This is a genomic window from Rhodococcus sp. 105337, from assembly GCF_012844225.1.
Taxonomy (GTDB): domain Bacteria; phylum Actinomycetota; class Actinomycetes; order Mycobacteriales; family Mycobacteriaceae; genus Rhodococcus.
Window position 1 is genome coordinate 115,344 of the sequence record NZ_JABAGQ010000009.1, and the last position, 56,092, is coordinate 171,435.

Below are 56,092 nucleotides of genomic sequence, written 5' to 3' on the forward strand. Positions count from 1 at the left end.
GTCGTGTCTCGGCGGCGGCAGCCTGCGTATCGAGATCGGTGGCGTCGGCTTCTGCTGCTGCCAGTTCGCGCCGGGTGTCGGATACGCGGTCGGCCGCGGCGACCGCAGCGTCGGCGCTCGCGCGCAGCAGGTCGGCGGCGTAGCGCCGATACACCGCGTGGAACTGGCGCACGCGCGTCAGCGATGCCTCGAGCTGAGCCTGCGCTCGACGGCTCTCGCCGAGCAGATCGAGCTGACTTCCCGCTTCCACCAGCATGTTGTCGGCGAGCGGGGGAAGCGCATCGGAAAGGATCTGCGGCAGCCGGCCTTCGTCGATCCGGTTGCCCACATCGGGCGACCGCAATGTGTGGAGCAATTGCAGCAGCCCGGTGTACCGGTCGCGGCCACCCTCGCCTCGGAGCCCGAAGACCAGGTCACGGACCGTGTCACGATGCCGGTCGGGTTCGCGGGTGAGCTTGTCCGCGCCGATCCGGGCGGCGAGATCGTCACGCGAAAGCGGAGCACGGAACTCGTCGACGAGCACGAGGTCGTGCCCGATCCGCAGGTCGGTGGTGAAGAAGTGCACCTCGCTGCGGTGCGCCGTGGCGCTGTACCGGATGTGCGCACCGATGGTGAGGTGACCGTTGGGGCGTGCCAACTCGATCCACAGATAACCGATCCGGTTGGTCTGTCCGGCAGCGCCGGTGCGCATCAGTTCGTCGAGGTCGACCTTGGCGGCGCCGGTCGCATCCATGCGTTTGCGGTCGGCGTCGAGAAGAAACGGCAACAGCATCTCGAGGGCACGCGACTTGCCGGATCCGTTGGTGCCCCGCAGGATCATCCGGCCGCCGGGCAACGTGAACTCGGTGTCGAGGTAGTGCCACACGTTGACGATTCCTGCTCGCGACAGTCGCCAGCGATGGGGATGGCGTACCGGAACGCTGTCGTCGTGGAGCAGAGCGTCGGAGGAGTGGGTCATGTGGCAGATCTTTCGGCGGCGGTGGGGCGGTAACGGGCGGCGGGGGCGGCCAGCATCAGTCCGTCCTCCGAGGGTCGGGCGAGGCCCAGTCGCGTCAGCAGCGACGTCACGTCGCGTCGGAGCAGCGGAACATCACGGACGTAGTCACGGCGCCACGTTCGTGCATGCGCCGCCACGAACTCACCCAGCAGGGCATCGAGGGCAGCCGTGTCGACGTGCAGGTCCGCACCCGGTTCGGTGTCGTAGCGGTCGGTGAGTTCGGAGACGAGCAGCAGCGCCGCCTGCTCGACCGTTCCCGCTCCTGGAAAGGGCGCGTCGGTGAGTTCACCGTCGGGGTCGTAGGCCAGGGCGCCTTCGGTGCGCACCTCGAGCACCAGTCCGAAGTCCTCGTCGAGCCGCCGGGTGAGCTCGGCCCGGTCGCGGACGAGCACGTCGACCGCGTCTGCGTCCAGGTCACGGCGAGCGACGAACGGGTCTTCCACCAGGCGGCGGTACAACCGGCGCGCCGCCGGTTCCTGCGCGGGCGACGCGACGATCGCCGCCGGTCCGGTGGCCTTGTGCAGCGGACCGGACATCAGATGGGGGAGCAGCGCCCGGTCGACCGTGAGCGGAACGTCGCCGGGGAGATCGTCGACGGCAGTGCCCTCGCCGCCGGGTTCGGTGAGGACGCCCCACTCTTGGAGCGTCTGCAACGCCGACACCAGGTGCCGACGCTCCGACAGCGTGTCGCCGAGCGCGATTCCGTGTTCGTCCGCGTCGGCGCGGATCTGGTCGACGAGGTGCGAGACGAGCACGCGGTCGTCCGCGCCGGGCGCGAGCAGGGCAGCGCAGACCAGTGCGAGATACATGTAGGCGGTGGCCCCGAACTCGTCTCCGTTGCCGCGACGCACGGGCCGGCTCGGGGCCGAACCGTCGAGCGGTGCTTTCGTCAGCCGCGCGAACGAGGTGTCGACGACGAGTGTGTATCCCAGTTGCTCCGCGAACATCGACTTCAGAGCCGTGGCGTGTCGCCGTACCAGTTCGAAGGTGTCGGGGTCCTGCGCCGCGGTGAGGATCGGCTGCTGGAGCAGTACCCGGGCCGCATGCCGGCGGCCGGTGGTGTCCTGGGCCACCGTGCCCGTCGTTGTGGTCACTCCGTACCTGTTCTCTGCGAGTCGGTGTCGGTCTGTGCACGGGTGCCGGTCGGTGCACGGCTGGCGGGCACCGAGGCCCGCAACGAGAGCGCGTGCACGGTGAGGTCACCGTCGGGGCAGTGCACCACCGTGTCGGGCCCCGGTTCGGCGGTGAGGGAGAGACCGAGGTCGTGGTCGTCGACGCGTGCGGGGCTGTCGAGCGACCGCGAGCGGGCCAGCAGTTCCCCGAGCGCGTCGAGCAGCAGGGTGCGGGCGAGGTCGGAGACATGTGCGCCGTTCAGGTCTCCCGCATCGCACAGTTCCTCGACGGCCGCGGCCCGCTCCTGCGACTCCTGGGTCGCGAGCGCGTCGGCACGTGTGCGATCGGGCGTCGGATCGGGAATGCGCGCCGTGCGTCCGCGGGGGGAACGGTCGCCGCGTTCGCGGAGCGAGACCGGAACATGCACGGGATCGGCGTCCCACCACGACGTGCCCGGCCCGACCCGGGGGTCGGGTTCGTCGGGGCCGAGAAGAAGATGCCGGCTGGGGTAGGCGCCGAAGGTTGCCGCGAACAGGCGGTGCGCCTGCTCGTCGGAGGATTCGGCGAACCATCCGGCGAGCCGCAGCAGGTCGGCGCGGTGGGAGAAGCCCGGTGTGGCCGACGTGAGTCGCCGCGTGTGTACCAGCAGGCGGGTCAACGCGTGCGCTGCCGCGTCCCGCAACCGGCGCGGTCCCGAATCCTCGTCGTACCACCGGGCGAGTTCGTCCCAGTCGCTGCGGGTGCGCCCCGGCGACCGCACGACACCGGCCGGGTCGGGCAGGCCTGTGCCGGGCAACGCGGCGAGCAGCAGGTCCAGCCGGGGTGCCAGATCGCGCAGCCGGGTAGCGACGAGCGGAGCGTACTGCGCGACATCCGAGGTGACGACGTCGAGATACTCGAGCAAGACGAGCTTGAATTCGGTGTAGTCGTCGTCGGACAGGTCCAGCCGGGCGAGGACCCCGCCGAGGTAGGTATAGAAATCGGCGACGCTCTCGGTGAACATCCGGTGGTGTGCGAACACGCCGGTGACGTGGCCTGCGAGCGCGTCGGGATCGGCGACGGAACCCGAGTCTCCGACCAGGGCGTCGATCAGGACGAGCGCGTCGGCGATGCGCCCGAGCGACTCGCGTGCCACCTCGCGCGCGCCGTCACGCGACGACAGCACCGCGGCGGCCTCCCGGTGCACCCGGGCTCCGGGAACGGTGGTGCGATAGCGGGCGCGGGCACGGACGTAGTCGGTGACGGCGCTTCCGCCGGTGTCGCGTCCCGACGCCGCGAGATTCCCCCAGTGGACGAGCCGGCGGCAGCGCGCCTCGACCACGTCGGCGTGCAGCGGGGTGCCCGTGGCGGCGAGGGCCGACGCGATGTCCGCGGCGGACAACTCGGCGAGAAGGAGACCGGAGAAGCAGTCCATCACCGCGGTGTAGTCGTCGGCTTCGTCGGCGACCAGATATCGGAACAGGTCTCGGCCGCCCCCATCACCCATCCGAACCTCCCTGCACGTGCGCCGTCACGGTAGGGACAGGCTAGCGGTGCGGACCGTCCCGGTATCGGTCGCCCGGCGGCGCCTCGAGAAGCGTGACAACGGTCCAGGCCTGCTCGCGCGCCGGTCGTGGACGGATCACAGGGACGGGTCGTACCGATTAGTGTCGCAGCACACCCCGCGCCTATAGTTGCCCTGTGCAACACGAGTGGCAGGCCGGGACGCCGGCCGAGACCGAAGTGGCGCAGGTCTACGACGAGTTCGTGCACCTCGTCCGCTTCCTGACAGCCGGGGAGCGCGCACACGACAGCGCGCTCAGTCTGGCTCAGCACTCCCTGCTCGGATTCATAGCCCGCCATCCGGGCTGCCGTGCCACCGAGATCTCGGAGACCTTCGGCGTCAACCGGTCCACCGTGTCCCGCCAGGTGCGCAACGCGGTCGAGGCGGGGTGGGTCGAGGCCATGGCAGGCCCGGTCAGGACGGGTAACCCCCTGCGCTTGACCGACCGCGGCCGGGCGATCCTCGACGACACCGTGCTGCGCAGGCACGGCGAGATCCGGGCGGGTCTCGCCGGATGGGAAAAGGACGATCTCGACCGGTTCGTGCACCTTTTGCACCGCTTTCGAAGCGGCGTCGAGTGGGGCACCACCCGGACTCCCGACCAGAACGATGGAGATATCAGTGCGTGAGTACTCGACCCCTGCCCAGTACACCATCGGTGAGGACGAGTCCGTGGTCCACACGGTCTTCGAACATGCGGAGAAGACCCCGCACCGAGTGATGTATTCGCGCCCGGTGGGCGACGAATGGATCGGTGTGACCGCGGGTCAGTTCGGGGAACAGGTCAGCGGCGTCGCCAAGGGCCTGATCGCCGCCGGCGTCCGCCCGGGTGACCGTGTGGCGCTGCTGTCCGCGACCCGGTACGAGTGGTCGCTGTTCGACTACGCGATCTGGGCGGCCGGTGCGGTGTCGGTGCCGATCTACGATTCGTCGTCGACCGAGCAGATCCGCTGGATCCTCGAGGACTCCGAGGCGTGTCTGGCCATCGTCGAGACCCCGCGTCACGAGGCACTGTTCGTCGGCATGCCCGAGACGCTGCGGCGTGTCGTGCAGATCGAGGCGGACGCGGTCAACACGCTGCTTGCCGAAGGTGCCGACGTCGACGATGCGGAACTGAAGGCGCGTCTGGCGGGTATCCGCTCGGCCGACCTCGCCTCGCTCGTCTACACCTCCGGCACCACGGGTCGGCCCAAGGGCTGCATGCTCACGCACGCCAACTTCCTGTCCGAGGTCCGCGCGATCCTCACCTCGTCGGTAGGCGCGGTCGCCAAGCCCGGAAACCGCGGCCTGACCTTCCTGCCGCTCGCCCATGTGCTCGCTCGCGCGGTCTCGCTCGCGTTGTTCGAGGCGGGCGCGGCGCAGGCCCACTGGGCGGACTTCTCGACCGTCTCGGGACAGTTCACCCGGTACTCGCCGAACATCATCCTCGGCGTTCCGCGGGTCTTCGAAAAGGTGCGCGACGGTGCCGCGGCCAAGGCCGCCGCCGGCGGCAAACTCAAGGGTGCCATCTTCGCGTTCGCCGAGCAGACCGCAGTCGAATACAGCGAGTCGCTCGACCACGGCGGCCCGACGTTCACCCTCAAGGCGAAGCACGCGCTGGCCGACAAGCTGGTCTTCTCGAAGCTGCGCGAGGCGATGGGTAACCAGTGCTGGTACGCCATTTCGGGTGGAGGGGCACTGAGCCCCAAGCTCGGCCACTTCTTCCGTGGCGTCGGCGTTCCTATCTACGAGGGTTACGGACTGACCGAGACCACCGCCGCACACAGCGTCAACACCCCGGGCGCCCAGAAGATCGGCACCGTCGGTCAGCCGATGGGCGGCAACAGCGCGCGCATCGCCGCCGACGGGGAGATCGAACTCCGCGGCAACGTCGTGTTCAACGGGTACTGGCGTAACGATGAGGCCACCGCCGAGGTGTTCGACGACGGCTGGTTCCGTTCCGGAGACCTCGGATCGATCGACGACGAGGGATACGTGTCGATCACGGGCCGCAAGAAGGACCTCATCATCACCGCCGGAGGCAAGAACGTCTCGCCCGGGCCCCTCGAGGACCGCATGCGGTCGCACACCATCATTTCGCAGGCGGTCGTGATCGGAGACGGACGGTCGTTCATCACCGCGCTCCTCACCGTCGACCCCGACGTCTTCGAGAACTGGAAGACCGAGAACGGCAAGCCGTCCACCGCGACGATCGCCGATCTCCGCCACGATCCGGCTCTCCGCGACGCTCTGCAGACGATCATCGACGACGCGAACACGATGGTGTCGCATTCGGAGTCGATCAAGAAGTTCGTCGTGCTCGAGCGGGATCTGACCGAGGAATCCGGCGAGCTGACGCCGACGCTGAAGATCAAGCGCAATGTCGTCACCGAGCGGTTCGCCGCCGATATCGAGGCGATGTACCGCAAGTAGTCTCCTGCCGTGCAGCCACCCGGTCCGAGGATCGGGTGGCTGCACGGTCAGTCCCGAGCGGTAGCGGGCGGTGAGAGTGCCGCTGCGAGTGCGGCGAAGCGCTCGTTGCCCGCGAGATCCTCGAGCAACACCGCCTTGCCGTGCTCGTCGGCGAGCGGAATCCGCCAGTTCGGGTACTCGTCGACGGTGCCCGGCTGGTTCTGACTGCGTCGTTCGCCCACAGCGTCTGCAAGCGAAAGCCCCAGCAGCACAGAAGGACTGGTCGCGATCAGGCGATGCAGCGACTGCACAGTGACCGCGTCGTCGGAGTCGTCCTCCGACACCGGGAACCCGTGTTCCCTCGCGAGCCGCAGCACCGCATCCCGTGCGACCGCTTCGTCGGCCAGTTCCGTCTCGAGGTCGCGTTCGAGCAGTCCGAGCGCCGACCGCAACGTGATGTGCTCGGCAGCAAGGTAACCGGACGTGGGCGGCAGGTCATGGGTCGTCACGGAGGTCAGGCACAGCCTGCGGTAGGTCTCGGGGGAGCGAGGGGTGTCGCCGTCCTTCTCGAACCACAGGATCGACGTGCCCGCGATTCCGCGCCGGGCCAGATACTCCTGCACCCACTCCTCGAACACACCGAGATCCTCGCCGATCACCACGGCATCGGCACGCTGCGCCTCGAGCGCGAGAATGCCGATCAGGGCCTCGTGGTCGCTCCGTACATAGGCGCCGTCCGCGGGGGAGAAGCCTTCCGGGACCCACCACGTACGGAACAATCCGAGGATGTGATCGACCCGGACACCTCCCGCGTGACGCAGTGCCGAGCGCACCACATCGCGGTACGGAAGGTAGCCCACCTCCGCGAGTCGGTCCGGCCGCCACGGTGGCTGATTCCAGTTCTGCCCGTTGCGATTGAAGTCGTCCGCGGGAGCGCCGCCCGTGACGCCCGAGGCGAGCACATCACCCAGGGTCCACGCGTCGGCGCCGTCCCGGCGCACACCGACCGCCAGGTCGTGAACGATCCCGATGTCGAGCCCGGCGGCGCGAGCGCTGTCCTGTGCGTCGGTGAGCTGCTCGTCGCACACCCACTGCAACCACCGATAGAAATCGATTCGGCCGGCAAGTTTCTCCCGGAGTTCGCCGACGCCCGGGGCGTCGGGGGACGGCGCGCGGGTGAGCCATTGCGACTTCCGGGAGCCGAACTTCTCGGCCAGCGCACACCACAGTGCGAAGTCGTCGAGCGCCGCTCCGCCCTGGGCGCAGAACGCGTCGAACCGTGCCTGCCGCGCGGGGCCGCGAGGCACCCGGTACACATGCTCGAGCATGTCCAGCTTCGCCCGGTACGTGGTGTCGCGGTCCAGTTGCGCCGCCTTCTTGTTCACCTTCGTGAAGCGGGCTGCGCTCTCGTCCAGCTTGGCGCGGTGCTTGCGCGGCAGATACGCGGTTTCGGGGATGTTCTCGACCCGCACGTACAGCGGGTCGACGAACCGGCGGGACGACGGGAGATAGGGCGACGGCTCGTGTGGCGGGACCGGCTCGGCGGCGTGCACCGGATTGACCAGGACGAAATCTCCGCCGTGCCCGCCGGTGACGGCCGCGAGGTCGGCGAGATCGGCGAAATCCCCGATACCCCACGAACGGCGTGACCGTACCGAATGCAACTGCGCCGCAAGGCCCCAGCGTTGCTGTTGCAGGATTCGGTCGGCTGTCGCCAGTCGCACCGGCGTGACGACGAGTGTCGCCGTGCTCTCCACGTCGTTGCTGCGCGCGTGCAGCGTGTGCCAGCCGAGGGGCAGGCGGGGCACCGCGAAGGTGGCCCGGCCGACGAGCCGGTCGTCGACGAGACGCGGGTCGACCCAGATGTCGAGTTGCTCGACGGCGACCTCACGGCCGTCCTCGTCGACCACCCACACCGACACCGGGTCGCCGTGCGGGACGTGGACGGGAAAGGTCCGTTGTTCGTTCTCCGTGACCACCAGGGACGGCGGCAGCATCTGCCGCCACGGCCGGTCGGGTACATCGGCGAGCGAGGCCGAGATCTGCTCGGGAGTGGCGGCGGGAACGTCCAGCGCTGCCAGGATCCGTTGCAGCGTGCGGTCCGAAACATCGTGCTCGTCGCCGTCCCAGCCGACGTAGGTCGTGGAGATCCCGTGATGGCCGGCCAGTTCTCGTAGATTTTCCGTCGACGTCACGATGTCGAATCATGCCAGCAAGCCGGGCCGGTCGCAGACGCAGACCCGTTAGCTGCCGACGGTCAGTCGCCGAAGCCGTCGAACAGGGTGGGTTCGTCGGGGTTGTCGAACAGGGCGGGCTGGTCGGGCGGGAGCGGCTTCGAGCGGGGCGCGCGCTGCTTCGGCTCGTCGCCCTGTCGCTCGAGGAGTTCGAGTGCGGCGGTGAGCGAGCGGCCGGTCAGCTCCCACTGGTGTGCCTTGGCGTCCGCCTCGGCCACGCCGTCGTCGTTCCCGGAGGCAGCGCGCGCGAGTGCTTCACTCGCCCAGCCGACCTGCTGTTCGTTGCTCATGTCGAGGAACGCCTGCAGGTGCTCGGACTCCCAATCGCCGATCGCGGCGACCGTCCTCGTGGGGATTTCGACCTTGCCGTCGAGGTGGAAGTCGCGCAGTGCCAGCAGTGGCAGCGGAAGATCTTCTTCTCCCGCGGGTGTCCACGGCGGATCCTCGAACGATTCGGGGACACACTCGTGGTCGGGTTCCTGTTCGCGCAACGGCATGCCGCCGACGTGCGACGCGAACGCGTTGTCGACGGTTTCGAGGAACTGTGCGAGCCCGTCGAGTGCGGACACCAGGTGCGCGGGTACGAACGGTGACGCGGGCAGGTGGTTCACCACGGCGAGACGGTCGTCGACGAGGACGAATTTCTGGTGGGGCCAGCGCCGATTGAGATCGGACGCCACTTCCGCCGCCCGGGTGCGGCCGGTGATGGAATGGACGATCGGGGCGAACAGGTCGACCGACGCGCCACCCGGACCGACGCCGACGAACACCAGCACTCCGTCGATCTTGAGAATCAGATCGCCGTCCTCGTCCCAGGCGGGGCACTCGCCGATGCGGTCGTGCACGGTGGATTCGATCAGCTCGCGGATGTGGTCCTCGCTCACGGGTTCGACGGCCAGTTGGGAAAGCACCGCCGGGCGGCTCTCGGCCCGTGGCCCGGGCGGCTCGAACACCGGTGTGCGTCCCGCGCCGAACGTCTCGGACCGCAGGAACAACGGATGCGGCACGCCCCAGACCTCGCGCAGCGCACGGACGGACAGTTCGGCGAGCTGATCGGCCCACGCCAGCGGCCGGTCGATCCAGAACGCGGGGGATCCACCGTCTTCCGGGTCGTCGGCGCCACGCGACGGCGCGTGCAGCCCGAGTTCGAGCAGCAACGCCTCGTCCTCCGGGCGCAACCTGCGGTTGTCCGCGAGATGGGTGTTGGACGGCACCTCGCACCGCACCTGGTCTTCGTCCCATGCGTAGAACTGCACGCACGGCCCGGCGGGCCCGGCCGACTCCTCTGCGAGAGGCTCGAGTACCAGGCCGTCGCCGTCCTGCATGGCGGCGACGTGGTCGGCCAGTCGCGCGCGGAATTCCCGCCACGCCAGATCGACGTCGCGGTCGAAGCGGTTGTGCGCCTCGGACATGTTCGGCCCCCTTCCTTGCTTCGGTCCCTTCTCAGGGCTTCGACCCGTGCCAAAAAACACTAGTCGCCCCTACCGACACCGCGCTCGGCACACCGCACCGACCGCACCGCTCCTGGCCGGACCGGCGGGAATGGGAGACAGGCAACCCGACCGGTGCGCAACCGATGGTTGCACTGTAGTGAGGGAAGGGCTAGCGTGATGTGCAACCACCAGTTGCATATGGAGCATGTATGGACAGAAAACCGGTTGCCGTCGAACTCGCCCCGTTCGGGGCCGAGACAGGCTGGGGGACTGTCACTCCATGAGCGTGTCGGTCGACGACGATCTGTGGTCGGCGATAGGGGATCCGACCCGTCGGCGGTTGCTCGACCTGCTCCTGACGGAGGGCGAGGGCACCGCAACAGGTCTCAGCGAACATCTCCCCGTGACCCGGCAGGCCGTCGCAAAACATCTCGGTGTGCTGGACCGGGTCGGCTTGGTGCACGTCGCGCCTGCCGGGCGGGAACGCAAGTACCGGGTTGACGAGGTGCAACTCGCTCGCGCAGTCGCGCAGCTGTCCTCGGTGGGGTCGGGGTGGGATGCCAGGCTCCGGCGCATCAAGCGGGTCGCCGAGGCTCTCGAGCGTGAGACGGACCGGAACGGCACATCGCCGTGACGTGACGGAGACGCAACAACACCGGAAAGGAAGTACCCGAAATGGTAGACATCCTGCACAGGGTCGGGATCGAGGCGCCGGTGGCGCAGGTCTATGCCGCCCTGACCACCGCCGAGCGGCTTGCCGGCTGGTGGACGACCGACACCCGAGGTGACGGCGACGACGTCGGCGGCACGCTGCGATTCCGGTTCGGGGCCGGAGGATTCGACATGAAGGTCCTCGAACTCGATCCGGATACGCGGGTGCTCTGGGAGGTGATCGACGGACCCGAGGAATGGATCGGCACACACGTGTCCTGGGACCTCGAGCAGGTCGGCGACTACACCATCGTGCTGTTCGGCCATCGGGGCTGGAAGGAACCGGTGGAATTCATGCACCACTGCAGCACCAAGTGGGCACTGTTCTTGATGAGCCTGAAGTCGTTGATCGAAACCGGCACGGGCACTCCGGATCCCCACGACGTCAAGATCGACAACTGGAACTGACGTCTCTCTCGTCCCGTACGGCGCGGGTTCCTCGTCACCCCACCCTGATCCCCGTGGGAATCGTCAACCCAGGGCGCGGACGAACCGCCCGACCTCCGAGAGTGCGCGCGTCCCCTCGGGGACCACTCCGGCGGCAGCCTGGAACACGTGGATCTGCTTCTCCCAGACCTGCACTTCCGCCGGCACTCCGGCCGCTTCGAGGCGCTCGCCCATCAATCGGGCATCGGTGTAGACCATCTCTTCCGAGCCGGTCTGGATGAGCGCGGGCGGCATGCCTGTGAGGTCGAGGTCCACGGGCGACACCACGGGCGCGTAGCCCTCGCCCCCGCGGCTCTCGGCGCGCCGGACGAGGCCGAGAAGGACGGGGACGGCACGTCGCGGAAACAGGGCGCACCGGTACGAGTTCGGGTGATCGAGTTTGGGGAACGGGTCGAGGTCGGTGAGCGGCGACAACGCGACGGTGCCGGCCACCCGGCCGAGCCCGAGGCGCAGCGCCTCGTGTGCGACGGCGAATGTCAAGAAGCCGCCGGCAGAGTCGCCCGCGACGACGATCCGGTCGATGGGATATCCGCGGGAGAGCAACCACCGGAGGCCCGCGATCCCGTCCTCGACCGACCGGCGGATCGGATGACGTGGCAGCATCCGGTAGCCCACCGACAGCACAGGGGCCTGCGTTGCCGACGAGATCCGCGAGACGAGATTGCGGTGGGTCGCGAGCCCGCAGCACAGGAACGCTCCGCCGTGGAGGTAGAGAACGGCCTGCTGGTCGCCCACGTTGCCGGTGTACAGGAATTCCGCGCGGCAGTCGGGCAATCGCACCTCGTGTCGACGGGTGCCCTGGACCGGACGAACCGAGAACGCGGCCCGGTCGACCAGCGACGCGGGCCACGGAAGCGACGGCGTGAACGCCCATGCCTCGATGAACGGCCGGACAGTGCGCCGGACGGACATCGACAGTGCACGGGACTGCAGACTCACCCCGGCGAACTCTCTGACGAGCGGCGGCCGGTCGGGGGACGGGATCGCTGCCGTGTTCGGTACTGCTGCCTTCGTTACTGCACTGCGCATGGTCGCCGGCACCTCCTTGTACCGCTGCACCCGTGCGGCGGTACCCGTCGCTCGGCGCCCGGCGATGCGCGTCCGGTTCGGAAACGTGCGAACCCCGGATTTTCCAGAGTACCCCCGACGTACGATGCCGTGTGACGTGCGTTACATGAGGGACTGGCGAAGGGGGCAGAGCCCGTGGGGATCATGCCGGTGACCGATTCGATCTTCTTGCTCGCAGAATCGAGAGAGCATCCGATGCACGTGGGATCGCTCGAAGTGTTCACTCCACCGGAGGGTGCGGGTCCGGACTACGTGTCCGACCTGTACGCGCAGTTCCTCGCGACCGAGGTGGTGGACGAGGCGTTCCGCAAACGCCCCGGGCATCCCGTGTCCAGCCTCGGCTACCTGTGGTGGTCGGTCGACGAGGAGGTCGATCTCGAATACCACGTCCGGCACTCGGCGCTTCCCGCGTCGGGACGGTCCACGGACCTGTTCGCCCTCGTGTCCCGGCTTCACGGCACTCTGCTCGACCGGCATCGGCCACTGTGGGAGATGTACCTCGTCGAGGGGCTCGAAGGTGGGCGGTTCGCGGTGTACACGAAACTGCACCATTCGCTGATGGACGGTGTGACGGGCCTTCGTCTGCTGCACCGCACGCTCGATCCCGATCCGGATTCCTCCGAGACGAGGGTTCCGTGGAACCTGCCGCATCACGAGCGCCCCACCACCGCGGCGACCGGCGAACAGGGCAACGGGCTGCTGTCCACACCGACCGCACTTGTCGGGGCGGTGCGGGGACTGGCCGGTGACGCGGTCGAAGCCGCCGCGGGCGTCTGGCGGGTCGCAAGCACCCTCGTGGGGCAGCGCAGCGTCGCGTTACCGTTCGAAGCCCCCCGGTCGATCTTCAACGTGCCGATCGGAGGCGCGCGGCGGTTCGCGTCGCGCTCGTGGCCGCTCGACCGCATCGCACGGGTGCACGACGCGGCGGACGCGACCGTCAACGACGTCGTGCTGGCCGTGTGTTCGGGTGCCCTCCGCGCGTTCCTGCTCGAACTCGACGCACTGCCCGAGGATCCTCTCGTCGCGATGGTGCCGGTCTCGTTGCGCACAGCCGACAGGATCGATGCGGGCGGGAACTCGGTGGGGGTGACGCTGTGCAATCTCGGAACCGATTCCCCCGACCCGGCCGAACGGCTTCGGGTGATTCGTGCCTCGATGAGCGAGGGAAAGGCGCTGTTCCACGGGCTGACGCCGGTCGAGGCTCTGGTCTGGTCGGCGGCCAACATCGCTCCGCTCGGTCTGACACCCGTACCCGGCGTCGTACGCTTCACGCCCCCGCCGTTCAACCTCATCATCTCCAATGTCCCCGGTCCGCGAGAACCGCTGTACTGGAAGGGATCACGGCTGGACGGGGTGTACCCGACCTCCGTGGTGCTCGACGGGCAGGCCCTGAACATCACGGTCACCAACACCGACGGCTCGCTCGACGTGGGGATCGTCGGATGCCGCCGCACGCTTCCGAGTCTGCAACGGTTGCTCGGGCATATCGAGCAGTCGCTCACCGATCTCGAGGAAGCGTTCGGCGTGGTGTGAGACGCGTTCCGGCCGTGCGTCACCGGCCTTCGTGCAGCATCGACACCAGTTCGCGTTCGACGTCGACGAACGCAGGGTCGGTGAGGGTCCGTAGCGACCGAGGCCGCGGGAGCGGGACCCGGACCTGGTGACGGATGGTGGCCGGCCGGGCCGAGAGAACGAGGACGCGGTCGGAGAGCAGGATCGCCTCCCGGACGTCGTGGGTGATCATCAGCACCGTCCACCGGTCGCGGTCCCGGACGCCCTGTAGCCACAACTGCATGTCGGTGCGGGTGAGCGAGTCGAGGGCGCCGAACGGTTCGTCGAGCAGCAGTACATCGCGCCCCTGAAGGACGGTGCGGGCGAGTGCCGCTCGTTGCCGCATCCCGCCCGAGAGTTGACCCGGCCGCGCGTGTTCGAATCCGGAAAGTCCGAATGCGGGAAACAACGAGCGGGCCCGCTCCCGGGCCCGGCGTCGCGGGGTGCCCTGGACCTCGAGTCCGAGGGTGCAGTTGTCGAGGACGCTGCGCCAGGGAAACAGCAGATCCTTCTGTGGCATCAGCGCCACCCGGCCGGGTGCTGCGGGAGTTCCGCCGATGGAGACGGCGCCGGCGTCGGGCGTGTCGAGTCCGGCGATCACACCGAACAGCGTGGATTTGCCCGACCCGCTGGGTCCGATGACGGAGACGAACTCTCCGGCCGCCACGTCGAAGTCGATACCGTCGAGGACGGTGTTACCGCCGAACGACCGGCGTAGGCCGGTCACGGACACCGCGCTCACGGCCGGGTCTCCGGCGTCGATGCCCACGGCGCGACGAGTCGCTCCGCGGCGTAGGTGAGCAGATACAGGAGCAGAGAGACGGCCGCGGTGACGGCGACCGCCGCGAGCACCAGGTCGGTGCGGAAGGAGTTCTTCTGTGTCGCCATATAGATACCGAGTCCGGAAGTGGCACCGACATATTCGGCGAAGACTGCTCCGACCACCGCGTAGGTGATTCCGATACGCAACGACGTGAAGAAACGGGGCAGTGCCGAGGGGAGTCGCACGTACCTGAACTCCTGCCGGCGACTGGCGCCCATGCTTCGCATCAGCGCGCCGGCTTCCCGGTCGGCTGCCGCGAAACCCTCGATCAAACCGATCGTCATCGGGAAGAACGTGGCCAGGGCAATGACCAGGATCTTGGGCAGCAGACCGAATCCGAACCAGATGATCATCAACGGTGCGATCGCGATGATCGGGAGCGTCTGCGACACCACGAACAAGGGTACGAACGCGCGCCGCAGCCAGCCGGAGAAGTCCACCGCGACCGCGAGTATCCACGAGATCACCAACGACACGGCGAACCCGGCGAGGGTGACCTGCAAGGTCGCCGCGGCGTGGCCGGCGAGATCGGCGCGATGCGCCCATCCCTGCGTGAGAACCCGGCTGGGAGGGGGCAGGACCTGTGGCCGGATGCCGGTCGTCCGTACGTACCATTCCCACCCCGCGACCATCAGCACGGCCACGGTCGCGGCGGGCAGCAGGGCGTGCAGACGTCCGGCTGTGCCCCTCCGCCAAGTCTTTTCAGGGAGCAAGGTAGGCATCGGTGAAGTAGGCCGACCAGTCGGGCTCCTCGGTCAGTGTGGCGCCGTCCGCTCCGGCGAGCAGGCCCGCCTCGAACAGGAACCGGGAGTATCCCGACCAACGCTCGAGATCGAGTGTGCCGACCTGCCCGCTGTCGTCGCGCATGTAATCCGCCGACAACATCTGCTGACTCTCGAAAACGAGCGATTCGTCGGTGAACAAGCCGGGATCGGCGTCGATGAGGTGTTGCGCTCCGCGCTGCGGATCGTCCGCGGCTATCCGGTACCCCTGCTGCAGGGCCTGGATGAACGCCCGGGCGCTGTCGGGATGCTCCGACATCCAGGTCTCGTTGCCGTCGACCACGATCGAGTAGGCGTCGGGGAACCCGTAGTCGCTGTGCGCGAAGTACCGCATGGGCAGGCCGCGGTGTTGCGCCTCGAGGCCTTCCCAGGCGACATACGACACGGTGAAGTCGGCGGTACCGGAATACACCGCCTCGTACGCGGAGGTGCCCAGCACGACCGAGGTGAATTCCCCTGTGCCACCGTCGTTGCGGATCACCTGACTCAACGTTTCGTTGTCCCCGGGATCGCCGAACCCGGCATAGGTGAGACCGTCGAGGTCCCGGGGGGACTGCAGGTCGGCCCGGTCCGCCCGCACGCCGATCGCGGTCGCGCGGTGTTGTAGCGGGGCCAAGACGGTGACGGTGTCCGACCCCGCGGCGCGGGAGAACGTCGCCTGCGAGTGTGTCGAGATTCCGAACTCGGCGGCCCCGGCGTCGATCAGCAGATCCGGCGTGGTGTTGCTGTACGGCAGGATTTCGACGTCGAGTCCGGCCTGCTCGAACAGTCCTTCCCGAATGGCCACGTAGAGCCCGGTGTGGTTGGTGTTCGGAGTCCAGTCGAGGGCGAACCGGATGGTGCCGTCCGAGGCGGGATCGTTCGCGCACGCGGGCACGGTGGCCAGCGCGCCCAGAGCGACGAGCAAGACTCCGAGGCGGTGGCCGAGCCTCACGAACCGGGCCAGGGACGAGTGTCGAGGGCGTCGGCCCAGAACATGAGTTCGTACCGGGTGGCGATCGTGAACGCCTCGGCCATTGCCTCGCGGTCGCGGTCCGTGGCGGCTGCGCCCGCCGCGTCGACGAGTTCGCGGGCCGTCGTGGCCGATGCCCGGAACGCCTCGTCGTCGTATGCGGCCACCCACTGTGCGTACGGGTGTGCGGGATTCGCGGAGAGGACATCTGCCGCGTGAACTGCGAGGTCGCGGGCTACTTCGGCATAGATCCAGAAGCAGGGCAGCACGGCGGCGGCCCCCACCGGATACGGCGCGGTGGCGACAGTCGCCGTCAGATACGACACGTAGCCCAGGCACGCCGGGGAGTGTGTGATCGGCCCTGATGACGGGGGCAGCACGCCACCGGAGAGCAGGGTGTTGTGGAGAACGGATTCCTCGGTGGCCGCGGTGGCGGCACTCGTCGCCCAGAACGCCCCGGTGCCGGCGTCCGGCGACTTCGCGGAGAGCAGCGCGAGGGCCTTCGAGTAACCCGCGAGGTACAACGCGTCCTGCTCGATGTAGGTGCGGAACGCGTCGAGTGGCAGGGTTCCGTCACCCAGGCGACGCAGGAACTCCAGGTCGTCGATCGCGGCCCGGAGGGGACGCGTGTGGTCGTGGAGAAAGTCGGTGAAACGGCCCGGGGCCGGGGAACTGTGTGCAGGCACGGTCATGCCGAAACATCCCTTCGTCAGAATTACCTGATCAGGTTCGACGGGTGTGATCTCAGCCCCGCAAATGCGGAGCACCCCGTGTCGGTCTCCGCGACCATAGCACCAGTTGCCGGCGGCACGAAGCCCCCTGCCCCTGCAGTCCCATTCTGCTCGATTCGGACCAAACTCTCTGTATGTTAGTGGGACCGAGAACGACCGTTCGACGAAGGCGGGGATGTGCAGAAGTTCGAAACCAGTTGGCCCGCAATGTCGGAACTTCCCCGAATGCTCGCCGGCGCCGTCCGCTGCGAGCCGGAGGGGGTCGCGCTGACCCGGGGTTCGGTGGCAGTCACCTACCGCGAACTGCACCGTGAGGTCGAGGCACTGAATGCCGCGATGGGCGTTCTGCTCGGCCCGGCATCACTGGTCCCGATCGCGCTGGCCACCGTCCTACCCGAACTGTCCGAGACGCACACCGGAGAACTCCGTCGCGCTCTCGACGAACTCGTCTGCAGGCTCGTCGACCACGAGTCCTGCCCCCAGGCGTCCGCTTCCTGACCTCCCGTCCCACCCGGTCTCACCGGAGTCGGTCTGCCCGCGTAGCCGTGATTGGTACGTTGGCGAATGGTCGGGTCATCGGGAGGTCACGTGGACACTGCAACGCTCACCGTCGACTGCAAGTACGGGCAGGTACGCGGATACCGCGACGGCCCGGTGTTCTCGTGGAAGGGCATCCCGTACGCAGCGTCCACCGGGGGCGCCCGGCGTTTCCGCTCGTGCGAGCCACCCACACCGTGGGACGGCGTGCTCGACTGTGACAGATACGGGCCCATCGCTCCGCAGAGCCGCCAGAGCCCCATCCGCATCGAGCCGGGGATGACGATGGGGGAGGACTGCTTGTCCCTCAACATATGGGCGCCCGAACCCGACGGCCGAGCACGGCCCGTGATGGTGTGGATCCACGGCGGCGCGTACGTGCTGGGATATTCGGGGCAGAAGATCTACGACGGGCGCCTGCTGTGCGAGACCGGCGACGTGGTGGTGGTGACTCTCAACTACCGGCTCGGGCCTCTCGGGTTTCTCGACCTGTCGTCCTTTTCCACTGAGGAGACCACCTTCGAAAGCAACGTCGGACTGCGCGACCAGATCGCAGCGCTCGAATGGGTGCGAGACTGTATCGCAGGATTCGGCGGAGATCCGGACGACGTCACCTTGTTCGGGGAGTCCTCCGGAGGCGGTTCCGTCACCACCCTGATGACCGTCCCTCGAGCGGAAGGCCTCTTCCACAAGGCCATTGCGCAATCGCCTCCCGCTACCTCCGTCTACGGGCGCGAACGCGCCGCCATGGCTGCCGAGCGTTTCCTCGAGATTCTCGAACTACCGCGATCCCGCGTCGGGGAGTTGCTCACCATGCCCACCGATACGCTCGTCGAGGCATCGGAAATCCTCGTCGGCGAAGTGCCGACGAAGGTGCCCGGCACCCTGGCGATGACGCCCGTCGTAGACCGCGATCTGGTGCCGAAGTATCCGGTCGCCGCGTTCCAGAAGGGTCTGTCGCACCGCATTCCGCTCATCATCGGCTCCAACAAGGACGAACCGTCCATCTTCAGATTCATGAAGTCGCCTCTGATGCCGGTGAACGACACCGCGATCCAGGCAATGTTCAAGGCGCTCGCCGACGACCGGCCCGACCTCGAACCGGACCGCCTCGCCGATATCATCGCCGCATACCCGGACCTCACGAAAACCAGTGGCGCGCTCGCACTCTCGGGCGACGCGGGTTTCCGGATGCCGGTGGTCTGGGTTGCCGAGGCGCACAGCGTGCACTCTCCGACATGGGTGTATCGCTTCGATCACGCCACCCCGATCCTGCGCGCCGCGCGGATCGGCGCGGGCCATGCCACCGAATTGCCGTATGTGTTCGGTAATTTCGGAACGCTCGGGCGGGACCCCACGTTCTGGCTGGGCGGCAGGAAAGCGGCGTCGGAGGTGGCGGAACGTATCCGGCGGCGGTGGCTGGCGTTCGCACACCACGGTGTGCCGGCGGCGCTGGACGGATCCGCGCACTGGCCGCCCTACGAGCCGGAGCACAGGCTGACGCTGCTGCTCGACGCGCAGGACTCCGTCGTCGCCGACCCGGACGGTGCGTTGCGGCAGGCATGGGGCAGTCAGGTGATGGGCTTCAACTGACGCCGGGCCGTCCGGGTGCGGCGCCCGGCCGGTCAGTTGCGATATTCGGGGTGCTCCGCGACGAACTTCTCGACGTACGAGCACGACGTCCCGATCTTCAGACCTTCCTTGCGGGTCTCGTCGAGGGCGAACCGCACGATTTCTGCGGCGAGCCCCCGGCCCCGGAAGTTCGGGTCGGTGACGGTGTGGTCGAAGTCGCGCAGGTCGCCGCGCTGCGAGTAGTCGGCGTAGGCGGCGAGGGAGTCGCCCAGGTAGAGCGCGAAGCGGGACTGTTCGGGCAGATGCTCGACACGGGTGTCGGTGCTGCCGGACTCGGTGTGCTGTGTCATGTTCTCACCGTACCGCCGGAGTCACCGCGGGTCGGTCTCCACGACGAGCGCGTCGTCGTCCGTCAGTGCGACGAAGGGAATTGCGTTGTCGCGCATGTACCGCAGGCTTTTCTCGATGCCCTCGTCGCCCAGTGCGGACGCGCCGGCGTGCGGAACGACGGCATGATCGATCCATCCCAGACCATCCCAGACGACCTCCGTTCCGCACGCGGTGCGCACCTCCTCCGGATCGTCGGAGAACTCGATTCCCCGCAGCGACGGAGTCACCACGCAGGCACCGGCGCTGTACCCGGCGTACGCCAGTTCGTTGCTGCCGACGAGATCGGTGAGCACTGCGTCTGCGCCGCTACGCGCCAACTGCGCGCGCAGCACGAACGTGTTCCCACCGCGCACCCACACCGCTGCGAACCCGCGCAGCCGGGCACGCAGCGAGTCGGGGTCGCCGAGGTGGTCGCGCAGATCGATCTCCTCGGGGACGAATCCCCGCGAGCGAAGCGGTTCCCTCTCGCTCGTGACCGCGGAGCGGCGAGCGGCCGGCGGCCACGCGTCGGCCGCGTTGGCGATCACAGCGATGCGGCCCGGGGGACCGACCACGCGCAGGAACTTCGACGGGTCGGACCCGAGCCGGTACGACGAGAGGAACAGTCGCACGGGAATCAGATGGTGAAGGCGAGGTTCTCGACGAGGCGGCGCCCGACGGCGGTATCGCCACCGAGCGTGATCTCGTCGAGTCGGTCGACTGCGCGCACCCGTCCCCCCGCCAGTCGCACGAACAGACTCGAGTCCATCGCGATCGTCGTCGTCGGGGGGCCGGACAATTCGGGTACGGCCGTGGCGCGCCCGTCCACCTCCACGTGGATGGTGCGAGCGAGCGGTCCGCTCAGCTCGAGGGTGATGCGCGCGCCGTCGGGTGCCTTACCGAGTTTGCCGAACACGAACGGCACCGCACCGAAGATCTCGGCAGAACCCAGTTCGCCCCGCGGGCCGCCTTCGTCGCCGGGCGCACCGATCGCATCCCGGATGTCGAGTTCGTGGAGCCAGCAATCGAAGATGCGGATGCGCATGAAGCGCCCGTAGGTCGCCCGGCCCACCGGCGTGTCCGCGGGCGCCTCGAAATCCTCCTGCGTCATCGCCGACAGTTGCTCGGTGCGGTGCGCGACGATCTGCCGATACTGCGCGAGCACCTCCGAACCGGGCGTTCCACGCAGCGACTCGACCCAGTGTTCGTTGAAAGCACCGATCTCGTTGCGCACGTGGGCGAGCGCATGCACGTCGATGTTCACGTGCGGCGCCTTGATCCCGGCCAGCATCGACTCGGTGCCGATCAGGTGAGCGACGATGTCCTTGACCGTCCAGCCCGGAAGATTCGTCGGCGTGAACCACCCGTCGCTGTCCAGGGCGGCCAGCAGCGAGTCGATCACCGCGAATTCTTCGAGCAGGAGCGGCCGGATGGTGTCGACGGGAAAATCGACTGCGGTGCTGCCCGGTTGTGACGTCATGAGTTCTCCTCGGAGGCGAGACGGTCGAGTCCTGCGCGAATTGCCGCCGCGGTGGCGTCCGGATTCTGGGCTCGCCGGCGGACCAGGCCGACGCCGAGGCGAATACGGTCACCCTTCCTGCGGGGAATCACGTGCAGGTGCGTGTGGAAAACGGCCTGGAACGCGGCGCGGCCGTCGTTGAGTACCAGGTTGGTGCCGTCGGTGGTGAGATCCGAGCGGCTGAGTGCGCGCGAGAGACGATGTCCGGCGCGGAACATCGAGGCACCGAGTTCGGGTTCGAGGTTCTCGAGCCGGGAGACGTGCTCACGCGGCACGACGAGTACGTGTCCCCGCGCAACCGGGCGGGCGTCGAGGAAGGCGACCACATCGTCGTCCTCGTAGACCCGCGCGGCCCGTGCGGACCCTGCCACTATGTCGCAGAACACACAGGAACCCATCGCGTCACTCTAGCGTCCCCGCAGCAGCCACCAGACCGGGCAGCCCCACCGCTGCCGTGGTCCGCCAGACCGCCTCGACCCGGGACGACAACTCGGTGTCCTGGGGGTTGATCTCGACGACCGGAACGCCGTGGCGGTCGGCCAACTCGGGCAGCTCCGCCGCCGGGTACACGATCCCCGAGGTGCCGACGACGAGCAGCACATCCGCGACGCGCAGGGCGGCGACTGCCGCGTCCCAGGGTTGCCGGGGCAGCATCTCGCCGAACCAGACGACCCCCGGGCGGCCGGCTCCTCCGCACGTGTCACACGTGGGGGGCGCGATGCGCTCGAGGGGTTCGCCGGGCGGTGCGGGCAGGTCCATCGGGCGCTCGCACTCGCTGCACCGGGGTTCGAAGAGGCTGCCGTGGAGGTGCGCGAGAACGGTGCTGCCGGCGCGCTCGTGCAGGTCGTCGACGTTCTGGGTCACGATCGCGACCTTTGTGGTGCGTCCCCATTCGGCGAGCGCGTGATGACCGGCGTTGGGAGCGACGTTGCGTACGAGCGCGACCCGCCACTGGTACCACGCCCACACCGCGTCCGGATCGGCTTTCCAGGCCTCGGGGGTTGCGAGGGCAGCAGCGTCGAAGTTCTCCCACAACCCCGTCTGCGCGTCACGGAAGGTGGGCACGCCGCTCTCGGCGGACATTCCGGCGCCCGAGAGCACCGCTACGCGGCGCGCGCCGCGGGTGAGATCGAGGACCGCGGCAGGAACATGCATGGAGTCAGGGTAGAAGAGTGCCCGGGCCTCCGGACGGATTCCCGGCACTGCCTGGATCGGTGGGAGCGCGGACGCAGCGGGAACACGGCGACTCCGGGTCGTCGAGGACCAGGCCGCAGTCGGGGCAGACGAGGTGCAGCAGGCAGGCCGGCTCGCCCCCGTCGTCCTCCCTCGGTACACCGGTCATTGCAGGGCGTCTCTTTCCTGTCAGTGCTTCCTCTGATGCGTCAGTGTTCTCTCAGATAATCGGCGAGTACCCGCGCGCCGCTGTGCTCGACGTCGCGTGTGGCGGTGAGCAGCACGAGTGCCCGTCCGTCCGCCTGCTCGTCGAGACGGGCGATGGCGTCGCCGGCCGCAGGAGATGCCAACTCCGTGCGGTAGCGGTCGCGGAATTCCGTGAACAGAGAGGTGTCGTGGGAATACCACTTGCGAAGATCTGTCGAGGGAGCGAGGTTCTGGGCCCATTCGTCGTAGTGGAAGGCGTCCCGTCGGAGGCCCCGTGGCCAGAGACGGTCCACGAGAACCCGGAACGGCTCCTCGTCGGCGGGGTGGTCGTAGACCCGTTCGACGGTGACCGTGCGGTGTGGCATGGCGTTTCCTTTCCGCGTCGTGCGCTCACAGAATGTGCGGCAACCTTGTGAAGTGAGGTGTGTCACATTCTTGCATCATCTTGCTGTTCGGACTCGATTCAGACGATTCGTGCAAGTTGCAGGTCGCGTGCCGTCCCGGTAGGCCTGCATAGAGTCACCACGAGTGCAGGCCGTCACATGGCCCGATCGCACGCACATCTCGCCGCCGATCGCGGCGCCGCGCACTTCATCGACGCAGGAGTCAGAGAAATTGAGTACCGAAGGATCGAATACGGGGAGCGGAGCGCACCGCCGTCCGACCGTCGGCGTGGTTCGTGAAACCCACGGCGGTGAGCGGCGTGTCGCGCTTGTTCCGAAGATCGTGCCGTCGCTGATCGCCAAGGGCCTCGACGTGATCGTCGAAGCCGGTGCGGGTCTCGGCGCCCTCATACCCGACGCCGCTTACAAGGAAGCGGGCGCTCAGATCGGCGACGCCTGGTCGTCCGACGTGGTCGTCAAGGTCGCACCACCCACCGACGCGGAGATCGCCCGGCTCGGCTCGGGACGCCGGCTCATCGGTTTCCTCGCGCCGCGCAACGCCGACAACCAGATCGGTGCGCTCGCTGCTGCCGGTGTCGAGGCGTACGCCGTCGAGGCCATCCCGCGCATCTCCCGCGCCCAGGTCATGGACGCACTGTCGTCCCAGGCCAATGTGGCCGGCTACAAGGCTGTCCTGGTCGCCGCGAACGAATCCACGCGGTTCTTCCCGATGCTCACCACCGCGGCGGGCACCGTCAAGCCCGCCACGGTGCTGGTGCTCGGCGTGGGCGTCGCCGGCCTGCAGGCACTCGCGACCGCCAAACGGCTCGGCGGCCGGACCACCGGCTACGACGTCCGCCCCGAGGTCGCAGATCAGGTGCGCTCGGTCGGTTCCCAGTGGCTCGACCTCGGCATCGACGCCGCGGGCGAGGGCGGATACGCCCGTGAACTCAGCGACGACGAGCGTGCCCAGCAGCAGCAGGCGCTCGAGGATGCCATCAAGGGCTTCGATGTCGTCATCACCACCGCGCTGGTGCCCGGCCGTCCCGCTCCGCGCCTGGTGACCGCCGCGGCCGTGGAGGGAATGCGGCCGGGCTCGGTCATCGTCGACCTCGCCGGCGAAACCGGCGGCAACTGCGAGCTCACCGAACCGGGGCAGACCGTCGTCAAGCACGGAGTGACCATCTGCTCGCCGCTGAATCTTCCCGCGACGATGCCGGAGCACGCGTCAGAGCTGTACTCGAAGAACGTTGCGGCCTTGCTCGAGCTCATGCTCGACGAGAACGGCACGCCGGCCCCGGACTTCTCGGACGAGATTCTCGCCGAGGCGTGCGTGACCCGCTCGAAGGAGACCCCCTAGATGTACAACGAACTGTTGGCGAACATCGCGATCCTGGTTCTGTCCGGGTTCGTCGGTTTCGCAGTGATTTCCAAAGTCCCGAACACCCTGCACACCCCATTGATGTCCGGCACCAACGCCATTCACGGCATCGTCGTGCTCGGCGCCCTCGTGGTGCTCGGTCACCTCCCGGCCGACGCGCCGTGGAGCATCAAGGTCATCTTGTTCGTGGCGCTCGTGTTCGGCACGCTCAACGTGGTCGGCGGCTTCGTCGTGACCGACCGCATGCTCGCAATGTTCAAGCCCAAGAAGGACTCCGGCAAGGCTGCCGCGACCAAGGGAGCCGACGCCCGATGAGCTACCTCGTGTCAATCCTCTACATCATCGCCTTCGGCATGTTCATCTACGGTCTGATGGGCCTGACCGGCCCGAAGACCGCGGTGCGCGGCAACTACATCGCCGCAGTGGGCATGCTGCTCGCCATCGTCGCCACCCTCATCGACATTCGTGACACCGGCAACTGGATCATCATCGCCGCCGGCCTGATCGTCGGTGTCGTGCTGGGTGTCCCGCCGGCGTTGCGTACCAAGATGACTGCGATGCCGCAGTTGGTCGCCATGTTCAACGGCGTCGGCGGCGGCACCGTCGCGCTCATCGCCTGGGCGGAGTTCCTCGACACCGACGGCTTCACCCGGATCGACGGCTCGCCCACCGTTCACATCGTCATCGGTTCGCTCTTCGCCGCGATCGTGGGCTCGATCTCCTTCTGGGGGTCGATCGTCGCGTACGTCAAGCTTCAAGAACTCCTGAACAAGAGCGTCGAGAAGAAGCTCGTCGGAGGCGCGAAGCTGTTCCAGGTCGCCAACGTTCTTCTCGCCGTGGCGTCGCTGGCGATTGCCGTCTACATCGGAATCAACGCCGATCCCGCGAACGATCCCATCGCGGGCATCTGGATTCTCGGATTGCTGGTCGTCGCCGGCCTGATGGGTCTGTTCGTCGTGCTGCCGATCGGCGGCGCCGACATGCCGGTCGTCATCTCGCTGCTCAACGCCCTGACCGGTCTGTCCGCCGCGGCTGCGGGCCTCGCACTGAACAACACCGCGATGATCGTCGCGGGCATGATCGTCGGCGCCTCCGGCACGATCCTCACCAACCTCATGGCCAAGGCCATGAACCGCTCGATCCCCGCGATCGTGTTCGGGTCGTTCGGCGGTGACGGCGGAGCGGCGGGCGTCGCCGGTGCAACCGGCGGCACCGTCAAGGCGACCTCCTCGTCCGACGCGGCGATCCAGATGGCCTACGCCAACCAGGTCATCGTGGTGCCCGGCTACGGCCTCGCCGTGGCGCAGGCACAGCACGCGGTCAAGGAGATGGCATCGCTGCTCGAAGAACGCGGTGTCGAGGTCAAGTACGCGATCCATCCCGTCGCGGGACGGATGCCGGGTCACATGAACGTCCTGCTCGCCGAAGCCGAGGTGTCCTACGACGCGCTCAAGGAGATGGACGACATCAACGGTGAGTTCAACCGCACCGATGTCACCATCGTCATCGGCGCGAACGACGTCACCAACCCGGCCGCGCGGCACGACTCGTCCAGCCCGATCTACGGAATGCCGATCCTGAACGTGGATCAGTCGAAGTCCGTCATCGTGCTCAAGCGGTCGATGAGTTCCGGCTACGCGGGTATCGACAACCCGCTGTTCACGGCGGACAACACCTCGATGTTGTTCGGCGACGCGAAGAAGATGGTCGCCGAGGTCACCGAAGAGCTGAAGGCTCTCTGACCCCTCGCTTCCACCCGGCGCCCACGCGGATCACCGCGTGGGCGCCGGTGTCGTCGGGGCCGTGAGCACCGGGGCGAGCAGCGCCGCGACGAGTACGCAGACGAGCGGCACCGCCATCGCCGTGGTGAGAGACGTCGCCTCGGACACCCACCCGATACAGGCCGGTCCCGCCAGGAACCCGAGATAGCCCAGACCCACGACGCGGGACATGTCGGCACCGGGGGACCCGGAGTCGAGATTGCCTGCCGCGGTGAACAGCTGGGGTACGGCACCGGACAGTCCGAGACCGAAGAGCGCCCACCCGGCGAGCGTCAGGGGGAGAACCGGCGACGCCATCACCGTGCCCATGCCGACGGCCGCCATCAGCGTTCCGTACCGGATCACGCCGGCGCTGCCGATACGCGCGCTCACCCGGTCGGCGACGAACCTGCCGAGCGTCATCGTCGCGGAGAACGCCCCGAACGCGAGCGCGGCCACCGACGCCGGACTGTCGAGTCGCTCCTGGACCTGGAGGGCACTCCAGTCGTTGGCGACCCCTTCGCAGAGCATCAGCGCGAACGCGACACCACCGAGCAGCACCACCCGCCGGGAATAGCCGCCGCGTCGCCCGGACGGCGACCGGCGGGGAACGGGCGTGGTGCGCACGAGATGCCGCCCGGCCCATGCGACCAGGCATACCGCCACTCCTCCCGCCGCCGCAAGCGTGACGGGAGGACTCACCTCCATCGCGAGGGTGGCCGCACCCACCAGCGACCCGGCGATGCCCCCGGCGGAGAACACTCCGTGAAACGCCGACATGATCGGCCGTTCGTACCGTTGCTCGAGCACCACGGCCTGCGAGTTCATCGAGACGTCGAGTGCGCCGTTCGCCAGCCCGAAGATCGCGAGGGCCAGGCCGAGTTGCCACGGCGCGGTCGCGAGTCCCGGCCCGACGGCCACGACCGCCAGCGCGAGCGCCGACACGATCGTCGTGCGGTGGCTGCCGAATCGGTCGGCGAGCCGTCCCGTCACCTGCATTCCGCACAGCGCACCCGCCGCGAGCAGCAGCAACAGCGATCCGAGAGTCGCGTACCCCGTCCCGACCCGCTCCAGGATCACCGGGATGTGCACCACCCACATGGCGAGCAGGAACCCGTTCACGCCGAACACCGTGAACACCGCGACGCGCGCGCAGGCGAGCCGGGCGTTCTTCCGCACAGAATCGGTCACGCGGGCACGGTACCGATTTCGGCTCCCGAAGCCGGGCACCGGCTCGTTACGCGCCGCCGAGCAGCGCGGGCACCGGGTCTCCGAGGAAGCGGCCGATCGCGGCGAGCGCGCGGCCGCCCTGCTCACCGTCGACGAGGCGATGGTCGAACGAGAGCGACAGGCTCGCGACCTTGCGGACGGCGAGTGCACCGTCGATCACCCACGGACGATCCGCGATGGCGCCGACCGCGAGGATCGCCGCTTCGTCCGGGTTGAGGATCGGTGTGCCCGCCTCGATGCCGAAGACACCGATGTTGGTGACGGACACGGTGGAACCGGTCAGCTCGGTGGGCGTCGATCGGCCGGTCCGGGCGCGATCGGCGGCCTCGGCGATCGCACCCGCGAGGTCCGGGAGCGCTAGATGCCGGGCGTCGCGCACGACCGGGACCTTCAGCCCGTCCGGCGTGGCGGCGGCGATCCCGAGATGGACGTCGTGGTGGACGACGATCTCCTGGGCGTCGTCGTCCCACCGTGAGTTGAGCGACGGTTCCTCGGCGACCGCGCGCATCAATGCCCGGGCAACGACGGTCAGCGCGGTGAGGTGACGGCCGTCGAACGCAGGTTCGCGGCGCAATCGCGTCACGAGGTCGACTGTGGCCGTCACATCGCAGGTGAGGAACACCGTCGCGTGCGGTGCGGTGAACGCGCTGCGGGTCACAGCGTCGGCCGTGCGTTTGCGGACACCGCGGATCGGCACCCGGCTGGTGGCCGACGCGGGTCGCATTGTGCCCGTCTCGGTGTGCCCGGCATCGGGTCCTGCCGCGCGCCGGACATCGTCCCGGGTGATCGCCCCTCCCTGCCCGGAGCCCTCGACCTCCGCGAGATCCACCCCGAGCAGGGCCGCCTCCCGGCGCGCGCCCGGTTTCGCGTCCGGGCGGTGCGCGGGCGCGCCGGTGGTGCTCGACGAGGTCCCGGCAGAGTTGGTCCGTGTCGCGCGCCGGCTGACGGGTGCGGCGCCCGGGCCGTAGCCGACCAGCATCGCCGGACGCGCTTCGGCGGGCGCCTCGTCGGACGCCGGGGACGCCGCGGGTTGTGCGCCGTCCGACGGCTCCGCGCCGACCGCGATCCGCAACAGCGGGCTGCCCACGGGGATCGTCTGGCCCGGTGCGACGAGGAGTTCGGCGACCGTGCCGGCATGTGGCGACGGCAACTCGACGGTCGCCTTCGCCGTCTCCACCTCGCCGATGACCTGATTGAGCTCGAGGCGGTCGCCGATCTGCACCGACCACGACACCCACTCGGCCTCGGTGAGTCCCTCCCCGAGATCGGGCAGGCGGAACTCCTCGACGGACTGTGACATCGCCACTCCCTTCGTCATGCCGCGAGTGCGCGATCCACCGCATCGAGGATGCGGTCCGGGTCCGGCCGGTGGTGGGATTCGAGTTTTGCCGGCGGGTACGGAATGTCGAATCCGCCGACGCGGAGGACCGGCGCTTCGAGTTGGTAGAAGCAACGCTCGGCGGTCCGGGCGGCGATCTCGGCGCCGATCCCGCAGAACACCGGCGCCTCCTGCAGCACCACGAGGCGTCCGGTGCGGCGCACCGACGCTTCGACGGTGTCGAAATCGATGGGCGAGAGCGACCGCAGATCGATCACCTCGAGTGACCGGCCCTCAGCCGCAGCGATGTCCGCAGCCTGCAGGGCGGTGGGCACCATCGCGCCGAAAGTGACCACGGTGACGTCGCTTCCGGCTCGCAGGATGCGCGCACGGTCGAGGGGAAGATCGGGTCCGGTGTCCACATCGACCTCGCCGCGTTCCCAGTACCGGTGTTTCGGTTCGAGGAAGACCACGGGGTCGTCGAGCGCGACAGCCTGCTGAATCATCCAGTACGCGTCGGACGGGCTGCCCGGACTGACCACCCGGAGACCGGCGGTGTGGGCGAAATATGCCTCGGGCGATTCCGAATGGTGCTCGACCGCGCCGATGCCGCCGCCGTAGGGGATGCGGATGGTCAGTGGCGCGGTGACCGCTCCCGCGGTGCGGTAACGGATTTTCGCCACCTGCGAGACGATCTGGTCGAACGCGGGGTAGACGAATCCGTCGAACTGGATTTCGCACACCGGGCGGTAGCCGCGCAGGGCCATCCCGAATGCCGTTCCCACGATGCCGGATTCGGCCAGAGGAGTGTCCATCACTCGCGCTTCACCGAAATCCTTCTGCAAGGTGTCGGTGACCCGGAAGACGCCGCCGAGCCTGCCCACGTCCTCGCCCATCAGAATTACTTTCCGGTCCTGTTCGAGTGCGCGGCGCAAGCCGGCGTTGAGTGCCGCGCCGAGCGCCATCGTCGTGGTGGTCATCGCACTGCCTCCTCGTCGGCGCCGGTGAAACTCGCGAGATAGTCGGTGTAACCGGCACGTTCGTCCGCGAGCAGCGCATGGTCGGTGGCGTAGACATGGTCGAACATCGTCAGCGGATGCGGGTCGGGCAGTTCGAGCGTGCCGCGCCGCAACCGCGTCGCCGCGTCCTGCGCGGTCGTGTCCACGTCGTCGAAGAATGCCCGATCGGCAAGGTTTTCGCGTTCGAGGAGACGTCGCATGCGGTCCAGCGGATCGCGTACCTTCCACGCTTCGAGGTCTGCGGGTGTGCGGTACCTGCTCGGATCGTCCGATGTGGTGTGCGGTCCCATCCGGTAGGTGAGCGCTTCGACGAAGAACGGTCCGGAGCCTTCGCGCGCGTGCCGGGCGGCTTGCCGGGTGACCGCGAGAACGGCGAGGACGTCGTTGCCGTCGACCTGCACGGCGGGCATTCCGAAGCCCGCGGCGCGCTGTGCGAGCGGCACCGGGCTCTGCATCTGCGTGGGGGCACTGATCGCCCAGTGGTTGTTCTGGCAGAAGAAGACGACGCCGGCGCCCCAGCCGACCGCGAATCCGAGCGCCTCCGACAGGTCGCCCTGGCTCGTCGCGCCGTCGCCGAAATACACGATCGTGGCGATGTCGGCGCCGTCGAGCTTGGCTCCCATGGCGTAGCCCGTCGCGTGCAAGCCCTGTGCCCCGACGACGATGGCGGGATTGGTCGTGTTGACGGTGGCCGGGTCCCATCCCGAGTGGGCACAGCCGCGCCACAGGGCGGTCATGTCGGCGGGATCGACACCACGACACCAGGCGACGGCGTGCTCGCGGTAGCTCGTGAAGACGTAGTCGTCGGTTTCCAGTGCCCGGGCCGACCCGACTTGTGCGGCCTCCTGGCCCGTCATCGGCGCCCAGAGGCCGAGTTCGCCCTGGCGCTGCAGCGCGATCGCCTCGTTGTCGAGCCGGCGGACGACGACCAGGTCGCGGTAGAGGTCGCGGAGTCGGGCGGGTCCGATATCGGCGACCAGTCCGCTGTAAGCGGGGTTGTGGACGCGTTGCCCGTCGGGCTGGATCAACTGGACCGGGTGGGTCGTGGGTGCAACCATCGGGTCACCTCGTGGGTGCTGTCCGGGTGAGCCGGGTGGGCCGCGCCGGAATGTGAGTGGTGTACCTCACATGATCCACTTCTGGGACGAGTGCGCAATCGATGCGTCGCGCAGTGTGCAGGAAGCACGGTCGCCGGGCGGTTCGGAGTGGCACACTGCGAAGAATGACCAGTCTGGACGGGACGGACGCACGTTTGCTGCTCGAACTCGCTCGTACGCCGAGAGCAACCGGGGTGGAGTTGTCGCAGCGACTCGGACTCTCGCGCAACACGGTTCAGGCGCGGCTGAGCCGGTGGGAGTCGGAAGGGGTCCTCGCCTCGTTCGATCGCCGCGTCGACCCCGTCGCGCTCGGGTACCCGCTCGCGGCCTATGTCGCCACCCAGGTCGATCAGCACCGGCTCGACGCGGTCGTCGAGGAGTTGGCACAGATCCCCGAGGTCACCGAGGTGTACGGGGTGACCGGTCCGATCGACCTGTCGGTGAAGATCGTGGCGCGCGACGCCGACGATCTCTATCGGCTGGCGGAGCGGATTCTCGGGATTCCGGGCGTCGAGCGCACCGACATGTCGCTCGTGATGCGCGAACTCGTCCCGCAGCGCACCGAGCCGCTCCTTCGGCGTGCGGCCGGAGCCCGATAGCGTCGGCGGTGCGCTGCGCGCCGGTGACCCTACGTGGCGGTCGAGGTGACCAGTTGCATGACCGCTTTGCGGATCTGTTCGGGAATCGGCACCGGCCGCCGCGTCTGCATGTCGATGTACACGTGCACGAAACGGCCTGTCGCGGCGGGCTGCAACGAGCCTTCCGACTCGCGGAAGATGGCGAGCGAATAGGTGACCGACTGCGTACCGAGGCGCTCCACCGCGAGACCGACCTGGAGCCGGTCGGGGAACGACAGCTCGGCGAGGTAGCGGCACGAGGTCTCCGCAACCACACCGATCGCGTCGAGTTCCCGGATGTCGACCCCGGTCGTGGCCATGAGCCAGCCGTTCACCGCGGAGTCGAAGTACGAGTAGTAGGTGACGTTGTTGACGTGGCCGTAGTGGTCGTTGTCGGCCCACCGTGTCTGCATGGGCCAGAGCACCGGGAAGTGCTCCGGATCAGGTTGTGCGGCGGGTCTCGTCGGCTGACTGTTGCTCACTCCTCGACGATAGTGCTCCCCGGACGGCAAGTCCGATCAACAGCGCCCAGAATGCAGAACCGACGCCGAATATCGACAATCCGGATGCCGCGACCAGGAACGTGACGACCGCGGCCTCGCGATCGTGCAGGTCTCGGAGGGCGGCGGATAGTGCGCCGCCGAGGGTGGCCAGCAGCGCCAGCCCCGCCACGGTTTCGACGACTCCTGCGGGTGCGAGCGCCACCAGAGCGGCAAGGCCGGCCGAGCACAGGGCGAGCACCAGGTACGACCAGCCCGCGGACCACGCGGCCACCCAGCGGCGCTGCGGGTCGGGATCCGCGTCGGGTGCGGCGGCGAGTGCGGCACTGATGGCTGCCAGGTTGACGGCGTGGCCACCCGCGGGAGCACCGATCACCGTGCCGAGGCCGGTCACCGTCATCACCGCGCGCCACGGCGTCCGGTACCCGAACGAGTTCAGCACCGCGGTGCCGGGAATGTTCTGCGAGGCCATCGTCACGATGTAGAGCGGCAGCGCGATTCCCAGCAGTGCCTGCCACGTCCAGGCCGGTGCCGTGAAGTCGAGACGGGGAGCGAGGTCGGTGGGCGCGACGGCGGTCCCGGTACGGACGAGGTGCACGACGATCACCACCGTCGCCGCTGCGAACGCGCCCGGCACCGCCCATCGGGGCCGCACGCGTTGCAGGATCAGCCAGACCAGCGCTACCGGTGCGATGACCGCGGGGGAGTCGGCCAGTGCGGTGACCGGCGCCAGGCACAGCGGGACGAGGATGCCCGCGAGCATCGCCTGCGCGAGGGACGTGGGAATGGACGAGATCAGTCGTCCGAGCGTCGGCCAGAGTCCGGTCAGCACGACCGCCACGCCGACGACGACGAACGCGCCCACCGCCGCGGGCCAGCCTCCCACCACGACACCGGTACCCGCGAGCAGTGCCGCGCCGGGCGTCGACCACGCCAGCGTGATCGGAGTGCGATACCGGCGCGACAGCCAGAGGATGCCGGCACCCTGGGTCAGGCACAGTGCGGCCAGGCCCGAGGCGGCCTCTGCAGGGGAGGCGCCGACCGCGCGCAGGCCGGTGAGCACGACGGCGAACGAACTGGTGAAACCGACGAGTGCGGTCACGATTCCCGCTGTGACGGGCCGCGATATCGGTGACGTGCCGCCGGTCGGCGTCGCTGCGGCGTTCGGCGGGGATTCGGTCACGGAGCGGCATTCTGCCGGATCGCGCGTGGGTGATGCGGAGCGCTCGTGTTCCGTGCCAGGATCGAGACATGCCCGACACCAACGTGCTCATCTCGGCGTCCGACCTGGCGCACCTGATCGACATCGGGAAGCCTCCGGTGCTGCTCGATGTGAGGTGGGCACTCGGGGACTCCCACGGCATCGACCGGTACCACCGGGGGCACATCCCCGGAGCGGTCTACGTCGACCTCGATTCGGAGCTGGCGGATCCGCCCTCCCTGGAACGCGGCCGCCATCCGCTCCCCGATATCGGTCGCCTGCAGGACGCGGCACGACGCTGGGGCATCTCCGACGGTGATCCGGTGGTCGCCTACGACGCGTCCGGAGGACTCGCGGCCGCTCGCGCGTGGTGGTTGCTTCGCTGGGCGGGGCTCACGGACGTCCGTCTGCTCGACGGTGGGTTGTCGGCGTGGACCGCGGGCGGCCACGAGGTGGCCGCGGGTCCCGGGGAACGCCCTCATCCGGGGACGGTGTCGTTGAGTCCGGGGCACCTGCCGACTGTCGGCCCGGACGAAGTTGCGCGTTTCCCTTCGCACGGAGTTCTGCTCGACGCGCGGTCGTCGGCCCGGTTCCGTGGCGACGAAGAACCCGTCGATCGCCGGGCGGGACACGTTCCGGGCGCGGTCAGTGCGCCCACCACGGAGAATCTTCGCGACGACGGGTCGTTCCGCCCGCCGGATCAGCTCGCGGCGCGTTTCGAAAGGCTCGGTGTCACCGGCGGCGACGTCGCCGTCTACTGCGGTTCGGGCATCAACGCGGCCCACGAGATCGCGGCACTGGCGATCGTCGGGATCGACGCGGCCCTGTATCCGGGTTCGTGGTCGCAGTGGGCGGCCGATCCTCGGCGGCCCGTGGCGACCGGCTAGATCCCGGGCGTAGGGGGCGGCACGACGGATCCGCACGCACGTTCCATTGTTCCAACTTCTGTGTAAATTCGGAACAATGACGCATTTCGTACGGAGAAGTGTTGCCTTGTCCCTGAGTGCGGCAGCCGTCGCGGCTGCGGTCGCCGGAGCGCCGGCCGTGTCGGCAGCGCCCGCGGCACCCGCGCCGTCGGCCTGTGTGTCCACGGTCCCCACCGCCGACATCGCTGCGCTTACGGACCCCGCCGGGATCGAGACCTTCGACGACGCCAGGTCCCGTATCGCCGCGTTGCGGGAGGTGCTCACTCGTAGCGACGACTACCGCGGCACCTTCGTCCTCGCATTCGACGAGATTCTCGCGCTCACGGAGCCGACTCTGGACTCCGGCATCTACGACGACCCGGCGTGGGCGAATGCGCTGGCGGTCGAGGTGGTGCGGCTGTATCTGGCGAATCTGCACGAGCACGTCACCGGCGGTACCCCGGCGGCGCATTGGGCGGAGGCACTCGCCGAGACCGAGCGGTGTGACCGCAGCCCGGGCCGCGTCCTGGTCGGCGCCGTCGTCGCGCACCTGGTGATCGATTTCCCCGAGGCGCTCGTGACCATCGGATCCACGCCCGAGCACACCCGGGACTTCTACACCTTCGGTGGTGCCCTTGTCGATGCCGCGCCCGTCATCGCCGACGAGTTCGAGGTCACCTACGGCACCGATCTGCGTCCGTTCTTCACCGGGTGGTTCGTCGGTGATCTGCTGGGCGAGACGGAGACGACCACCTTCATGTTCCAGTCGGCGCGAACAGGGGCGTGGGTCAACAACTTCGGACTCCAGAACCCCGACACCCACCACCTCACCCGGCAAGGGATGAACGTGGCCTTCGAGGCGGCGAACGTCGTGCTCGACGGGCTCGAAGCAGTCGGCACCATCTGAGCGACCGCGCCCGGGTCACGGCCGCCGAGGGTGGGCGGTGGTGGTCAGGACCGTGAGTACTCGGACGCGCGCCTCACCTGATCCGGTGTCGGTGTGACACCCGTATAGAGGGCGAACTGCAGGGCTGCCTGGAGGGCGATCACCTCGTCGCCGGTGATCACCGGGATCCCCTGCTCGCGGGCGAACCGGACGAGGGGCGTCTCGGGCGGCACCGCGACCACGTCGAAGACGACGGTGGCAGCGGCGACGACCTCCTCCGGGACGGGGAGACGGTCGGCTTCCGGCGCACCGGCCATGCCGACCGGCGTGGCGTTGACGAGCAGGCCCGGCGGTGTCGCGGAGGCGTCCGCACGCCAGTCGTATCCGTACTTGCGGGCGAGAGGGCGGCCGGTGCGTTCGTTGCGCGCCACCACGACGCCCTCGGCGAAACCGCTGTGCCGCAGCGCCGCCGTGACCGCTTTCGCCATACCGCCGCTGCCGGTGATCGTCACCGGCAGTGAGGAATCCACGGCGTGGGCCGCCAGAAGATCGGTCACCGCTTGGTAGTCGGTGTTGTAGGCATGGAGGATGCCGTCGTCGTTGACGATCGTGTTGACCGACTCGATCGCGCGTGCGGAATCGTGCAGGACGTCGACGAGCGGCAGGACCGCTTCCTTGAACGGCATCGATACCCCCGCGCCGCGGATACCGAGTCCTCGGATTCCGGCGACCGCGTCCTCGATATTCGTGGGCGCGAACGCCTTGTAGACGAAATCGAGTCCGAGTTCGTCGTACAGGTAGTTGTGGAATCTGGTTCCGATGTTGCTGGGGCGGCCCGACAGGGAGATGCACAGGCGGGTGTCCTTGGTGATGCGCGAGAGCATCCCTCCACCGTAGTGGTGGTGTTCGGCGCCGCTACGACAACCACATGAACACGCCATTCTCTTTTGGCGAGAATCGTATATGCTGCGGCCATGGGAGACGACCTCGGTGCCGGTGGTTTGAGATTCGAGCGGGAAGGCGCGATCGGCTGGTGCATCATCGACCGTCCCGCGGCCCGGAACGCGTTCACCCCCGCGATGTACTACGGCCTCAAACGGGCGGTTCGGCTGGTCAACAGCGACCCCGACCTCGCGGCCCTGATCATCACGGGCGTCGACGACGTCTTCGCGCCCGGCGGTGACCTCGGCGGCCGGTCCGAACCCGGCGACGATCTGCCCGAAGGGCTCGCCGGCAACGATGTGGTGCCGTTCCTGACCATCCGGGACAGCCGCGCGCCGGTGATCTCGGCGGTCAACGGCATCTGCCAGGCCGGGGGACTGCTCGTCGCGATGATGTCGGACATCGCCGTGGCGAGCGAACGGGCCACCTTCCGCGTCCCCGAACTGCTGCGCGGCATCCCCGACGCGACGTTCGCGGCGGCGCTGCCCGCCCACGTCGGAATCGCGGCGGCGCGTGACCTGCTCCTGTCCGCGCGTCGCTTCGACGCCGCAGAGGCACTGCGGCTCGGTGTGATCTCACGCGTCGTGCCGCACGACCAACTGCGAGAGGCCGCGCTGACCGCGGCACGCGAGGTGCTGCAGACCGCGCCGCTCGCGCGCGCCCAGGTCAAACGCATGCTCAACGAGCGGTACGGGCAGTTCGACTATCAGACGATGTTCGGGTCGCTCGAGACGTCCCCCGAACCGCGAGAAGGCATGCGCGCCTTCATGGAAAAGCGTGACCCCGAATGGATTCCGCAGAATCTCCCCGTATGACCCGAGCGGTGCCCTCCCGGCGTCGTCGCTGCGGCCGGCGGAACATGTCGCTGTCACGGGTCGGGGCACGACCCGGCGGCGTCCGCCAACGCGCGATGGTCGCCGGAGGTGATCGGTAGTCCGTATCGCACTGCGACAGTGAGGTATCGGCCTGCGAACCAACACCGATATCCCGCGGCCGGTGGCATCCAGTGCGCGGGGGTGTGGTCGCTCTTGTCCTCGTTGGCCGGTCCGTCCACCGCGACGAGGTTGTACGCGATGTCGTTGGCGAACTGTCGCCGCAGATCGGCCGGCCACCGTGCCGCGCCGAAATCCCATGCGGCCGCCAGCGGGTAGATGTGGTCGACGTGGACGGCGCGCGCCTCGGAACGGCGAAAATCCACGCGCGCACCGGTGTACGGATCGTGGAGAGTTCCGGAGACGACGACGCACGCGTCGGTGCCCGGACGGAACGCCGGTTCACGGAGGTCGCGTGCGAGCACGTTGTTCCGCGTGTCGCACCCGTCGTGACCGCCCTCACCGGCGTGGTCGTCCGACCACGCCGGGCCGAACACGCATCCTTCGCCCGGCCCGCAGCCGCGCTCGTATCCGCTTTCCCGCGGCCGGTCCGGCCACACGGTCACCTGCCCGAGCAGTGCCGCCAGTTGCTCTCGCGGCGGGCTACCGGGCACCGGGTCGTCGGCCGGATCGGAGACGCTCCGGAACCAGGACGTCCCGATAGCCGCCACCACGACCCATATCCACCACTTCGTTGCGCGTCCCCCCGGCACCACGGCATGGTGACAGCGCGCACCGACAGGGGGCTACCGGTCGGCCGGTGCGGTGAGAACCTGTGGACCGTCGTCGGTGATCGCCACGGTGTGTTCGCTGTGCGCGGTGCGGGAGCCGTCGGCGGAACGGATGGTCCAGCCGTCCGGGTCGAAGACGATCTCGTCCGTGGTCGGTGTCCACCACGGTTCGAGTGCCAGGGTGAGGCCCGAGCGCAGCACGAGGCCGCGTCCGGCGCGGCCGGTGTTGGAGACGTGCGGGTCTTCGTGCATGGTGCGGCCGAGGCCGTGGCCACCGAACTGGGTGTTGACGGGATAGCCGTATTCGGCGGCAACCGCGCCGATGGCGGCCGAGATGTCGCCGAGCCGGTTGCCCGGCTGCGCGGCGGCGATACCCGCCGCGAGTGCGCGTTCGGTGGACTCGATGAGGCGGCGATCCTCGGGCCTCTCGGTTCCGACGACAACGGTGCGTGCGGAATCGGCGACCCATCCGTCGATCGAGACGGCGATGTCCATGCTGAGCACGTCCCCGTCCTGCAGCACGTAGTCGTGCGGCAGTCCGTGCAGCACCGCGTCGTTGACCGACAGGCAGATGACGTTGCGGAACGGACCACTCCCGAACGACGGCGCGTAATCCCAGTAACACGACACGGCGCCGCGCTCGGCGATCAGATCACGCGCCCGGTGCTCGAGGTCGAGGAGGTTGACGCCGGGTGCGGCTCGCTGCGCGAGGTCGTCCAGGAGGCCGGCGATGAACGCGCCGGTGGTGCGCATCGCGTCGATCTCCCGCGGGGTTTTCAGTTCGAGCACTGCACGTGTCCTTCCGGAAGGGCTTGTCAATCTTGGTATAAAAATACCAGACCCGGATCGTTGTTCGGTATTTTCATACCGGACCCGTCGTCCGACGCGACTCCGATACGCTGGCATCCATGGTGCGTCTCCCGTTGTCACCGCAACAACTCGCCGCCGGTAAACGGCTCGGCGGGCTCCTCCGTGAGGCACGACGCGACCGCACGCTCGCCGACGTCGCCGCATCCGCGGGGATCTCTCCGGAAACGCTGCGGAAGATCGAGACCGGCAGGCTGGCGACACCCGGGTTCGTGACCGTCGCGGCACTGGCGCGCGCACTCGCGCTCCCACTCGACGACCTGGCGCGGGTCTGCCTCGACGCCGAGGAATTCGAGGATGCCGGCTAGATCGAGCGCCGGTCGCCGCCCGACGCGGGGAAACGCGCGGCGCTGATCGATCCCACGGTGGCCCCGTCGTGTCCCACGATCCACGACCCGCCCGCCTCCGAGCACTCCGCGATCTTGTCGAACACATTGAGAAGGAAGAAGATCGCCTCCTGCGACGACGCCGTGGTCGCGAGCCGGTGCGACTCGCCGGTCCTGGTGCCGTCCAGCCACACCCCGCAACGTCCGTCGAGGCGAAGCGTGGTCACGTGATCCCAATCGACGAACCCGTACTTCACCTGTTCCCACGGCGTGCGAGTGCTGGGCGTCTGTTCGAGAACCTGCACCAGAATGGACATCGCGGCTCCTCGGGGGTTCGGATGTGTACCGACCAGTGTGCTCCACGTGTTCGGTGCCCGACCGGCAGTTGCGGTGCGAAAGCGAGAACCCTGCCATGAGCCGCCCGGGCGCGGCTGGCACCATGGAGGGCATGTTGCACGGGCTGTGGTCACCGGGATCAGGCCTGATGCTGTGGCGAGATCCCGCGGTCGACGCCGACGACGAGGCATTGCCGTCGGCGCTGCGGCGATGGATCGACCGGCCGTTCCGGCACCGCGTGGAATTGACGCTCCCGGGTGACGCCGCGCCGCGAGTCGTTCCCGCCGTGGCTGTGGCGCCACCCGACGCCGCCGCACTCCTCCTCGATCTCCCGCGACGCCCGAGTGGCGTCGCGGGTGACCTGCGGTACCTCGCGCACGTGGCTCGCGGCATCGAACGCTGGGCGCAGGCAGGTCGCGTGGCCCCCGAACTCGTCCGCGCCGAAAAGCAGTGGTGGGCGCGATGGCAACTGCTCGGCGGGGAGAAGAATCGCGCGTGGTCTGCCGAACTCGCCGCCGCGATGCCTCCCGTGCAGCGTCAGCTCGGTCGCCCGTCGGCATTGCTCGACAACATGTGCGAGGAGCTGACGGACCCGATCGTCCGCGCCCTGCACGGCTCGTCGACGTCGCTGCATCCGCTGGTCGCGGCGCTCGCGGAGGGCCGTCCGCACCCCCGTGGCACCCAGCGCATGGCGGACGCGCTCGACGAATGGCGCGCCAGCCTCGCCGGGTACGAACCCGACCTCGTGCTGCGTCTGGCCGAACCCGAGGACACCGATGACGACACCGACATCGGTGTGGCCGCGTTGTGGCGGCTGGAAGTCTGCCTGCGCTCGGAGGGGCAGGCGCCCGTGCCGGTGACCGTCGACGGCACCGATCCGCATCTTCTGCAGATCGCGATCCGCAAGCTCGGCGCCGCGATCACCGCCTACCCGAGGCTTCAGGACGTGCCGCGCGACGTCGATACCCTCGACCTGCTGCTGCCCACCCCGGTCGTGATCGACCTCGTCGAACACGGCGCGCGTGCGTTGCAGGCGGCGGGCGTCGCCCTTCTGCTGCCGCGGGCCTGGGCGACGGTCGATCCGTCGTTGCGGCTGCAGGTCGACTCGCCGGTCGCGCCCGTGAGCGCCGACGACAGCGTCGTGGGGATGAGCGCGATCGTGTCGTACGAGTGGCAACTCGCGGTCGGCGACATGCTGCTCACCCGCACCGAGATGGAGGAACTGGTCGCCGCGAACAGCGACCTGGTCAAGCTGCGTGGCAAGTGGGTGCGGGCCGACGCCGAGGCACTCGCGCAGGCCGCGCGCTACGTCACGGCGCATTCCGAACGCGACGCCACGCTGGGATCGCTGTTCGCACAGTTCACCGGGGAGGACGCCCCACCGGTCGAGGTCACCGACATCGCCGCGTCCGGCTGGGTCGAGACGTTGCTCGACGGCCAGGCTCAGCCCGAGGAGATCGCACCGCCGGCCGGACTGGTGGCAGAACTGCGCCCGTACCAGCAGCGCGGTCTCGAGTGGCTCGCGTTCATGAGCCGGCTGGGACTCGGCGCGGTCCTCGCCGACGACATGGGGCTCGGCAAGACCGTGCAGGTGCTCGCTCTGCTCGCGCACGAACGCGAGGCCGGAACCGCGGGTGCTCCGACACTGCTCGTGTGCCCGATGTCGGTGGTGGGAAACTGGCAGCGCGAGGCCGAGCGATTCGTCCCGGACCTGCGTGTCTACGTTCACCACGGCGCACAGCGACTGCGGGGAGAAGCCCTCGCGACGGCTGTGGCCGACGCCGAACTGGTCGTGACCACCTATGCTATCGCCGCCCGCGATGTCGCGCAGCTTGCCGAACTTCCTTGGCGCCGTGTCGTTCTCGACGAGGCGCAGCACGTGAAGAATACGGCGACCGCGCAGTCCCGGGCCACCCGCGCCATCCCGGCGGCGCATCGCATCGCCCTCACCGGCACCCCCGTGGAGAATCGCCTCGAAGAACTCCGCTCGATTCTCGATTTCGCGAACCCGAGGTTGCTCGGCAGCGCCGCCTCGTTCCGCGCGAGATTCGCGGTACCCATCGAACGCGACCACGACCCGGTGGCGGCCGCGCGACTGCGCGCGTTGTCTGCGCCGTTCGTGTTGCGGCGCGTCAAGACGGACCCCGACGTGATCTCCGATCTTCCCGAGAAGTTCGAGCAAACGGTCCGGGCCAATCTCACGGCCGAGCAGGCTGCTCTCTACCGCGCGGTGGTCGACGACATGATGCGCAAGATTCGCGACAAGGAAGGCATGGCGCGCAAGGGCGCCGTCCTCGCGGCGCTGACCAGACTCAAGCAGGTGTGCAACCATCCGGCGCACTACCTCGGTGACGGGTCGCCCGTGCTGCGCCGCGGCCGGCACCGCTCCGGCAAACTCGGACTGGTCGAGGACATCGTGGAATCGGTGCTGGCCGAAGGCGAGAAAGTCCTGCTGTTCACGCAGTTCCGCGAGTTCGGTGAACTCGTGGCACCGTACCTCGCCGAACGGTTCGCGACGACGGTGCCGTTCCTGCACGGGGGCGTGACCAAGTCGAAGCGCGACGACATGGTCGCCCGGTTCCAAGGGGACGACGGTCCGCCGATCATGTTGCTCTCCCTCAAGGCGGGCGGCACCGGGCTGAACCTGACGGCCGCCAATCACGTCGTGCATCTGGACCGGTGGTGGAACCCGGCGGTGGAGAACCAGGCCACCGACCGCGCATTTCGCATCGGCCAGCAGCGGAACGTGCAGGTGCGCAAACTCGTGTGCGTCGGCACCGTGGAGGAACGAATCGACGAAATGCTCACCGGGAAGCAGGAACTGGCCGATCTCGCGATCGGGGTGGGAGAGAACTGGATCACCGAGCTGTCCACCGACCAGTTGCAGTCCCTGCTGTCCCTCGGCGATGAAGCGGTGGGTGACTGATGGCGCTCGGCAACAGGGTCGAGACCCGCACCAAACGCGGTGCGATCGGCCGTAGCTGGTGGTCGAAGGAACTGATCTCGACCATGGAACAGGTGGCCGACAAGGCCCGGCTGACGCGGGGTCGCGCGTACGCGCGTTCCGGTCAGGTGGTCTCGATGCGCATCGAGCCCGGTGCAGCGGTAGGAGAGGTCCAGGGCAGTCAGTTGCGCCCGTTCACCTCGACGGTGACCGTGCGCCGGCTCGACGACGACGCGATCGACGAACTGATCCGGGAGGTCCGGGCTTCCCCGGGCATGCTGGCGCGACTGGCCGGAGGAGTGCTCCCCGAAGAGCTGGGTTCCCTCCTGCTTCCGCGGCGCGCGGGGGAGTTGGACTTCGATTGCACCTGCCCCGACGACGGCTGGCCCTGTAAGCACGCCGCGGCGGTCGCGTACCTGCTTGCCGAACACGTCGACGAGAAGCCGCTGGACGTACTCACCCTGCGCGGAGTGGATCTGACGACGCTGATCGGAGGCGTCGACGCCGCCATCGCCACCGACACCGCTGACTTCTACGGCGAAGACACCGAACTCCCCGATCTGCCCACGGAACGGTTCCGGCCCGCGATCGAAGACCTCGACCCGATGCTGCTGCGCCGCGCGTTGCGGGCGGGGGGCACCGACGAAGCCGTCGTCATCCGTGCGATGACCGACCTCGAGGACCTGTACCGCAGATTGCGCTGAAGACGGTACCGGGATCGTCGGCGCGTACTCAAAGAATCAGTGCCAGAAGAAGTCCCGCAGCGACAAGACCGTCCGGCCCACGCATCCACTGCCGGATCAGGTCGACGGGTACCTGGCCGACGGCGGTCTCCAGCACGAGTCCGTCGTATGCGGTGGCGGGGCGGGTCCGCAGCCGGTAGACCGCGACGCAGGCTCCCGCAGCGACGATCGCGGACACGGACGGCGACCACCCCGTCGCCGCCGCCGTCATCGCCGTCACCGCAGCGGCGGCGCACGCCGGAACCACCATCAGCGGCCGGTACAGGGCACGATCGGCATCGCCGAGCATCGCTCGCAGGTCCGGCTTGCTCGCCAGGTCGCGTAATCCGGTGCTGAACACCAGAGTCGCGGCGTACACGGCCGACAGTTGCACCCAGCCCGCCACGACCGGCTGTGTCGTCGTGCCCAGCGCCCAGGTAGCGCAGACGGCGACGGCGGTCGCCGCGAACGGTGACGGACGGCGCAGATTCCGGAGCAGGTCGGCGCGGACGAGTGCGCGAGTCCGGCCGGGCGGCAACGCCCGTGAGCGCCGGGCGGCGACACGTTTCCAGGCGGCTGCGTCGTGGACGCCGACGACGAGCGTCGGGTCCAGGCCGACCAGGGAGGTTCGGGCTGCCGCGGCGATCGCGGCGCGTTCGTTCAACTCCGCCGCCGTGATGCGGCCGCAGCGGAGCAAGGCGGCGCAACACATCACCAGGGCGGGCACCGCGAGGACTGCCGCCGGAGGCCAGTTCGCGAACACCGGTACCACTGTTCCGGTCGCGCACACCGCCGCGACTGCTCCTCCCAGTGCGGCGGTGAGGATCTGCACCGCCGGCAGCGTGCGAGTCGGCAGGACCCGCGCTTGGACGAGGAGCGCGAGGGCGGCGATGCCGAGCCCGATCACCGCCCCGCACGCGGTCAGGGGTAGCCACTGCTCGACCGTTCCGGCGAACGCAGCCAGCCGTCCACCGGCTGCCCCCGCGCCTGCTCCGGCGGCGAACACCGCTACGACTCCGGGACGGAGCATCGCCGCCCGGTCCACCGGGGTGGACAACAACCAGAAGGCGCGTTCGGCGCTCGCGGTCAGAGGTCCGAGCGCGCGTGCGACCGCGATGCCCGCGACGAGCACGGCTGCGCCCACCACCCAGGCCCAGCCCGGGTTCCAGGACGCTGCATCCCAGTTACGACCGGCCGTGGTGTGGAGCGACCCGATCAGGGAGGTCGGCGGACGAGTGGCACACCACCACGCGAGCCCCGAGGCGACATAGGCACCCAGCGCCGACAGCACCACGATGCCGGCCCGATCGGTCCGGGGCGCATGAACACGGCCGAACCCCCGCCTTGCTCTCCGAAGCGCACGGGCGCCGGCGATCGCCGGAGCCCGTGCGGTCAGCGCCACGAGTCGGCGTCCACGGTGTCGTCGGCGACGGCTGCCACCAGGTCCGGGTCGTGCGAGGCAAGGACGACCGCGCAACCGCGATTCTTCTCGTCGGCGATCCGCCCGGCGAGCCATGCCCGTCCGGAAGCATCGAGATGGTGTTCGGGTTCGTCGAGCACGAGCAACCGCCGAGGACGGACGAAGGCCGATGCCAGCGCCAACCGGTGGCGCTGACCGCTGGACAACGTGACCGGCAGTTGATCGGACGCGTCCGCAAGGCCGACGTCGCACAGCGTTCGGCTCGCCACACCTGCAGGGTCGGGCATTCCGTGCGCGAGGGCGACGAGTTGCAGATGCTCGTGGGCCGTCAGATGCGCGAACGTGGCGACGTCGCCCAGGACGGATGCGACCGCTGCGCGCTGGGCGGGTGAGGATTCGTCGGCCGCGGAACCGTCGATCGTGACAGTGCCTCGATCGAGACGGTCGGCGCCCACCAGGCACCGCAGCAGAGTGGATTTCCCGGCGCCGTTCGAGCCGGTGACTGCGCAGCATGTCCCCGCGGCCACGTCGACATCGACGGCGGTGAACACGAGCAGGTCGCCGAACCGGCGTTCCGCGTCGCGGACGGAGAGAACGTGGCTGTCGCGCCGTGCCGAGGCGCGTTGGGATGATCTGGGCACAGGGACTCCCGGTTTTCCTCGTGAGGGGTGTGGTCGCGAGGAAGCAGGGACCGGTCAGGCGAAACGAGACGTCGCGGCCCCTGCACCGGGGCCGGGCGCTCGCGGACGCGGGCGCCCAGGGGCATCGGGACGTGATTGCCGCCGGAACGCGCCGCGCAGCCGTTGTTCCGCCACGGTGGGCCCGCGAGGTGTGCGGGACAGTCCGAACAACAGATCGTCGGTGCGCCGGACGGTGAGTGCGGCGACCACGACGAGGGTGACGAGAACACCGGCCAGTAGCGAGCCGAGCGTGTCGCCCGGGACGGCGGGAGAGAACGCGAGTAGCGAGACCAGCGCCCACAGCAGCAGGAACCCGAGCACATCGGTGCTGTTCCTCCGCGTGCGGGTCATGATGCGGAGCGTAGCAGACGGGGTGTGACCCTGGACATACATGGACTTCCAACTATAGGATGAGCGAAGACTTCGGGTTCTTCACGGCTGCCACGACGCAGCCACCACTATCGAGCAAAGGACGGGTTCGCGCATGAGCATTCGAGAACTGACCCACTTCGTCGGCGGCAAGCACGTCTCCGGCACATCCGGCCGTTTCGCCGACGTCTTCGACCCCAACACCGGCGAAGTCCAGGCGCGTGTTCCGCTCGCCACGCGCGCCGAAGTCGAGAACGTGATCGCCGACGCCGAAATCGCACAGAAGGAATGGGCGGCGTGGAACCCGCAGAAGCGGGCTCGCGTACTGATGCGCTTCCTGCAACTCGCCCAGGACAACATGGACGACCTCGCCCGGCTGCTGTCGAGCGAGCACGGCAAGACGATCCCCGACGCGAAGGGCGACATCCAGCGCGGCCTCGAGGTCGTGGAAGTGGCGCTCGGCGCTCCGCACCTGCTCAAGGGTGAGTTCACCGAATCCGCCGGTACCGGCATCGACGTATACTCGATGCGCCAGCCGCTCGGTGTGGTCGCGGGCATCACCCCGTTCAACTTCCCGGCCATGATTCCGCTGTGGAAAGCCGCTCCGGCGCTCGTGTCCGGCAACGCCTTCGTCCTCAAGCCCTCCGAGCGCGATCCCTCGGTGCCGCTGCGCCTGGCCGAACTCTTCCTCGAAGCCGGACTGCCCGCCGGCGTGTTCAACGTCGTCAACGGCGACAAGGAAGCCGTCGACGTACTGCTCGAGGATCCCCGGGTCAAGGCCCTCGGATTCGTCGGGTCGACCCCGATCGCCCAGTACATCTACGAGACCGCCGCGAAGAACGGCAAGCGCGCCCAGTGCTTCGGCGGCGCGAAGAACCACGCGGTGATCATGCCCGACGCCGACCTCGACCAGGTCGCGGACGCGCTCGTCGGTGCCGCATTCGGCTCGGCCGGCGAGCGCTGCATGGCACTGTCGGTTGCCGTCCCCGTCGGTGAGGAGACCGCCGACCGGCTCGTGGCCAAGCTCCAGGAGCGCATCGCCGAACTGCGTATCGGGACGAGCTTCGACGAGAAAGCCGACTTCGGTCCGCTCGTGACGGCCGCCGCCCGCGACCGTGTCCACAACTACATCGCCCAGGGCGTCGAGGAAGGCGCCGAACTCGTCGTCGACGGCCGCGGTTTCGTGCTCGAGGGCAACGAGGGTGGCTTCTTCTCCGGCGCGACCCTCTTCGACCGGGTCACCACCGACATGTCGATCTACAAGGAAGAGATCTTCGGTCCCGTGCTCACCGTCGTGCGCGCACGCGACTACGAGGAGGCACTGCGACTGCCGTCCGAGCACGAGTACGGCAACGGCGTCGCGATCTTCACCCGGGACGGTGACACAGCCCGCGACTTCACGACCCGCGTCCAGGTCGGCATGGTGGGCGTGAACGTTCCCATCCCGGTTCCGATCGCGTACTACACCTTCGGTGGCTGGAAGGCGTCGGGCTTCGGCGACCTCAACCAGCACGGGGCGGACGCATTCCGCTTCTACACCAAGACCAAGACCGTCACGCAGCGCTGGCCGTCCGGTGTCAAGGAAGGCGATATCGAGGGCGCTCACGTCGCGGACACCGATCACTTCGTCATCCCGACGATGAACTAGGCGGTACGCCGATGTTCACCCTCTCCGACGACGACAAGGCGATTCGCGACACCGCCCGCGACTTCGCCTCCGAGTATCTGGCACCCCACGCGGTGGAATGGGACCAGAACAAGCATTTCCCGGTCGACGTGCTCCGCAAAGCCGCAGCGCTCGGCATGGGCGGAATCTACGTCCGCGAGGACGTGGGCGGATCGGGGCTTCGCCGCCTCGACTCCGTCCGCATCTTCGAGGAACTCGCCACGGGGTGCCCGTCCATCGCCGCGTACATCTCGATCCACAACATGGTGACGTGGATGATCGACAAGTTCGGCGACGACGACCAGCGCCACCGCTGGGTGCCGAAGCTGACCTCGATGGAACATCTCGGTAGCTACTGCCTCACCGAGCCGGGCGCCGGCTCGGACGCCGCCGCGCTCAGCACCAAAGCGGTGCGCGACGGTGACGACTACGTGCTCACCGGAGTCAAGCAGTTCATCTCCGGCGCAGGAACATCCGACGTGTACGTGGTGATGGCCCGCACCGGCGACACCGGTGCGCGCGGCATCTCGGCGTTCATCGTCCCCAAGGACACGCCGGGCCTGTCGTTCGGTGCCAACGAGAAGAAGATGGGCTGGAACGCGCAACCCACCCGCCAGGTCATCCTGGACGGCGTGCGCGTGCCGGCCGCGAATCTCCTCGGCACGGAGGGCGGCGGATTCCGTATCGCCATGCACGGCCTCAACGGCGGCCGCCTCAACATCGCCGCGTGTTCCGTGGGCGGCGGCCAGGCCGCGCTGGACCGGACGGTCGCCTACCTCGCCGAACGCAAGGCGTTCGGTGACCGGTTGCTCGACTCGCAGGCGCTGCAGTTCCGGCTCGCGGACATGCGTACCGAACTCGAAGCGGCACGAACACTGCTGTGGCGGGCCGCCGACGCCCTCGACACCGGTGCCCCGGATGTCGTGGAGCTGTGCGCGATGGCCAAGCGCTTCGCCACCGACGCCGGGTTCGAGGTTGCGAACGATGCGCTGCAACTCCACGGTGGATACGGTTACCTGGCCGAGTACGGGATCGAGAAGATCGTGCGCGACCTGCGCGTGCATCAGATCCTCGAAGGAACGAACGAGATCATGCGGGTGGTCGTCGCGCGCAGCGTGGTGGCCGCGGCGCAGAACGGAGCGCAATGACCGGGCACGAACCCGAGGTCCTCGTCGAGGCGAAGAACGGACTGGGACGCATCACCCTCAACCGACCCAAGGCGATCAACGCGCTCAACCACGACATGGTGCGTGCGATGGCGGAGACGCTCTCGGCGTGGGAATCCGACGACTCGGTCCGCGCCGTTGTCCTTCGTGGCGCGGGGGAGCGAGGACTGTGCGCCGGCGGCGACATCGTGTCGATCTATCACGACGCACGTGACGGCGGCACCGGCTCCCAGGAGTTCTGGCGCGACGAGTACATCCTCAACGCCGCCATCGGCCGTTACGCCAAGCCGTACGTGGCGATCATGGACGGCATCGTGATGGGTGGCGGCGTCGGGGTGTCCGCACACGGCAACGTCCGGATCGTCACCGAACGCTCGACGATCGCGATGCCGGAGACCGGTATCGGGTTCATTCCCGACGTGGGAGGGACCTACCTGCTCTCTCGGACACCCGGCGAGATCGGCACCCACATCGCGCTGACGACGGGCCGGATGAAGGCAGGCGACGCCATCGCGCTCGGCTTCGCGGACCACTACGTGCCATCCGACGCCCTCGACAAGTTCGTCGCAGCACTCGAGACGGGTTCGGTCGACGACGCGCTCGCCGAATACTCCCAGCCGGCACCGGATTCGGCGCTGCTCGCGCAACGCGACTGGATCGACGCCGCATATTCCGCGGACACCGTCGAGGAGATCGTCGAACGCCTGCGCAGCAGTGATGTTCCCGAGGCTCGCACCGCCGCCGAGCAGATCCTCGGAAAATCCCCGGTTGCTCTGAAGATCACGCTGCGTTCGCTTCGTCACGCACGGCAGCTCGGCAGCCTCGAAGAGGTACTGAACGAGGAATTCCGGGTGTCGTCCGCGTCCCTGACGTCGCACGACCTCGTCGAAGGCATCCGTGCCCAGGTGGTCGACAAGGACCGCACTCCGCACTGGTCGCCCGCGACCCTCGCCGACGTCACCGCTTCCGACGTCGACGCATACTTCCAGCCGCTCGGCGACCTCGAACTCGGGCTCGCCGCTCCGAAGGAGAACGACCGATGAGTGAACTCCCCAACGTCGCCTTCCTCGGTCTCGGCCACATGGGTGGGCCGATGGCCGCGAACCTCGCGAAGGCGGGGTACTCGGTGACCGGGTACGACCCGGTGCCCGCCGCGCAGGAGGAAGCAGCGAAGAACGGCATCACCGTCGTCGGGTCCGCACTCGAAGCCGTCCCCGCCGCCGATGTCGTGATCACCATGCTGCCCAACGGCACGCTCGTCCTCGATCTGTACGACGAAATCCTCGGAGCCGCAAAGCCCGACACGCTCTTCGTCGACAGCTCCACGATCGACGTGGCCGATGCACGCGACGCCGCCGGTCGTGCACAGGCCGCCGGTCATCGTGCGATCGACGCCCCGGTGTCGGGCGGTGTGGCCGGTGCCGCCGCGGGCACGCTGGCCTTCATGGTCGGAGGAACCGAGGAGGACTTCGCAGCCGCGCAGCCGCTCCTCGACGTGATGGGCCGCAAGGTGGTGCACTGCGGCGGTTCGGGCAACGGCCAGGCTGCAAAGATCTGCAACAACATGATTCTCGGCGTCTCGATGATCGCGATCAGTGAGGCGTTCGTGCTCGGCGAGAAACTGGGACTCGAGAATCAGGCGCTGTTCGACGTGGCGTCCAACGCCTCGGGCCAGTGCTGGGCGCTGACGAGCAACTGTCCGGTTCCCGGCCCGGTGCCCACGACCCCGGCCAACAACGACTACCAGCCGGGCTTCGCCGCCGCCCTGATGGACAAGGATCTCGGTCTGGCGTCGAACGCGGTGCGCTCCAACGGGGTCGAGGCCGAACTCGGCCTCCGTGCTGCCGAGCTCTATCATCGGTTCAACACCGGTGGTGGTGGCGGGCTCGATTTCTCCGCCATCATCAACGACATTCGTGACCGCTCGAACGCAGAGGACAGCAAGTGACCGATTTCGAGACCATCCTGCTCGAGCGCAAAGGCCGCGTCGGCGTCATCACGCTCAACCGGCCCAAGGCGCTCAACGCACTCAACAGCCAGTTGATGCGCGAAGTGGTCGCGGCGGTCGAAGAACTCGACGCCGACCGTGAGATCGGGGCGATTCTGCTCACCGGGTCGGAGCGGGCCTTCGCGGCCGGCGCCGACATCAAGGAGATGGCGCCCAAGACCTTCTCCGAGGTGTACGCCGAGGACTTCTTCTCGGAGTGGGACCGGCTGTCGTCCGCTCGCACCCCGATCATCGCGGCCGTGTCGGGTTACGCACTCGGCGGCGGTTGCGAGCTGGCGATGTTGTGCGACTTCATCATTGCCTCCGACACCGCCAAGTTCGGCCAGCCCGAGATCAAGCTCGGTGTCATTCCCGGCATCGGCGGCTCGCAGCGTCTGACGCGCGCGGTGGGCAAGGCCAAGGCGATGGACATGTGCCTGACCGGACGCAACATGGACGCGGAGGAAGCCGAGCGCGCCGGGCTCGTCTCGCGGGTCGTCCCTGCCGACGAACTGCTCGACGTCGCTCTCGACGCTGCCACGACCATCGCGTCGATGTCGCTGCCGGCCGCGATCATGGCGAAGGAGGCGGTGAACCGGTCGTTCGAGACGACCCTCGCCGAGGGGGTGAGATTCGAACGGCGCGTGTTCCATTCGACGTTCGCCACCGCAGACCAGAAGGAAGGCATGGCGGCTTTCGTGGAAAAGCGCACGCCCGATTTCAAGCACGCCTAGATCGCAGCGAGAACGACGACGCCGCCCCTTCCCCGAGGAAGAGGCGGCGTTTTCTTGTGTAGCGGCGGCCGTCCGGTGCTCACCACTTCGAGGGCGTGCCCCCGGTGTCGAAATCTCCTGCGTCGTGACGCATCGTCGCGAGGATGCTCAGCAGCGTGTCGATCTGCTCGGACGGGATCCCGGGACGCGCGAACACTTCGGTGTTGAGTTTTTCCGTGGCCTCTATCGCGAGCGCGCGACCGTGGTCGGTGAGTTCGATGAGCGTTGCGCGCCGGTCGCTCGGGTGCGGGGTGCGTCGCACGAGACTCGCGGCCTCGAGTCGGTCGACCGCGTTGGTCACGCTCGTCGGGTGCACCTGCAGACGCGCACTGGCCTTCGCCATGGGGAGAGCCCCGGCCTTCGTGAAATGCAGCAGCGTCAGCAGTTCGTACCGGGCGAAGGTCAGACCGAACGGTTTGAGGACCTCTTCGACACGGGCCATCATGATCTGCTGCGCACGCATCACCGAGGTCACCGCGGCCATGCCGTCCGCGACTTCGCCCCAGCCGTGGGCCACCCATTGACGGTGGGCTTCGGCGATGGGGTCGAGGGGAAGCGGTGCGGGCATGTGTCCATCATCCCATGCGGGAACGCGCAGGTAGATCGGGCACACCGGGGGCCGCTCGGCTTTGTGCAACAGGCTCAGCGGTACGCATACGAGGGGAATCGCTCGTCGACGTCGCGCACCGACAACCCGAACTCCTCGAGTGTGTACTGATGGGCGGGTTTCCGGGCCCCGTTGCGACTCTCGTCGTGCAGCGATGTCATCGCGCGTTCGGCGCCGGCGGTGAACGGGATGCCGAACCGGTCGTACAGGGCGCCCACGCTGCCCAACGGGTCCGCCACGAAATCCCGGTAGTCGACATCGACGAATCGGGCGGGATCGTGACGGGCGCGTGCCCGGGTGAAGTCGTCGAAACCGCGTGCCCACAGGTCGAGCTGACTGCGGCCGATCGTCTCACCGGTGAAGGCCTCGGACCATCCCTCGGTGGCGTGCGCCGCGAGGCTGCACACGGAAGGAATCACCGTCCGGGGGTCGCGGTGTGTCACCACGATCAGTGCGTCCGGGTAGACGGTGAGGAGTTCGTCGAGCGCGAACAGGTGACTCGGATTCTTGAGGACCCAGCGCTTGTCCGCGTCGGGAAGCCCGATGAGCTGGAGGTTCTTGCGGTGCCGGGCGTAGGCGCCGGTCCAGTCCTGCCCGGCGAGCCAGCGCGAGTACGTCGGCAGATTCGCGAGGCATTCGTACGAGATCGACCGGAACGACTGACGGAGCAGCTGCCAGCATTCCTCCACCTCCCCGGCCGACATGTAGTGCACACCCATGAACTCGGGATGCTCCACGTGGTGCTGGGCGAAGCCGGCCTCGATCCCCGCGAATACCGGGTTCTGTTCCCAGGTCTCACGAGGCGGCCGGGGCTGGGGCATCTCGGTGAGCCACATCTCGAGGCCCTGATGCGCCGGGTCGGCCGCCAGGAGGCGGTGCAATGCGGTGGTGCCGGTGCGAGGCAGACCGGTGACGAAGATGGGTCGGGTGACCGGAACGTCCCGGTGCTCGGGATGCTGCGCCCAGGCGGCTTCCGAGAGCAGACGCGCGACCAGCGCACCACGAAGGAACACCCGCGACATCTTGCTGCCGAGCGGGGTGAGTGTTTCGTCCCGCGCGTACGACTCGAGCAGTATCTCGAGTGCCTCGAGGTACTCGTCCTCGCCGAAATCCGTCAGGCCCGTCATGCGCGTCGCCGAGGCATGCAGGTCGTCGGTGGTGCCCACGGTGGTGCGTTCGCTCATCTCGTATCCCGTTCAGTGGTGGTATTCGCCGCAGTTGACGTCGATGCACTGCCCGGTGATCGCCGACGCCATCGGTGACGCCAGGAAGATCACCGTGTCCGCGATCTCCTCGGTGGTCGGCAGGCGCCGCAGGTCGGAGGCCGCGGCGGTGTGCTCGTAGATCTGCTCGACGGTGGTGCCGTACTTCCCGGCCTGGTGCTCGAAGTACCCTCGAAGGGTTGGTCCCCAAATGTATCCCGGGGCAACAGAGTTGACCCGTACGCCGTGCGGCCCGAGTTCGGTGGCGAGGGACTGCGACATCGCCAGCAGCGCCGACTTCGCGAGTTTGTAACTGCCGTAACGCTCTTGGGAATGACGCAGGACCATCGAGTTGATGTTGACGACCGAACCGTCCGATTCGGTGAGCGCGGGCGTGAACGAGCGGGTCAGCCGCAGCGCAGCGAGCACCGTCAGCTCCACGCTGTCACGGATCTGCTGGAAATCGGTGTTCGCCAACGGCTTCATCGACGGAACGGAGAATGCGTTGTTGACGAGAGTATCGACGCGACCGAACTCGCCCTCCGCCGCGTCGACCAGTTCCGAGACGGAATCGTCGTCGGTGATGTCGGTCGGTACCGGCAGCGCGCGACGTCCCAGCGCCTCGACTTCCGCAGCCACCTTCTCGAGCCGTTCCCGGGTGCGGGCGGCAAGGACGACGTCGGCACCGTGCGACGCACATCGCAGGGCGAGGGTGCTTCCCAGGCCGGGCCCCACACCGGAGATGACGACGACGCGATCCTCCAACAAGCCGGCGGCGCTCATCCGAGCATCCGATCGGCGACGGCAGCCTGGCGTGCCCCGATGCGCGCGGCCCAGTCCTCGGGGGTGATGCGGTTCGACTCGTGGAACGGCAGCGCGCCGGGCAGTTCGTCGAACGGGACGACCTGTGCCACCGGTCCGTCGGCAGGAGAAAGCTCGCGATCGAGCCGTTGCCAGCGGAACTGCAGGATGCCGCGGCTGCGCCCGAGGGTTTCCACCCAGTTGGTGAGACCGGGATTGCGGGCCGACACCACGATCCGGACCATCCCGTCCGGATCGACCTGTGCCTGAGTGTTGTTCAGCGATGTCTGGTGATGGATGTACTCCAGCGAGATGTACCAGAGGCTTCCGATCTGGAAGCCCAGATACGGTGCGTCGGTCGCGGGCAGGGTCAACACCATCGCTTCGTCGTCGGCCAGGTCGAAATGACCCACCGACGAGTACTGGGTGTCGAGCCCGCCCGGTGTCCGCCGCGGTTCGGTGACGGTGTTGACCGGAAGCTTCAGGTAGAACCACTCGGGGAACTGCAGCCACGTCTTCACTCGCGAGACGAGGGCGCGACCGGCACGCTCGTACCGTGTCACCGCGTCCTGGCGGGTGAGCTCGGGAGGTGCCGTGCCGAGGGTGTCGAGGCGGTCGATGCGCAGGGTGCCGCGTCGCTGCGTCCAGTCGCTGTAGACCTCCCGGACAACGAGCTGGGACGATCCCGGCGCGAGCGTGAAGTAGTTGCGGTCGGGATCGCGTGGCCCGGGCCCGAACCGGACTTCGAAACTGCCGTCGTCCTCGATGCGCAGGGCGCGGTCGTCGAAGGCGGTGACGTTGCCGGGTACCGCGGCGTCGGTGTAGTTGCCGGCGAGAACCTGGAAACTGAGGTCGCACGTGGTGCCGCGACGTCCGGTGACGACGTATTCGGCGTTGTCGCGCACCACCGCACCCCAGTACAGGGTGTCCGGGTTGTCGAGGCCCATCTTCGCGTACGGGCCGGTGCCGGTGACGAACACGGGATGGGTGCTGCTGTACGCCCACGTGGCGTGGACACACGCGGCGATCCCTCCGGCCAGGTAGCCGTAGCCCTCGGTGAGGTCGGCCTCGGTACGGATGTGCGGGGCGGTGGCGACGATTTTTTCGGCCTCGGCTATCGCCGCGGTGAGTGGATCGGTGAGCACGTCGATCTCCTGTGGTCCATATATGTACCGCTGCGGTAGTCTCCGGTGCGCCGACGATAGAACGTGTTCCAGGGAGGGGTCAATGGTTCGTCGCAGTGACAGCGGCGAAGCGGGGATCGGAGTGCCCCTGCCGGGTGCCGCTCGACGTTCGCCGCCCACCGAGCGTGTCGTCCAGGTCCTCGATCATCTCGTCGCCCGGCCGGGTCTCAGGTTCGGACTCTCGGAGCTGGCGCGCGAACTCGGGCTGAGCAAGCCGACCTGCCTGGGCATACTCACCGCACTCACCGACGCGGGCTACCTCATCCGTGACCCGGCCGACAAGTCCTACGGCCTCGGCCCGGCGCTGATCGTCGCGGGCCGGGCCGCGCAGCGGGGGTTCGCGTCGGGACCGGTCGCACACCGCCACTTGGCTGCCCTGAGCTCCGAGTTCGGTGTGATGTGTACAGCGTCGGCGGTGGTCGGCGACCGGATCGCGATCCTCGACGTGGTCGGGGGAGCCGGCGCCGCCGCGGCCGCCCGCGTGGGGGAGGTCTACCCCTTCGCGCCGCCGGTCGGGCTCATGTACGTGCTGTGGGATACCGACGAACGTATCGAGCGGTGGCTGCGTCGCGAACCGACCCTGCCGGTGTCCGTCGATCGCGCACACCTGCGGCGCGTGATCGAGGAGTGCCGCCGCACCGGCTATCTCGTCGAGTCGCTCACCCGCGGCGGCCGGCGCCTCTACGCGCTGATGGCCGGTGTGGTGTCACACGACCTGGCCCCCGATCTCCGGGAGATGCTCGCAGAACTGGTGTCGAGTCCGGGCGAACGAGTGCTGCTGCCCGCCGATCTGGACACGGAACGCACACATCCCGTCAACCTGATCGCCGCGCCCGCCTTCGACCCGGACGGTCATCAGTCGCTCGTGCTGGCACTTCATCTCGAACGGGAGGTCGACCGCGCGGAGGTCGAGCGATGCGGATCGGCATTGCTGAGAGCCGCCGAGGCCGTCACGGTGGACCTCGGGGGCCGGCGTCCGTAGCGAGATCGGGCGTCGACAGCGAGATCGGGGCGTTGACCCGGAATTGAAACTCGTTCTATTCTGTGGCAGTCCTTTTCGACCGACTCGGTACAAATATGGACCGAGAACTCCGGGCTGGGAGCGCACGATGACGACGGTGCCGCCACGACGACCATCTCGGGACGGTGCACGTCGGGATCCCTCCTACGAGCTCAGCCTGCTCGGCGCCCTCGAAGCCGAGTCCGTGCACATCTTCCGCGAGGTCGCCGCGACCTTCGCGAGACCCGTGCTGTTGTTCTCCGGCGGCAAGGACTCGGCGGTGATGCTCCACCTCGCGACGAAGGCGTTCTGGCCGGCGCCGCCGCCGTTCCCCGTCCTGCACATCGACACCGGACACAACTTCGACGAGGTGATCGAGTTCCGCGACCGGACGGTCGCGCACCGGGGAGTTCGCCTGGTGACCGCCTCGGTCCAGGATGATCTCGATGCCGGACGGGCCGTGGAGGACGCCGGGCCCCGCGCGAGTCGTAACCGGCTGCAGACCGGAACCCTTCTGCGGGCGTTGAGGGACGGAGGATTCGACGCCGTGTTCGGCGGCGCCCGCCGCGACGAGGAGAAGGCGCGCGCCAAAGAACGCGTCTTCAGCCTGCGCGACGAGTTCGGGCAGTGGGACCCGAAGGCCCAGCGCCCCGAACTGTGGCACCTCTACAACGGCCGGCACCGCGTGGGCGAGCATGTCCGGGTCTTCCCGCTGTCGAACTGGACCGAACTCGACATCTGGCGATACATCCGGGACGAGCGCGTCGACCTGCCGTCCCTGTACTACGCCCACCGGCGTCCGGTGGTCGAGCGAGACGGAATGCTGCTCGCGCACACCCGTTTCCTCACCCTGCTGCCCGGCGAAACCCCCCGCGACACCCTGGTGCGATTCCGGACGGTGGGCGATGCCACCTGCACCGGATGCGTCGAATCCGCGGCCACCACGGCCGACGAGGTGGTCACCGAAGTCGCGGCGAGCCGCGTCACCGAGCGAGGCGCGACCCGCGCCGACGACCGCATCTCCGAAGCCGGAATGGAAGACCGGAA

Annotated in this window: 57 protein-coding genes and 1 riboswitch (2 of these 58 only partly in view); of the genes, 24 read left to right on the plus strand and 33 right to left on the minus strand. The window is 68.4% G+C overall.

The genetic code is table 11. The features are described from left to right. The 3 genes in view from HF886_RS15125 to HF886_RS15135 are tightly spaced (each overlapping or abutting the next) and all read right to left on the minus strand, a layout consistent with a single transcriptional unit that may run on beyond the window. On the minus strand, window positions 1–958 hold the 5' portion of the coding sequence (locus HF886_RS15125; RefSeq protein ID WP_169652757.1) for a TIGR02680 family protein. The gene continues 3,197 nt to the left of window position 1, outside the view; the window shows 958 of its 4,155 coding nt (coding positions 1–958); its start codon is at window positions 956–958; its stop codon lies beyond the left edge, outside the window. Then, a complete protein-coding gene (locus tag HF886_RS15130) occupies window positions 955–2,091 on the minus strand; it encodes a TIGR02678 family protein (protein WP_169622438.1) in 1,137 nt (378 codons plus the stop codon). Before HF886_RS15130 ends, HF886_RS15125 begins: the two co-directional genes overlap by 4 nt. Further along, window positions 2,088–3,596 (minus strand): TIGR02677 family protein, encoded by a 1,509-nt coding sequence (locus tag HF886_RS15135; protein ID WP_169652758.1) that lies wholly within the window; start codon window positions 3,594–3,596, stop codon window positions 2,088–2,090. The genes HF886_RS15130 and HF886_RS15135 overlap by 4 nt, the downstream gene beginning before the upstream one ends. A gap of 194 nt (window positions 3,597–3,790) precedes the next feature. Here HF886_RS15135 and HF886_RS15140 point away from each other — a divergent pair, with 194 nt between their 5' ends. Further along, on the plus strand, window positions 3,791–4,282 hold the full coding sequence (locus tag HF886_RS15140) for a MarR family winged helix-turn-helix transcriptional regulator (RefSeq protein ID WP_169622440.1): 492 nt from the start codon (window positions 3,791–3,793) through the stop codon (window positions 4,280–4,282). Beyond that, window positions 4,275–6,065, plus strand: coding sequence for a long-chain fatty acid--CoA ligase (locus HF886_RS15145; protein WP_169622441.1), 1,791 nt, complete (start codon window positions 4,275–4,277; stop codon window positions 6,063–6,065). The genes HF886_RS15140 and HF886_RS15145 overlap by 8 nt, the downstream gene beginning before the upstream one ends. A 47-nt stretch (window positions 6,066–6,112) precedes the next feature. Here the strand turns inward: HF886_RS15145 and malQ are convergent, their stop codons facing one another. Continuing rightward, entirely contained in the window at window positions 6,113–8,239 is a 2,127-nt protein-coding gene (gene malQ, locus HF886_RS15150) for a 4-alpha-glucanotransferase (RefSeq protein WP_169652759.1), read from the minus strand. Window positions 8,240–8,301: 62 nt separating this feature from the next. Then, window positions 8,302–9,690: a hypothetical protein gene (locus HF886_RS15155; RefSeq protein WP_169652760.1), complete on the minus strand. Its 1,389-nt coding sequence runs from the start codon at window positions 9,688–9,690 to the stop codon at window positions 8,302–8,304. Between the two features lie 301 nt (window positions 9,691–9,991). On the opposite strand from HF886_RS15155, the gene HF886_RS15160 reads away from it, so the two are divergent. Next, window positions 9,992–10,345: a helix-turn-helix domain-containing protein gene (locus HF886_RS15160; RefSeq protein WP_169622444.1), complete on the plus strand. Its 354-nt coding sequence runs from the start codon at window positions 9,992–9,994 to the stop codon at window positions 10,343–10,345. A gap of 41 nt (window positions 10,346–10,386) precedes the next feature. Then, window positions 10,387–10,830 carry an SRPBCC domain-containing protein gene (locus HF886_RS15165; protein WP_169622445.1) on the plus strand — a complete coding sequence of 148 codons (444 nt, stop codon included), beginning with the start codon at window positions 10,387–10,389 and terminating at the stop codon, window positions 10,828–10,830. Window positions 10,831–10,893: 63 nt separating this feature from the next. On the opposite strand, the gene HF886_RS15170 is transcribed toward HF886_RS15165, so the two are convergent. Next, window positions 10,894–11,898: an alpha/beta hydrolase gene (locus HF886_RS15170; protein WP_169652761.1), complete on the minus strand. Its 1,005-nt coding sequence runs from the start codon at window positions 11,896–11,898 to the stop codon at window positions 10,894–10,896. Between the two features lie 183 nt (window positions 11,899–12,081). Here HF886_RS15170 and HF886_RS15175 point away from each other — a divergent pair, with 183 nt between their 5' ends. Further along, a complete protein-coding gene (locus HF886_RS15175; protein WP_206038823.1) occupies window positions 12,082–13,470 on the plus strand; it encodes a wax ester/triacylglycerol synthase family O-acyltransferase in 1,389 nt (462 codons plus the stop codon). A 19-nt stretch (window positions 13,471–13,489) separates the two neighbouring features. Here the strand turns inward: HF886_RS15175 and HF886_RS15180 are convergent, their stop codons facing one another. The 4 genes from HF886_RS15180 to HF886_RS15195 form a co-directional block, all read right to left on the minus strand. Then, on the minus strand, window positions 13,490–14,230 hold the full coding sequence (locus HF886_RS15180) for an ABC transporter ATP-binding protein (protein ID WP_169622448.1): 741 nt from the start codon (window positions 14,228–14,230) through the stop codon (window positions 13,490–13,492). After that, window positions 14,227–15,033, minus strand: a complete 807-nt coding sequence (locus tag HF886_RS15185; protein WP_169622449.1) for an ABC transporter permease — start codon at window positions 15,031–15,033, stop codon at window positions 14,227–14,229. The genes HF886_RS15180 and HF886_RS15185 overlap by 4 nt, the downstream gene beginning before the upstream one ends. Beyond that, the gene (locus HF886_RS15190) at window positions 15,014–15,988 is read right to left on the minus strand and encodes an ABC transporter substrate-binding protein (protein ID WP_240955165.1); all 975 of its coding nucleotides are present in this window, start codon (window positions 15,986–15,988) and stop codon (window positions 15,014–15,016) included. Before HF886_RS15190 ends, HF886_RS15185 begins: the two co-directional genes overlap by 20 nt. Before the next feature lie 35 nt (window positions 15,989–16,023). After that, a complete protein-coding gene (locus tag HF886_RS15195) occupies window positions 16,024–16,737 on the minus strand; it encodes a TenA family protein (protein ID WP_169622451.1) in 714 nt (237 codons plus the stop codon). Further along, window positions 16,730–16,826: riboswitch (TPP riboswitch) on the minus strand. Its footprint overlaps the gene before it by 8 nt. A 127-nt stretch (window positions 16,827–16,953) precedes the next feature. Between HF886_RS15195 and HF886_RS15200 the strand changes: the two genes are divergently transcribed. Together HF886_RS15200 and HF886_RS15205 are read left to right on the plus strand one after the other, a co-directional pair. Next, the gene (locus tag HF886_RS15200; protein ID WP_296551519.1) at window positions 16,954–17,274 is read left to right on the plus strand and encodes a non-ribosomal peptide synthetase; all 321 of its coding nucleotides are present in this window, start codon (window positions 16,954–16,956) and stop codon (window positions 17,272–17,274) included. A gap of 66 nt (window positions 17,275–17,340) precedes the next feature. Further along, the gene (locus HF886_RS15205; protein WP_169622452.1) at window positions 17,341–18,906 is read left to right on the plus strand and encodes a carboxylesterase/lipase family protein; all 1,566 of its coding nucleotides are present in this window, start codon (window positions 17,341–17,343) and stop codon (window positions 18,904–18,906) included. 32 nt (window positions 18,907–18,938) lie between these two features. Here HF886_RS15205 and HF886_RS15210 read toward each other — a convergent pair whose 3' ends face one another. The 6 genes from HF886_RS15210 to HF886_RS15235 all read right to left on the minus strand — a co-directional run bounded on the left by HF886_RS15210 (window position 18,939) and on the right by HF886_RS15235 (window position 22,518). Continuing rightward, window positions 18,939–19,235, minus strand: a complete 297-nt coding sequence (locus HF886_RS15210) for a GNAT family N-acetyltransferase (protein WP_169622453.1) — start codon at window positions 19,233–19,235, stop codon at window positions 18,939–18,941. Between the two features lie 21 nt (window positions 19,236–19,256). Beyond that, window positions 19,257–19,886 carry a Type 1 glutamine amidotransferase-like domain-containing protein gene (locus HF886_RS15215; protein WP_169652764.1) on the minus strand — a complete coding sequence of 210 codons (630 nt, stop codon included), beginning with the start codon at window positions 19,884–19,886 and terminating at the stop codon, window positions 19,257–19,259. A gap of 5 nt (window positions 19,887–19,891) precedes the next feature. After that, a complete protein-coding gene (locus HF886_RS15220) occupies window positions 19,892–20,734 on the minus strand; it encodes a maleylpyruvate isomerase family mycothiol-dependent enzyme (protein WP_169652765.1) in 843 nt (280 codons plus the stop codon). Continuing rightward, window positions 20,731–21,171, minus strand: coding sequence for an HIT family protein (locus tag HF886_RS15225; protein ID WP_169622456.1), 441 nt, complete (start codon window positions 21,169–21,171; stop codon window positions 20,731–20,733). The genes HF886_RS15220 and HF886_RS15225 overlap by 4 nt, the downstream gene beginning before the upstream one ends. Window positions 21,172–21,175: 4 nt before the next feature. Then, a complete protein-coding gene (locus HF886_RS15230; RefSeq protein WP_169622457.1) occupies window positions 21,176–21,928 on the minus strand; it encodes an NAD-dependent deacylase in 753 nt (250 codons plus the stop codon). Window positions 21,929–22,155: 227 nt separating this feature from the next. Then, a complete protein-coding gene (locus HF886_RS15235; RefSeq protein WP_169622458.1) occupies window positions 22,156–22,518 on the minus strand; it encodes a DUF488 family protein in 363 nt (120 codons plus the stop codon). Window positions 22,519–22,768: 250 nt separating this feature from the next. Between HF886_RS15235 and HF886_RS15240 the strand changes: the two genes are divergently transcribed. Genes HF886_RS15240 through HF886_RS15250 form a run of 3 tightly spaced genes read left to right on the plus strand, consistent with a single transcriptional unit; the run spans window position 22,769 to window position 25,659 of the window. After that, window positions 22,769–23,896: a Re/Si-specific NAD(P)(+) transhydrogenase subunit alpha gene (locus tag HF886_RS15240; RefSeq protein ID WP_169622459.1), complete on the plus strand. Its 1,128-nt coding sequence runs from the start codon at window positions 22,769–22,771 to the stop codon at window positions 23,894–23,896. Further along, window positions 23,897–24,232 carry an NAD(P) transhydrogenase subunit alpha gene (locus tag HF886_RS15245; RefSeq protein WP_169622460.1) on the plus strand — a complete coding sequence of 112 codons (336 nt, stop codon included), beginning with the start codon at window positions 23,897–23,899 and terminating at the stop codon, window positions 24,230–24,232. After that, window positions 24,229–25,659: an NAD(P)(+) transhydrogenase (Re/Si-specific) subunit beta gene (locus HF886_RS15250; protein WP_169652766.1), complete on the plus strand. Its 1,431-nt coding sequence runs from the start codon at window positions 24,229–24,231 to the stop codon at window positions 25,657–25,659. Before HF886_RS15245 ends, HF886_RS15250 begins: the two co-directional genes overlap by 4 nt. 30 nt (window positions 25,660–25,689) lie before the next feature. Here the strand turns inward: HF886_RS15250 and HF886_RS15255 are convergent, their stop codons facing one another. From HF886_RS15255 to pdhA, 4 genes are read right to left on the minus strand one after another with little or no spacing between them, the layout of a single operon-like run. Then, on the minus strand, window positions 25,690–26,868 hold the full coding sequence (locus HF886_RS15255) for an MFS transporter (RefSeq protein WP_346765382.1): 1,179 nt from the start codon (window positions 26,866–26,868) through the stop codon (window positions 25,690–25,692). Window positions 26,869–26,914: 46 nt separating this feature from the next. After that, window positions 26,915–28,207 (minus strand): dihydrolipoamide acetyltransferase family protein, encoded by a 1,293-nt coding sequence (locus tag HF886_RS15260; protein WP_169652767.1) that lies wholly within the window; start codon window positions 28,205–28,207, stop codon window positions 26,915–26,917. 14 nt (window positions 28,208–28,221) lie between these two features. Further along, window positions 28,222–29,205, minus strand: coding sequence for an alpha-ketoacid dehydrogenase subunit beta (locus HF886_RS15265; protein WP_169622463.1), 984 nt, complete (start codon window positions 29,203–29,205; stop codon window positions 28,222–28,224). Beyond that, window positions 29,202–30,302 carry a pyruvate dehydrogenase (acetyl-transferring) E1 component subunit alpha gene (gene pdhA, locus HF886_RS15270; RefSeq protein WP_169652768.1) on the minus strand — a complete coding sequence of 367 codons (1,101 nt, stop codon included), beginning with the start codon at window positions 30,300–30,302 and terminating at the stop codon, window positions 29,202–29,204. The genes HF886_RS15265 and pdhA overlap by 4 nt, the downstream gene beginning before the upstream one ends. Window positions 30,303–30,466: 164 nt before the next feature. On the opposite strand from pdhA, the gene HF886_RS15275 reads away from it, so the two are divergent. Further along, window positions 30,467–30,940, plus strand: a complete 474-nt coding sequence (locus tag HF886_RS15275) for an Lrp/AsnC family transcriptional regulator (RefSeq protein ID WP_169622465.1) — start codon at window positions 30,467–30,469, stop codon at window positions 30,938–30,940. 29 nt (window positions 30,941–30,969) lie between these two features. Here the strand turns inward: HF886_RS15275 and HF886_RS15280 are convergent, their stop codons facing one another. Next, window positions 30,970–31,440 (minus strand): thioesterase family protein, encoded by a 471-nt coding sequence (locus tag HF886_RS15280; RefSeq protein WP_296551499.1) that lies wholly within the window; start codon window positions 31,438–31,440, stop codon window positions 30,970–30,972. Continuing rightward, window positions 31,400–32,587, minus strand: a complete 1,188-nt coding sequence (locus HF886_RS15285) for a benzoate/H(+) symporter BenE family transporter (RefSeq protein ID WP_169622523.1) — start codon at window positions 32,585–32,587, stop codon at window positions 31,400–31,402. Before HF886_RS15285 ends, HF886_RS15280 begins: the two co-directional genes overlap by 41 nt. A gap of 122 nt (window positions 32,588–32,709) precedes the next feature. On the opposite strand from HF886_RS15285, the gene HF886_RS15290 reads away from it, so the two are divergent. Both HF886_RS15290 and HF886_RS15295 read left to right on the plus strand, forming a co-directional pair. Then, window positions 32,710–33,546, plus strand: coding sequence for a sulfurtransferase (locus HF886_RS15290; protein WP_169622466.1), 837 nt, complete (start codon window positions 32,710–32,712; stop codon window positions 33,544–33,546). Between the two features lie 76 nt (window positions 33,547–33,622). Continuing rightward, window positions 33,623–34,471 carry a DUF5995 family protein gene (locus HF886_RS15295; RefSeq protein ID WP_169652769.1) on the plus strand — a complete coding sequence of 283 codons (849 nt, stop codon included), beginning with the start codon at window positions 33,623–33,625 and terminating at the stop codon, window positions 34,469–34,471. 44 nt (window positions 34,472–34,515) lie between these two features. Here the strand turns inward: HF886_RS15295 and HF886_RS15300 are convergent, their stop codons facing one another. Beyond that, the gene (locus HF886_RS15300; RefSeq protein ID WP_169622468.1) at window positions 34,516–35,334 is read right to left on the minus strand and encodes a shikimate 5-dehydrogenase; all 819 of its coding nucleotides are present in this window, start codon (window positions 35,332–35,334) and stop codon (window positions 34,516–34,518) included. 90 nt (window positions 35,335–35,424) lie between these two features. On the opposite strand from HF886_RS15300, the gene HF886_RS15305 reads away from it, so the two are divergent. After that, entirely contained in the window at window positions 35,425–36,207 is a 783-nt protein-coding gene (locus HF886_RS15305; protein WP_169622469.1) for an enoyl-CoA hydratase/isomerase family protein, read from the plus strand. A 53-nt stretch (window positions 36,208–36,260) separates the two neighbouring features. Here HF886_RS15305 and HF886_RS15310 read toward each other — a convergent pair whose 3' ends face one another. After that, a complete protein-coding gene (locus tag HF886_RS15310) occupies window positions 36,261–36,938 on the minus strand; it encodes an HNH endonuclease family protein (protein ID WP_169652796.1) in 678 nt (225 codons plus the stop codon). Between the two features lie 72 nt (window positions 36,939–37,010). Continuing rightward, window positions 37,011–37,784, minus strand: a complete 774-nt coding sequence (gene map, locus HF886_RS15315; RefSeq protein ID WP_169652770.1) for a type I methionyl aminopeptidase — start codon at window positions 37,782–37,784, stop codon at window positions 37,011–37,013. A 119-nt stretch (window positions 37,785–37,903) separates the two neighbouring features. Here map and HF886_RS15320 point away from each other — a divergent pair, with 119 nt between their 5' ends. Beyond that, a complete protein-coding gene (locus tag HF886_RS15320) occupies window positions 37,904–38,170 on the plus strand; it encodes a helix-turn-helix domain-containing protein (RefSeq protein ID WP_169622471.1) in 267 nt (88 codons plus the stop codon). On the opposite strand, the gene HF886_RS15325 is transcribed toward HF886_RS15320, so the two are convergent. Further along, window positions 38,167–38,505, minus strand: coding sequence for a hypothetical protein (locus HF886_RS15325; RefSeq protein ID WP_169622472.1), 339 nt, complete (start codon window positions 38,503–38,505; stop codon window positions 38,167–38,169). The two genes, HF886_RS15320 and HF886_RS15325, sit on opposite strands and share 4 nt — an antisense overlap. A 131-nt stretch (window positions 38,506–38,636) precedes the next feature. On the opposite strand from HF886_RS15325, the gene HF886_RS15330 reads away from it, so the two are divergent. Next, window positions 38,637–41,450, plus strand: a complete 2,814-nt coding sequence (locus HF886_RS15330) for a DEAD/DEAH box helicase (protein WP_206038845.1) — start codon at window positions 38,637–38,639, stop codon at window positions 41,448–41,450. Further along, on the plus strand, window positions 41,450–42,172 hold the full coding sequence (locus tag HF886_RS15335) for an SWIM zinc finger family protein (RefSeq protein WP_169652771.1): 723 nt from the start codon (window positions 41,450–41,452) through the stop codon (window positions 42,170–42,172). The genes HF886_RS15330 and HF886_RS15335 overlap by 1 nt, the downstream gene beginning before the upstream one ends. 28 nt (window positions 42,173–42,200) lie before the next feature. Here HF886_RS15335 and HF886_RS15340 read toward each other — a convergent pair whose 3' ends face one another. The 3 genes from HF886_RS15340 to HF886_RS15350 are packed head-to-tail and all read right to left on the minus strand — an operon-like array spanning window position 42,201 to window position 44,641. Next, window positions 42,201–43,592: a DUF6297 family protein gene (locus HF886_RS15340; RefSeq protein WP_169652772.1), complete on the minus strand. Its 1,392-nt coding sequence runs from the start codon at window positions 43,590–43,592 to the stop codon at window positions 42,201–42,203. Continuing rightward, complete coding sequence (locus HF886_RS15345; protein WP_169652773.1) at window positions 43,583–44,251, minus strand: ABC transporter ATP-binding protein; 669 nt, start codon at window positions 44,249–44,251, stop codon at window positions 43,583–43,585. The genes HF886_RS15340 and HF886_RS15345 overlap by 10 nt, the downstream gene beginning before the upstream one ends. Before the next feature lie 54 nt (window positions 44,252–44,305). Then, window positions 44,306–44,641: a DUF6412 domain-containing protein gene (locus HF886_RS15350; protein WP_169652698.1), complete on the minus strand. Its 336-nt coding sequence runs from the start codon at window positions 44,639–44,641 to the stop codon at window positions 44,306–44,308. A 133-nt stretch (window positions 44,642–44,774) separates the two neighbouring features. Between HF886_RS15350 and HF886_RS15355 the strand changes: the two genes are divergently transcribed. The 5 genes from HF886_RS15355 to HF886_RS15375 are packed head-to-tail and all read left to right on the plus strand — an operon-like array spanning window position 44,775 to window position 50,212. Then, a complete protein-coding gene (locus HF886_RS15355; RefSeq protein ID WP_169622476.1) occupies window positions 44,775–46,307 on the plus strand; it encodes a CoA-acylating methylmalonate-semialdehyde dehydrogenase in 1,533 nt (510 codons plus the stop codon). Between the two features lie 11 nt (window positions 46,308–46,318). Further along, entirely contained in the window at window positions 46,319–47,473 is a 1,155-nt protein-coding gene (locus tag HF886_RS15360) for an isobutyryl-CoA dehydrogenase (protein WP_169622477.1), read from the plus strand. Beyond that, the gene (locus tag HF886_RS15365) at window positions 47,470–48,534 is read left to right on the plus strand and encodes an enoyl-CoA hydratase/isomerase family protein (RefSeq protein ID WP_169652774.1); all 1,065 of its coding nucleotides are present in this window, start codon (window positions 47,470–47,472) and stop codon (window positions 48,532–48,534) included. The genes HF886_RS15360 and HF886_RS15365 overlap by 4 nt, the downstream gene beginning before the upstream one ends. Next, window positions 48,531–49,439, plus strand: coding sequence for a 3-hydroxyisobutyrate dehydrogenase (gene mmsB, locus HF886_RS15370; protein ID WP_169622479.1), 909 nt, complete (start codon window positions 48,531–48,533; stop codon window positions 49,437–49,439). The genes HF886_RS15365 and mmsB overlap by 4 nt, the downstream gene beginning before the upstream one ends. Then, window positions 49,436–50,212, plus strand: coding sequence for an enoyl-CoA hydratase (locus HF886_RS15375; RefSeq protein ID WP_169622480.1), 777 nt, complete (start codon window positions 49,436–49,438; stop codon window positions 50,210–50,212). Before mmsB ends, HF886_RS15375 begins: the two co-directional genes overlap by 4 nt. A 79-nt stretch (window positions 50,213–50,291) precedes the next feature. Here the strand turns inward: HF886_RS15375 and HF886_RS15380 are convergent, their stop codons facing one another. The 4 genes from HF886_RS15380 to HF886_RS15395 form a co-directional block, all read right to left on the minus strand. Further along, window positions 50,292–50,819, minus strand: a complete 528-nt coding sequence (locus HF886_RS15380; RefSeq protein ID WP_169622481.1) for a MarR family transcriptional regulator — start codon at window positions 50,817–50,819, stop codon at window positions 50,292–50,294. Window positions 50,820–50,893: 74 nt separating this feature from the next. Further along, window positions 50,894–52,042 (minus strand): sulfotransferase, encoded by a 1,149-nt coding sequence (locus tag HF886_RS15385; RefSeq protein WP_169652775.1) that lies wholly within the window; start codon window positions 52,040–52,042, stop codon window positions 50,894–50,896. Between the two features lie 12 nt (window positions 52,043–52,054). Beyond that, complete coding sequence (locus tag HF886_RS15390; RefSeq protein WP_169652776.1) at window positions 52,055–52,843, minus strand: SDR family oxidoreductase; 789 nt, start codon at window positions 52,841–52,843, stop codon at window positions 52,055–52,057. Then, complete coding sequence (locus HF886_RS15395; protein ID WP_169652777.1) at window positions 52,840–54,006, minus strand: hypothetical protein; 1,167 nt, start codon at window positions 54,004–54,006, stop codon at window positions 52,840–52,842. The genes HF886_RS15390 and HF886_RS15395 overlap by 4 nt, the downstream gene beginning before the upstream one ends. Before the next feature lie 82 nt (window positions 54,007–54,088). Between HF886_RS15395 and HF886_RS15400 the strand changes: the two genes are divergently transcribed. Together HF886_RS15400 and cysD are read left to right on the plus strand one after the other, a co-directional pair. Continuing rightward, window positions 54,089–55,027, plus strand: a complete 939-nt coding sequence (locus HF886_RS15400; RefSeq protein ID WP_169652778.1) for a helix-turn-helix domain-containing protein — start codon at window positions 54,089–54,091, stop codon at window positions 55,025–55,027. 127 nt (window positions 55,028–55,154) lie between these two features. Continuing rightward, window positions 55,155–56,092 carry the 5' portion of a sulfate adenylyltransferase subunit CysD gene (cysD, locus tag HF886_RS15405; protein ID WP_169652779.1) on the plus strand. It continues 19 nt past the right edge of the window, so only the first 938 of its 957 coding nucleotides appear in the window; it begins with the start codon at window positions 55,155–55,157; its stop codon lies off the right edge, out of view.

Coding starts and splice junctions, on each gene's coding strand:
- HF886_RS15135 (WP_169652758.1), bottom strand. CDS start 3,596: ATGGGTGATGGGGGCGGCCGAGACCTGTTCCGATATCTGGTCGCCGAC.
- HF886_RS15155 (WP_169652760.1), bottom strand. CDS start 9,690: ATGTCCGAGGCGCACAACCGCTTCGACCGCGACGTCGATCTGGCGTGG.
- HF886_RS15160 (WP_169622444.1), top strand. CDS start 9,992: ATGAGCGTGTCGGTCGACGACGATCTGTGGTCGGCGATAGGGGATCCG.
- HF886_RS15165 (WP_169622445.1), top strand. CDS start 10,387: ATGGTAGACATCCTGCACAGGGTCGGGATCGAGGCGCCGGTGGCGCAG.
- HF886_RS15170 (WP_169652761.1), bottom strand. CDS start 11,898: ATGCGCAGTGCAGTAACGAAGGCAGCAGTACCGAACACGGCAGCGATC.
- HF886_RS15175 (WP_206038823.1), top strand. CDS start 12,082: ATGCCGGTGACCGATTCGATCTTCTTGCTCGCAGAATCGAGAGAGCAT.
- HF886_RS15185 (WP_169622449.1), bottom strand. CDS start 15,033: ATGCCTACCTTGCTCCCTGAAAAGACTTGGCGGAGGGGCACAGCCGGA.
- HF886_RS15195 (WP_169622451.1), bottom strand. CDS start 16,737: ATGACCGTGCCTGCACACAGTTCCCCGGCCCCGGGCCGTTTCACCGAC.
- HF886_RS15205 (WP_169622452.1), top strand. CDS start 17,341: ATGGTCGGGTCATCGGGAGGTCACGTGGACACTGCAACGCTCACCGTC.
- HF886_RS15210 (WP_169622453.1), bottom strand. CDS start 19,235: ATGACACAGCACACCGAGTCCGGCAGCACCGACACCCGTGTCGAGCAT.
- HF886_RS15220 (WP_169652765.1), bottom strand. CDS start 20,734: ATGACGTCACAACCGGGCAGCACCGCAGTCGATTTTCCCGTCGACACC.
- HF886_RS15225 (WP_169622456.1), bottom strand. CDS start 21,171: ATGGGTTCCTGTGTGTTCTGCGACATAGTGGCAGGGTCCGCACGGGCC.
- HF886_RS15230 (WP_169622457.1), bottom strand. CDS start 21,928: ATGCATGTTCCTGCCGCGGTCCTCGATCTCACCCGCGGCGCGCGCCGC.
- HF886_RS15235 (WP_169622458.1), bottom strand. CDS start 22,518: ATGCCACACCGCACGGTCACCGTCGAACGGGTCTACGACCACCCCGCC.
- HF886_RS15245 (WP_169622460.1), top strand. CDS start 23,897: ATGTACAACGAACTGTTGGCGAACATCGCGATCCTGGTTCTGTCCGGG.
- HF886_RS15250 (WP_169652766.1), top strand. CDS start 24,229: ATGAGCTACCTCGTGTCAATCCTCTACATCATCGCCTTCGGCATGTTC.
- HF886_RS15260 (WP_169652767.1), bottom strand. CDS start 28,207: ATGTCACAGTCCGTCGAGGAGTTCCGCCTGCCCGATCTCGGGGAGGGA.
- HF886_RS15265 (WP_169622463.1), bottom strand. CDS start 29,205: ATGACCACCACGACGATGGCGCTCGGCGCGGCACTCAACGCCGGCTTG.
- pdhA (WP_169652768.1), bottom strand. CDS start 30,302: ATGGTTGCACCCACGACCCACCCGGTCCAGTTGATCCAGCCCGACGGG.
- HF886_RS15275 (WP_169622465.1), top strand. CDS start 30,467: ATGACCAGTCTGGACGGGACGGACGCACGTTTGCTGCTCGAACTCGCT.
- HF886_RS15290 (WP_169622466.1), top strand. CDS start 32,710: ATGCCCGACACCAACGTGCTCATCTCGGCGTCCGACCTGGCGCACCTG.
- HF886_RS15295 (WP_169652769.1), top strand. CDS start 33,623: ATGACGCATTTCGTACGGAGAAGTGTTGCCTTGTCCCTGAGTGCGGCA.
- HF886_RS15300 (WP_169622468.1), bottom strand. CDS start 35,334: ATGCTCTCGCGCATCACCAAGGACACCCGCCTGTGCATCTCCCTGTCG.
- HF886_RS15305 (WP_169622469.1), top strand. CDS start 35,425: ATGGGAGACGACCTCGGTGCCGGTGGTTTGAGATTCGAGCGGGAAGGC.
- HF886_RS15320 (WP_169622471.1), top strand. CDS start 37,904: ATGGTGCGTCTCCCGTTGTCACCGCAACAACTCGCCGCCGGTAAACGG.
- HF886_RS15325 (WP_169622472.1), bottom strand. CDS start 38,505: ATGTCCATTCTGGTGCAGGTTCTCGAACAGACGCCCAGCACTCGCACG.
- HF886_RS15330 (WP_206038845.1), top strand. CDS start 38,637: ATGTTGCACGGGCTGTGGTCACCGGGATCAGGCCTGATGCTGTGGCGA.
- HF886_RS15335 (WP_169652771.1), top strand. CDS start 41,450: ATGGCGCTCGGCAACAGGGTCGAGACCCGCACCAAACGCGGTGCGATC.
- HF886_RS15350 (WP_169652698.1), bottom strand. CDS start 44,641: ATGACCCGCACGCGGAGGAACAGCACCGATGTGCTCGGGTTCCTGCTG.
- HF886_RS15355 (WP_169622476.1), top strand. CDS start 44,775: ATGAGCATTCGAGAACTGACCCACTTCGTCGGCGGCAAGCACGTCTCC.
- HF886_RS15360 (WP_169622477.1), top strand. CDS start 46,319: ATGTTCACCCTCTCCGACGACGACAAGGCGATTCGCGACACCGCCCGC.
- HF886_RS15365 (WP_169652774.1), top strand. CDS start 47,470: ATGACCGGGCACGAACCCGAGGTCCTCGTCGAGGCGAAGAACGGACTG.
- mmsB (WP_169622479.1), top strand. CDS start 48,531: ATGAGTGAACTCCCCAACGTCGCCTTCCTCGGTCTCGGCCACATGGGT.
- HF886_RS15380 (WP_169622481.1), bottom strand. CDS start 50,819: ATGCCCGCACCGCTTCCCCTCGACCCCATCGCCGAAGCCCACCGTCAA.
- HF886_RS15385 (WP_169652775.1), bottom strand. CDS start 52,042: ATGAGCGAACGCACCACCGTGGGCACCACCGACGACCTGCATGCCTCG.
- HF886_RS15390 (WP_169652776.1), bottom strand. CDS start 52,843: ATGAGCGCCGCCGGCTTGTTGGAGGATCGCGTCGTCGTCATCTCCGGT.
- HF886_RS15400 (WP_169652778.1), top strand. CDS start 54,089: ATGGTTCGTCGCAGTGACAGCGGCGAAGCGGGGATCGGAGTGCCCCTG.